Source organism: Pseudoalteromonas sp. G5_S1_54_S4, from assembly GCF_054968565.1.
The window spans coordinates 1-51423 of record NZ_JBQKUL010000031.1 but is presented as its reverse complement, the minus strand read 5'-3'; the positions used below and the strand labels follow the sequence as shown (position 1 = coordinate 51423).

Here is a 51423-nt window from a genome sequence, read left to right as displayed (position 1 = left end):
ATCAATAAGTTTATAAAGTGCGGGCTTTTTAAGCTCGCATTTTTGTTTGTTTTACCCCACGTTATTTTTTGCAGTATAATCACCGTATTCAAACTCAGGAATTTAACACTATGAATGTTGGTATTATTGGCGCAATGGAGCCAGAAGTTAAAATTTTGCGCGAGGCGATGCAAAATCCACAAGTTTTAACCAAGGCTGGTTTTACTTTTTACACAGGCGAGCTTGCAGGCAATACCGTCACTTTAGTGCAATCAGGTATTGGTAAAGTCGCTTCGACAATCGCAACCACATTACTTATCGATAACTTCAATCCAGATTGTGTTATTAACACTGGCTCTGCCGGTGGATTCGACCCATCACTAAACGTTGGCGATGTAGTAATTTCATCTGAAGTACGTCATCACGATGTTGATGTAACAGCGTTTGGTTACGAAATTGGCCAAGTACCACAAATGCCAGCAGGTTTTACTGCTCACCCTAAACTTGTAGAAGCAGCCGAGCAAACAATTGCACAAATTAGTGAAGTAAAAACCCTTGTTGGTTTAATTTGCACTGGCGACTCGTTTATGTGCGACCCTGTTCGTATTGAAAAAGCACGCAGTGACTTCCCTACAATGCTAGCAGTAGAGATGGAAGGTGCATCAATTGCGCAAACGTGTTTTGCACTTAATACACCATTTGTTGTTATTCGCTCAATGTCTGATATTGCAGGCAAAGAGTCGCCGCAATCATTTGAAGAATACTTAGAAACAGCCTCTATAAATTCATCAAAAATGGTCGTAGCTTTACTTGAGAAATTAACGGCGGTTACGCTGTAAATGCTCAATAATATTGTTCAAAATCATTTGGACTTTATTGTATTTATTTGTGCGCTCCTTGCTGAGCGCTTTTTACCTTTAGTAAGTTGGTATCACCCTAACCACATACTCTCTGCTATTTTTAGCGCTATAAGCCAGCGTATTTATAAAAAAACAGACACCAAGCAATATCATTATTTAGCAGCCTCAATGGCAAGTACGCTTATACTTAGTACTGTGCTTATTATTGTAGTTTTACTGCTTCAGCTTGCCTTTTACCCCGAGCTGTTATCAGGTCTTATTTTATATTTATGCCTAGAAAACAGTAGCCTGAATAAAAAAGCGATACGCATAGCTAGGCTAGTCAAAAAAAATCAAAAATCGACAGCACGCGAATTATTAAAGCCACTAGTAGCCCGTGAAGTTAATGCACTTTCAAGCCCCGGGATCATTAAAGCCATTATGGAAAGTGTCATACTTAGAACGGCGCGTCATTACTTTGTGGTAATTTTCATATTTTTAGTATTGGGCCCCGTCGCCGCTCTCGCCTATCGTTTAATCACTTTAATTCAACAGGCGTGGCGAAGTGATATAGCCCCAAACAGCTCTTTTTTGATGCCGCTTAAACTGGTTCTTTTTATTGTTGAGTACATTCCCATACGTTTACTCGCGCTGACAATTGCCTCACTAAAGGCCAGTAAAAAAAGCATGCATTATATTAAGCATTATGGCCGACACTTCTATCAAACCAATACAGGCTGGTTACTTAGTGTATGTTCTGCATCTTTGGGGGTACAACTTGGTGGGCCTGCTATTTATAATACACAGCGTTTTAATAAAATGCGTGTCGGTGTAGAGCGTCTTCCCAACGCCGATGACGTACCACAACTACTCAATACACTTAACCAAACTCGCTTTTTTTGGCTTCTGATTATTATTAGCGTTGAAGTTATTAAGGCTGTTCTCGTTTTTAAGTTCGCATAAAAAAACCAGCCGTAGCTGGTTTTTATAATGTCCGAAGTTTTAAGCTACGGTGATATTTGCAAATTTGCGTTTACCTACTTGATAAATAGCCGTTGTGCCTTTTGCAATTTCCAATTTGGTATCTGTAACTTTGTCTTCGCCGTTAAGCTTTACAGCACCTTGTTTGATCATCCTCATGGCCTCTGAGGTACTCGCCACTAAGCCCGCTTCTTTAAGTAAGTTAGCGATTAAAATTGACTCTTCATCAATATTAACTGTCAGCTCAGGGATTTCATCTGGCAAGGCTTTTTTCTGAAAACGCTGGATGAAGTCATCATGAGCAGCTTGCGCGTCAGCTTCACTGTGAAAACGCGCAATTAGCTCTTTAGCTAATTCAATTTTAATATCGCGCGGGTTAGTGCCCTGCTCTACACGCTGTTTTTGCGCTGCAATTTGCTCAATAGAAAGGCTACTGAGCAAATCGTAGTAACGCCACATGAGTACGTCACTAATTGACATGATTTTACCGAACATATCTGAAGGCGTATCAGTAATACCAATATAATTACCGAGTGACTTCGACATTTTCTGAACGCCGTCAGTTCCCTCAAGTAAAGGCATCATTAATACTGTTTGTGGTTTTTGACCTTCATCTTTTTGCAGCTCACGACCCATTAATAGGTTAAAACGCTGATCGGTGCCGCCTAGCTCAACATCTGATTCTAATGCGACTGAATCCCAGCCTTGCACCAGTGGATACAAAAACTCATGAATCGCAATCGATTGACCGCCAGCATAGCGCTTTTTAAAATCATCACGCTCAAGCATACGCGCCACAGTTTGACGCGCGGCTAATTTTATCATCCCCGCAGCGCCTAATTTCTCCATCCACGTAGAGTTAAAAGCGACGGTTGTTTTAGCCGGGTCTAAAATTTTGAACACCTGCTCTTTATAGGTTTCGGCGTTGGCAAGCACGTCATCACGTGTAAGTGGTTTACGGGTCACATTTTTGCCCGTTGGATCGCCAATCATACCGGTAAAATCACCAATTAAAAAAATAACCTCATGACCTAAATCTTGAAAGGTTTTCATTTTATTAATGAGTACAGTGTGACCTAGGTGTAAATCTGGAGCCGTAGGATCAAAACCAGCTTTAATTTTTAGCTTTTTCCCCGACTTTAATTTTTCAACCAACTCATCTTCAATTAATATCTCTTCTGCACCGCGTTTTATCTCTGCTAGAGCGGTTTGTAAATCCACTGTGTGTTACTCCAAAAAATTCTGACAACGAAGGGGTGTAATATGCTCACGGTTTATTGCTAGCGCGTTATCACAAAGCAAATAAAACTATTTAGCTAACATAACAAATTTCCACCTAATTAGAACAACTTTTTTAACTAATCGCAGCACCAACTAAAATGCAGGGTGTACGTTCTAAAAGGGGATATAAACGAGCGATTAATAATACGCCAAAAGTGTTTATCACAAACTAAAAACAGTTTATAAATTAATCACTTCTCGTAATTAAACCGTTTTATAAGCTAATTTAACATTATGATGAAAAAGCAAAGTATCCAAGAATATAAAATAGTGTAACAGTTCAACTTTAAACACAAACAGCCTGAATACCCTATGATTTTAGCCTAATTTAACTCGAGTTTAAATCTACAAAATACTAGTATTCACAGATTATTCGTTATATCCTGCAATATAACCTATTTATTATCTTGACAGCAGAAAAAGGCACGTTATGGTTCACGTGGTTAACACGCTCCCCAAAAAACACAAAATGCTTATTCTAGGTTTGGTTTCTGCTATTGTTGCCTTAGCCTTTCTTCCTTCTGAAAAAGCCACTGCATCCAAAGACAATAGTGAAAACACACTAGAAATTGGTAAGCGCTATGAATTACAAATTAAAGTAGGTGAGAACGAAAAACTCACAGACCTAAATTCCGAGCAGGCAGCACAAAAACTTCCAGAATATGATTTTGTCGATCACCAAGTTAAAAATGGTGACAACTTAGCGATTATTTTTAAGCGTGCCGGTTTTTCTGCGCAAACGCTGCATAAACTTGTAAACACCAACGCTGAAACACGTAAGCTAACTAAAATTCACCCAGGTGAAACGTTAAGCTTTGCTACCGCCGAAGACGGTTCATTAGCTCAATTACGCTACGTTATTTCTAAAACGGATACGCTATTCGTCACACTTAATGACGAAGGCCAATACGACACCTCAATTGACAGCAAAGAAATAGAAACACTGAGCAAAACAGCCGGTGGGGAAATTTCAAGTAGCTTTTGGACCTCTGCAATTGCAGCAGGTTTAAGTGAACGCCAAATCATGAACTTTGCCGATATATTTGGTTGGGACGTCGATTTTGCTAACGACATTCGCAAGGGTGATGAATTTGGCTTAATTTATGAGTCTCATTTTGTTGACGGTGAGTTTATTGGCACCGGTAAAATTATTGCCGCTGAATTTATAAACCAAGGTGAGCGTTACACCGCTATTCGTCACACAGACGGTAACTTTTACACCCCTGAAGGCCGTAGTATGAAAAAAGCCTTTTTGCGTGCGCCTGTTAATTTCAAATATATTAGTTCAAGCTTTAACCCTCGCCGCCTACACCCTGTTACAGGACAAGTGAAAGCACATCGCGGCATTGATTACGCTGCACGCACAGGCACGCCAGTTGTATCATCGGGTAATGGTAAAGTAATTAAAGCAGGCTATAGCAAATATAATGGTAATTACGTATTTATTAGCCATGGTACTCAATATATTACTAAGTACTTACACCTTAACAAGCGCCTAGTCAGAACAGGGCAAAAGGTAAAACAGGGAGAAAAAATAGGTACTGTTGGCTCAACTGGTCGTGTAACCGGTGCGCATTTACATTATGAGTTTTTGGTTAACGGCGTTCACCGTAACCCTAAAACCGTAAAACTACCTAAGTCTGAACCATTACCTCGTTCAGAGCTTGCTAAATTTAAGCCTATTGCTGATAACTTTATCGCACAACTAGAGCGTAATCGTGAGCTACAACTAGCACTTAGATAACCACTTCACTGATTAAATAAAAAAGCCTTTGTTGGGGTTACCCGCAAAGGCTTTTTTGTGTGTGATATTTAAGTTTCAATCTTAATTTACAAGTACATAAATTAGCTGCACAACCAAAGATATCATGACTAATGGCCAAATATACTTGCTGTATTTGGTAGCACCCTCTAGCCCCATTTTACTTTGGTACTTTTCTAGCAAAGGAATAATGATCACCAAAGCAATCACTAAGCTAATTAAAATGACAAATATATTCATATCAACACCTTTGTATTATACCAATTCGTTCAAATAATATTGAAACGGGTATTAACTTACGGCAAAGCGCAGCCTTTCGCGCTAATATATAACTCATACCAGTGCTCTCGACTTAAATTAATATTAATTGCATCACTCGATGCCTTAATACGATCTATATTAGTTGTGCCTATAATTGGCTGAATCGATGCAGGATGGCGAAGTAGCCATGCCAATACAATAGCTTCTGCACTTGTGCCATATAAAACGGCAAGCTTACTAACTAAAATACTCGTGTTTACATCCGCTTGTGACGCTTTTGATAGGTCACCGCCTGAGTATAAACCTTGGCACAAACTGCCCCAACTCTGAATTTGAATGTCATGCTCACGACAATACTCAACACACCCTGGGGTAAAGTTAATATCTTTGCCATCGGCATTACCTACATAAATGCCCTCATCAACCCACTGATGTTTTTGTAAACTGGCCTCTATTTGATTTGCTACAATTGGCATATCTAAAGCGCGCTGCAAAAACCTTATTTGATGTTGAGACATATTAGAAACTGCAAAATGACGCACTTTGCCACTTTCTTTTAAACAGCTAAATATTTGCGCGACTTCCTCTACCTCCATTAATGGATCGGGGCGATGCAACATAAGCACATCTAAGTAGTCGGTATTTAATCGTTTAAGTGAGCCCTCAACAGAACGCTCAATCCAATCAGCAGAAAAATCATAACGCTGCGGGTTTTTCTCATCAGCAAAGCGAATACCACACTTAGACTGAATATACATTTGTTCTCTGAGCTCAGGACGTTCAGCCAACGCTTTACCAAAAACGTGCTCAGCTTTGCCTAAGGTATAAATATCAGCGTGATCAAAAAAGTTAATCCCGCTTTCAAATGCTGCGTCTATGCATGAATGAGCTTGCTTTAAGTGCCCACTGTTGATGGCGTCTTTATTCCAAGCACCTCCTAAACCCATACAACCAAATACAAGCTTACTAACCTTGGGTAAATATTTTGCCAGCGGAGTGTGTAACATTTGACAGCCCTTTTAAAAATGAAGAGTGATTACTTTAAACAAAAAACCCTATACAAGAAACCGCTTAATCTAAAACATTAAATTTTAGGCAAAAAAAAAGCGCAGTAAACTGCGCTAATGGTTGGATTAAATATTACTAGCCAACAAGTGCTAATAAAATACCTGCAGCAACAGCACTTCCCAGTACGCCAGCTACATTAGGCCCCATGGCATGCATCAGTAAAAAGTTGTGCGGGTTATTTTCAAGACCGACTTTATTAACTACACGAGCCGCCATAGGAACAGCCGATACACCCGCTGCACCAATTAATGGATTAATTGGGGTTTTTGATATTTTATTTAAGCCTTTTGCCATAAATACACCTGAGGCCGTACCAATAGCAAACGCCATTGCGCCCAGCACCAAAATACCAATAGTTTCTACTGTTAAGAACTGCTCGGCAGCAAGCTTAGAGCCTACCGCTAGTCCTAGAAATATGGTGGTTATATTAATAATTTCGTTTTGAGCACTGTTACTTAGCCTATCGACCACACCCGACTCACGCATTAAGTTACCTAAACAAAACATACCAACCAGTGGAATGGCGGCTGGTAAAAAGAGCGCAGTTAAAGTGAGTACCATCAGCGGAAAAATAATTTTTTCCTTTTTTGATACTTTACGCAGTTCTGGCATTTGAATTTTACGTTCTTCAGGCGTTGTAAACGCACGCATGATAGGCGGCTGAATAATAGGAACCAACGCCATGTACGAGTACGCAGCCACTGCTATAGCACCTAATAAATCAGGTGCCAGCTTTGACGCTAAAAAGATAGCGGTTGGCCCATCAGCGCCACCAATAATGGCAATTGCTGACGCATCTTGTAAACTAAACTCAAACCCTGGAATAAAGTTAAGTAAAATAGCCCCAAATAAGGTAGCAAAAATACCAAACTGCGCCGCAGCACCTAATAACAACATACGCGGATTTGCAATTAAGGCACTAAAGTCAGTGAGCGCGCCCACTCCCATAAATATTAATAACGGAAAAATTCCGGTATCAATACCTACATAGTAAACATAATAAAGTAAGCCACCAGGGTCAGATAAGCCCGCCACAGGAATATTAGTTAAAATAGCCCCAAAACCAATGGGCAGTAATAGTAGCGGCTCAAAGTTTTTAACTATAGCTAAAAATAATAACAAACAACCAACGGCAATCATGATCAGCCCAGGAAATGTAAAGTTAGCAATGCCTGTGGCATGCCAGAGGTTTAAAATACCATCCATCCTCTAATTACTCCTTAAGCTAATGCAATCATTGCATCGCCGGTTGACACTGAATCACCTTCAGAGACAAGCACGTCTGCAATTGTACCGGTATGCATGGCGCGTACTTCGGTTTCCATTTTCATGGCTTCCATAATAATCACCACATCACCTTCATTTACTACCTGACCTGGCTTTACTTTAATTTTAAAGATATTACCGGCAAGTGGCGCATTAAGAGTTTCACCTGAGGCAACTGATGCCGACTGTGGAATATGCTCTGAGTCTTTTAGCGTCACCTCTTTAAGCTCACCGCCTTGAGCAACCACGACATCGTATACTTTGCCATCTACTTTAACGCTGTATTGCTCAGCCTTAACGCCTTTATTGTTTGCCGCTGATTTTTCAGGTGCTTTATTGGAGCTATCATCAGCGCTAGGAACAGGTTCAAATGCGTCAGGGTTATTGCGGTTTTTAATAAACTTCAAACCAATTTGTGGGAATAAGGCATACGTGAGCACATCATCAATTTGCTCATCAGCAAGCGTTAAGCCTTGCTCTTGCGCAAGTTTACTTAATTCAGCCTCAAGCGTTTCAAGTTCAGGTTTGATCACATCTGCAGGGCGACAGGTAATTGCTTCGCTGCCATCAAGTACACGCTCTTGTAACTCTTTATTCATAGGAGCAGGTGTTGAACCATACTCACCTTTTAATACGCCAGCGGTTTCTTTGGTGATGGTTTTATAGCGCTCGCCAGTAAGCACATTAAGTACTGCCTGAGTACCAACAATTTGCGAGGTCGGTGTAACTAATGGAATAAAGCCCAAATCCTCACGCACCCGTGGAATTTCAAGTAATACTTCGTTTAGTTTATCAGCAGCGCCTTGCTCTTTAAGCTGATTTTCCATGTTAGTTAACATACCACCTGGCACTTGGGCTAATAAAATTCGGCCATCAACACCTTTTAAACTGCCTTCAAACGCAGCGTACTTTTTACGTACGTCTCTAAAGTAAGCTGCAATTTCTTCAAGGTGGTTTAAATCAAGCCCAGTATCACGCTCAGTACCTTCCACGATTGCAGCAATTGTTTCAGTTGCTGAATGACCATAAGTCATACTCATAGACGATACAGCCGTATCGAGCATATCAATACCGGCATCAATCGCTTTTTGATACGTTGCGGTACTTAAACCCGTTGTTGCATGACATTGCATGGCAATAGGAATTGAAACCGTTTCTTTTAAGCCTTTAATCAGTTTTTCTGCATCGTAAGGCTTAAGCAATCCCGCCATATCTTTAATACAAATTGAATGACAACCTAATTCTTCAAGCTGCTTAGCAAGTGTTAGCCACATATCCAGTGTGTGTACTGGGCTTACCGTGTAAGAAATCGTACCTTGGGCATGCGCGCCTACTTTAACCGCCGCTTTTATGGCAGTTTCTAAGTTACGTACATCATTCATGGCATCAAAAATACGAAATACGTCTACGCCATTTTTGTGTGCGCGCTCAACAAACTTTTCAACAACATCATCAGCATAATGGCGATACCCCAATAAGTTTTGACCGCGAAGTAACATTTGCTGGGGTGTATTTGGCATCGCCTTTTTAAGCGCGCGAATACGCTCCCACGGATCTTCGCCTAAATAACGAATACATGAGTCAAAGGTAGCCCCACCCCAAGACTCTATAGACCAATAACCTGCGTCATCAATTTTTTTTGCAATAGGTAACATGTCGTCTAATCGCATGCGGGTAGCTAAGAGCGACTGATGTGCGTCACGAAGTACGAGTTCTGTTATTTTTAATTTAGCCATTGGTATGCTCCTCTAATTATTATTTGTTTTGTACTGAGCAATGGCAGCACTAATTGCAGCGATGTGCTCATTTGGCACACCTTGAGATTTAAAAGATGGTGTTCTCTGTGATACTTCAAGTTCTGGCTGAGAAAATTTGCTAGCCAGCTTAGACATAACTGTCACTGCACCAATCAATAAAGAAAGAAATACAAACACACCCACCATACCGGTTAGCATTAAATTGCCTGCAGTTGTGAGCAAAGCCCCTATATCCATAATTCTCCCCTGTTCAAAACTGAATACATAAAAAATCAGTTTATTTAAATAAATATTCACCAATAGTAACAAAAACTATTCTTTTGTCTACACATTGTAAATTGGTAAAACCAATTAATCTAAAAGTAACATATCACCAATAAGGTTAACACCACCTAAAATAGCTTATTTAACCTATATATATAGATGGTAAAAATGTTCGTTATAAACAAAGAATATATAAAAACCCTAATATTCTGTAAAAACACATAAAAATATACCTAATGAGCTAATCCACTAAAAACTGCCAAAGCAAATGTTAATTGGTCTTACCAAAGTAACGACTGTAAAAACTATTTATTATCTCATCAGACACCACTGTGAATAAGTTACAGATAAAACCGTAAAAATTACCAACCTAATATAAAGCTAAACTCAAAAAGATAAATTAAACCATTGATTTAAAACAAAATAAAATACTGGCACATTACTCGCTTATATAAAAACAACACTTTAACACTTAGATAAATCAAGGAGATGACAATGTTACGCTGGACAATTACATTTTTGGTGATCGCACTAATCGCAGCCGTTTTAGGATTTGGTGGTATTGCAGGAGCCGCAGCAGGAATTGCTAAGATCATATTTTTTATCTTTTTAGTTTTACTGGTTATTTCACTTGTCTCTGGCGCTTTACGTGGTAAAAGCCCCAGGTAGATAAGAAACAACGAACTTTTTAAATTTATATACAAGGAATTACATTATGAAATCATCAACACTTAAAGCAGCAGCTATTGGCCTATTCGCAAGTGCATTTATTATGGGTTGTGAAGACAATCATGCAGAAGAAGCCGGTGAACGCATCGACGAAGCCGTGACAGATGTTCAAAATAAAGTAGAAGATGCCTGTGAAGAAGTAAAAGAAGGTGTCAACGCTGAAGAAACAAATTGCTAATTCAGCCCCTTTTTAAAAAGCGACCATTTGGTCGCTTTTTTTTGTGTTTAGTATTAGTCGCCAAGTTGCTACCCATTAATTATAAACTCTGAACTATTAATTCTTTTTAAGCTGCGCATTTGCCACATAGCTTGCTAAAATGATAAAAAATAGCTTTTAAGTATAGATGCATGATATTTACGACAACCTATAAACTCGATAAACCTTACTTTTATGAATGCTTCGACCAATCGCTGCCTTATAGTAAGCGTGCACAACCTAAATACTTTTTATTGGCGCTACTTGTGATATTAGGGCTATTTGGCATTTATGGTTTAGGCGATCATTACCTTGGTACATTTTTGCTTATGTTAGCTTTACTTGAGTGCATTGCTTTTTATTATCGTCGTCCTTGGTGGGTAACAAGGCAAATGCTTAGCAGAGCATCTGGCTCTGAAGTCACTCTCACCTTCGACGAGGACGGAATAAAATCAACCAATCATTACAAGAATTACCAATTAGCTTGGCACGACATTAATAAAGTAATTACTACAGATTGCGGCCTATTGTTAAAAAGTAAAAGCGGTATGCAATACATTTCTAAGGCAATACTCGACGAAGAAACGATTGATTTTATAAACAAAAAAGCCACTCAATGAGTGGCTTTTACAAATGTCATAGTTATTAACTAGCACATTTTATACTATGTTAATTAAGCATTGCCCGGATTAGGGTTAGACTTTTCAGCTTGTATGCGCATGTAAATTTCTTCACGATGAACTGATACGTCTTTAGGTGCGTTAACACCGATACGAACTTGATTTCCTTTAACACCCAGAACAGTAACGGTTACTTCGTCACCAATCATCAGGGTCTCGCCTACTCTACGAGTTAGTATTAGCATTCTCTTGCTCCCATGTTCCAATAAAATTATAAGATTCCGCACACACATTTTAATTAAAATTAGACTAAAAAGTAAGTAAAAACTCTCAATCTATTCATTTTCTGTTAAAAATGTCTTATGTAATGCACGAACAGCCAGCTCGAGGTATTTTTCATCTATTAAAACTGAAATCTTTATCTCTGAGGTTGAAACAAACATCACATCAATATTCTCTTGTGCTAACGAATCAAAAAATAAACTCGCTACCCCAGAATGAGATGTCATCCCCATACCTACAGCTGACACTTTCGCCACATTAGTTAATCCGTCAATTGCCTGTGCGTCAAATTGCTGTTGCTCAGCCGTTAACAAATCAAGTGCGTTTAAATAATCATTTAAATGCACAGTAAAAGCATAGTCGACTTTTTCAACTTTATGATTAATTTGATTAATCATATCTATTTCGATGCCATTATCTGCAAAAAGTTTCAAAATTTTTGCAAGCGCTTTAGTGCCTTGCGGTACTCCATGTACCTTAATCAAACACTCGTCTCGATTAAATGCAATACCCGACACAACGTTACTCGCCACATCGCTCTCCTCAAAACTAATTAATGTACCTTCATCAGGTTTAAAGCTAGATAACACTCTTAATGGTACATTGTGCTTACCAGCCGACTCTACAGAGCGAATATGTAGCACTTTAGCACCTAAACTAGCCAGCTCAAGCATTTCGGCAAAGGTTACATGGCTTAAACGTCGTGCATTAGGTTCAATACGAGGATCTGTTGTATATACGCCATCAACATCAGTATAGATCTGACATTCATCCGCTTTTATTGCACCCGCTATTTCAACCGCAGAGGTATCGGTGCCACCACGCCCAAGCGTAGTCACGTTGCCCTCAATATCGCGTCCTTGAAAGCCGGCAATAATAGCAATACGGTTATGTTCAAGTTCATGTTTTAAACGCGTTGCAGCCACGTCTTCTACACGGGCTTTACCGAACATGTTATCGGTTAATATATTCACCTGATCGGCTAACAAGCTTACCGCAGAATGGCCGCGTTTAATAATCGCCATCGCTAATAAAGCTATAGAGACTTGTTCACCGGTACTGAGTAATACATCGAGTTCACGACTACTCGGGCGAGAGTCGATTTGTTTGGCAAGATTAATTAAGCGATTGGTTTCTCCCGACATTGCCGAAAGCACCACCACCACTTGGTGGCCTTGTTGCTTAGTTTTAACAACAAGGTCGGCGACCGCTTCAATACGCTCTATTGAGCCTACCGAAGTGCCGCCAAATTTTTGAACTATAAGTGCCACTTAAGCTTAAGTACGCTCAGTTAACCAAGCTGTTACGCTATCAAGTGCTGCAGTTAAGTTTTGTGGCTCAGAACCCCCCGCTTGCGCCATATCTGGACGACCGCCGCCTTTACCACCTACTTGGCCTGCCATGTGGTTAACTAACTCACCCGCTTTTACTTTACCGGTCAAGTCTTTAGTTACACCCGCAATTAGGCTTACTTTATCACCGCTGGCAACACCTAAAGCAATAACGCCTGAGCCAATCTTATTTTTAAGATCATCAACCATGCCACGAAGCGCTTTTGATTCAGTTCCTTCAACGTTGGCAACTAGCAGTTTAACCCCATTAATTTCAACCACTGAATCAAGTAACGATGCACCTGCCGCACTGGCTAGTTTATCGTTAAGTTGGGCAACTTGCTTTTCAAGTCCTTTCGACTTTTCAAGTAAGGCAGTTACTTTTTCAAGTACTGACGCACTGTCACCTTTTACAAGCGCTGCAACATCTGCTAATTGCTGTTCTTGTTCATTAACATAAGCGATTGCTTCTGCACCGGTTACCGCCTCAATACGACGAACACCGGCAGCAATACCGCTTTCAGATACAATTTTGAATAAACCAATGTCACCTGCACGCTCTACGTGTGTACCACCACAAAGCTCAATTGAGTAATCACCTATGGTTACTACACGTACTTCGTCATCGTACTTTTCGCCAAACAATGCCATAGCACCTTTTGCTTTAGCATCATCAATTGCCATTAGCTCAGTATTAAGTGCAAAGTTACGACGAATTTCGTCATTTACTACACGTTCAATTTCGCGCAGTTCTTGTTTGGTCACTGCTTCAAAATGTGAGAAGTCAAAACGCAGACGATCTGGCTGCACAAGTGAGCCTTTTTGCGATACGTGCTCACCTAAAAGCTGACGCAATGCTTCATGTAAAATGTGCGTAGCTGTGTGATTTTTCTTAATGCTTTCACGACGCGCATCGTCAATGGTCGCATCCACTTTATCGTTAACGCCAATACGCCCTTGTACTGTTCCATGATGAGCAAAAGCATTACCCAATTTAGTGGTATTCGTTACATTAAACTCACCACCGGCAACAGTAATTGTTCCGCTATCACCAATTTGGCCGCCTGATTCAGCGTAAAACGGAGTACGGTCTAAAACAATAATACCTTGCTGACCATCTTCTAATAACGATACAGATTCGCCACCGGCAAAAATTTCTACTACAGTGCCACGGTAATGATTACTATCGTAGCCTTTAAAATCAGTGTGCTTATCTGATTTTAATTGCTCATTATAATCTGCACCAAATTTGCCCGCTTGCTGTGCTGTTTTACGTTGCACTGCCATACATGCTTCAAAACCTTGATGGTCAATGGTCATTTGGCGTTCACGCGCTACATCAGCTGTTAAATCGGCAGGGAAACCATAGGTATCGTAAAGTTTAAATACTAAGTCACCTGGGATCACATCCCCGGTTAAATCACTCAAGCTTTCTTCTAAAATAGCTAAACCACGCTCAAGCGTTTTACCAAACTGCTCTTCCTCAATACGCAGTACTTTTTCAATAATTTCTTGTTGCTTAGCAAGCTCTGGGTACGCTTGACCCATTTGCTCAATAAGTGCAGCAACCAATTTATAGAAAAACGCGCCTTTAGCACCTAACTTATTACCGTGACGTACTGCACGACGAATAATACGACGCAATACATAACCACGGCCTTCATTTGATGGCATAACCCCATCTGAAATTAAAAACGCACACGAACGAATATGATCCGCCACCACGCGAAGCGACTTATCATCCATATCTTGTGCATTAGTAACGCTTGCAGCGGCGGCAATTAAGCCTTGGAATAAATCGATTTCGTAGTTTGAATGCACACCTTGTAAAATAGCTGAAATACGCTCAAGGCCCATACCAGTATCAACAGATTGCTTAGGAAGTGGCTCCATAGTCCCGTCGCTTTGACGGTTGTATTGCATAAATACTAAGTTCCAAATTTCAATGAAACGGTCGCCATCTTCTTCAGGAGTGCCCGGAGGACCACCCCAAATGTGCTCACCGTGATCATAAAATATTTCAGAACATGGACCACAAGGGCCAGTGTCACCCATAGACCAAAAATTATCGCTCGTTGCAATACGAATAATACGATCTTCAGGTAAGCCTATATCGTTAGCCCAGTAGCCAAAGGCTTCTTCGTCATCATGGTAAATGGTCACTAACAGCTTTTCTTTTGGTAGTTTTACAACCTCAGTTAAAAACTCCCACGCAAATTTAATTGCATCTTGCTTAAAGTAATCACCAAAGCTGAAATTACCTAGCATTTCGAAAAAGGTATGGTGACGTGCTGTGTAACCAACATTTTCTAAATCGTTGTGTTTACCACCAGCACGCACACAACGCTGAGAGCTAGTTGCGCGTGTATAAGGGCGGCTTTCGGCGCCTAAAAATACATCTTTAAATTGCACCATACCGGCATTATTAAATAACAACGTGGCATCGTTACCCGGTATAAGCGAACTAGAAGGAACAACTTGGTGTTGTTTGCTGGCAAAAAAGTCTAAAAACTGTTGCCTAATCTGTGCGGTAGTCATGTGCTGCATGTGAAAGTCTCACCTGTATTTACTGTGCTTGCATTGCAAAATTTATTTGATCATAGCTAAAACCTCGATACATTAAGTAGCGCACGCGCTTAGCTTTTTCTTTGTACTCGAGGTCTGCCGGTGTCGTTGAATATTTTTTGTTGTACGCTTCCTGCGCGAGCTCAAACCAATCTATTTCCAGCTCATCAACCACTGTTTCAAGCAGTGCTCTATCAATCCCTTTACTCATGGCCTCACTTTGAATTCGCTTTAAGCCATGGCATTTAAATATGTGTTTTCTGACAAACCCTTCACAGTAACGCTGCTCGTTAATAAAATTGTGCTTTTCACACCAATCAAGCAGGTTTTCTATGAACTCGTCGGTTGCTTCTCTTTGCTGTAACTTTTGGGTTAACTCACGGCGCGAATACTCTTGCCGACCAAGCAACCAAAGCACATAGTTTTTTAACTTTTGTTTTAACGTATCATCCATTAAGCGTCAAAGCGCCCGCTTTGCTCGCTATTTAAAGGCTTAATGTTACTGTCATCACTTGGTGGCACAACGGGCATAAAAATAGCCTGATAAGATACAAAGAAACTAATGTAGCAAATTGGCATTAAAATCAACAGTGGTAGTAGCGATAAGAACATCGACAACACCATTAATAATGCGCAAATAATACCATAAACACTTAATGGTAAAATATTATAATAAAACACCATAAACGAACTTTTTAAGGCATTTAAAATACGTTGCTCTTTATTAAAATAAACCAGCGGTACTGCGTAGGCAAACGAAGTAAAGTAAATAGAGAGCGCAATTAAAAACAATGCCACGTTAGCAAAAGAAATACTCTCAAGCATTTGGCTAATTGCTGTATTAGGATCTAAGTCAGGCTGCGTCATAACCGCCATCGCTTCGGCAAATAACCCATTGGCGAGCAGCGCAATTAAAATACCGGCACCCATTTGATAAAGCGCTAAGCGAAATAAGCCTAACCGATTTCCTTTTGCTGAAAAGGGCTTCAAAATGTCGGCTAACATAATTTTTCCGCCTTGCTGCTTGGTAAGCACGGCTTGATAAAAACCAGCGGTTAAAAATGGTGTAGCCAATGCTGCGACTATTTGTAATAACGGCAAAAATAAAGACAACAAGCCAACAATGCCAATAAACAAGTGCATAAAGATAAAGGTTAATGGCTGAGTTTTAAAAATTAGCCAACCCGCTTTAAACCATTTTAATGCCGCATCCGCTTTAAAAATTCGTAATTGTGTAGACATACTTGCTCTTAATTAAAACAAAACACGCCGAGTATAACTCGGCGTTGGTTGGTATTACAGAGGTGGCGGCGATAAATGCCGTTAATATTAGGGTCTGTTGCCCTTTACGGATTAAAATTTGTTCAAACTAGGGGCGATTTAATCGCGGCGCGAGGTTTGTAACCTAGTGGGCTAAGTCAAAACCGAGCAAAGCTTCCGCGTCCTGCTCACGCCCCTTACCTACATCCATGTAGGCAACAAAGAGTAAATCGCCCCTAGGCAGAACCCTTCGGGCAGCGCCTGTTTGGCATTGATGCTGCGTTATCGCCTATTTATGGGGAATAACACCACATAGGCTCTGCCTTGCCTAAATACCAAACAGACTGCTGCAAATTTAACCTTGAAAGGTCAACAGACCCTAAGGTTTTTTAATTTTCTTAATATCTAGCATATGAGAGCCATGCTTAATTTTAGTCTCTAAATACGCCTTGTTACCTGAAAGCCCAGCTTTAATGTGTGCATGAGTGCCCACAACAGAGTCCACCTCTATGCCAGCATCTTTTAATGCGTTAAGCTTTTTAGGATTGTTAGTCATTAATTTTACATGCTTTAAATTGAGCGCATTGAGCATTAATACAGCATCCGAAAAATCACGTAAATCATCAGCAAAGCCCAAATGATTGTTGGCCTCGTAAGTGTTCATACCTTGTGACTGCAGTACATACGCATCAATTTTATTGTATAAACCAATACCACGCCCTTCTTGGCGTAAATAAAGTAAAATACCGCCTTGTTCGTGCATCATTTCAATACACTCATTTAACTGCTCACCGCAATCACAACGTGACGAGTGAAACACATCACCGGTTAAGCATTCAGAATGCATACGAATAAGCGGAACATCTTGCTCGGTATCGGCGTTTTTAAACACTAACGCAACATGCTCTTGGCCATCTTTTAAGCCACTAAAGGAAATAATTTCTGCGGGAATATCACTATTTTTGCCAACATTAAGCTGGACTCTTGCTCTTACTTGCGCCACGACCAATCCAAATATTAAAAAACTACGACACGATAAAGTGATAATATCACAAAATAGGTTAAATACACCGTAGTACAAGACTGTTTATGGCAAATATATGGCGACGGTAACGACTATTTTCAATCTTTAACCGCAAATATATTACTAGCGAGCGTTTACCTTGATTTACCTAAAGTGATGACATATACATAAGGATTTGCTAATTTGTTATCGACAAATAATAGGGATCATTATGAAACTAAACAAACTTGCATTACTGATGGGCTTAAGTTTATCTTTATTAAGCACCACGTCATTTGCCGAGCAAGCAAATAACGCTCAAACCGTTTTCAACGACGCGTATCAAAATTACTTAAATGCGATAAAAACCAAAGAAAATGTGCAACAAGCCGCGGAGCAGGCTTACACATCAGGTAAAACTGTTTACGGTGAAAATGCTGATAACACCGCAAACTTAGCGATTAACTATGCAAAATCAATTAATCGATACGGTAAACAGTGGATTGAAAAGCGTTTTTCGCTATATCAACAAGCCTATACTATTTTAGCTACTAACCATGGTAAGCAATCGCCTGAAACCATTGATGCTTTAGTCGGTATGGCTAGTTTTGCCCCTTCTGCTCAAAAAGCGGATTATTATTTAGAGCAAGTGATAGCAATCGCAAACACACAAAACAACCCTAAGTTTGTGGCTGATATGAAACTAGAAGCGGCAACCATATTAGCTAATAAATTCAGCTATGAAAAATACCGAGAAGCTAAAAACTACCTAGAAGAAGCAGATGAGTATTATCTGGCTAACTTACCTAAAAACTCAGTTGAACAAATAAAAGCTGATTTTTTAATGGCGTCATTTGCGGAAGGTCGAAAAAGATACGATCAAGCAATAGAACGACTTAACCGTGTAGTAAATGTGTTTGATGAAAGCTTAAGTTACGATCACAACGCCGAGCTTACCGCACACTCAAGGTTAATTGGCTTGTATGAAAAACAAGGCAAAAGTGATGAAGCCACCAAACACTGCATCGCGATTGCTAAAATGGTGCCGTGGAAAGAAAGCCAAGAGCAAACGCCGCTATACCGCGTTAACCCTAAATACCCTACAAACAAAGCGCGCTTTCGTAAAGATGGAAAAGTCGTTATGGAGTTTGAAGTGGATGAGTCTGGCTTTGTAAAAAATCCGCAAGTACTTAGTTCTGAAGGTGGCGTGGCCTTTGAAAAATCGGCAGTAGAAGCATTAGCGCAATGGCGTTATGCACCTAAGTTTGAACATGGAAAAGCCGTTGCAGCAACTTCCAAAGTACAGCTCGACTTTAAAGTAAACCGTTAATAACATACCAAAGGCGCGTTGAGCGCCTTTTAATTTATCACTATAGCTATTTTAACTTAGCTAAAATGTTATCGCTGGCGGCCTCTATTAAATCAAGTACCTTTTCAAAGCCATCATCACCGCCATAGTAAGGATCGGGAATTGCGCTTTGTGTTTGCTCGCCATACTCTAAAAATAACGCCAACTTATATTGCAAATGCTCGGGGCAACGTGCAGTTAAATCTGCGAGGTTTTGTTTATCGGCTGCTAAAATTAAATCAAACTCGCTAAAATCACTACTGCGCACCTTGCGTGAAAAAATACCTTTAAAACTATAACCACGTTTCTCGCCAGCTTGCATAGAGCGTTTATCTGGCGGATTACCTTCATGATGACCAATAGTCCCAGCCGAGTCCACTAGCAAATCAATGCCTAACTCTTTAGCGCGAGCTTTTAATACCGCCTCAGCCGTCGGTGAGCGACAAATATTACCCAAACAAACAATCAGTACTTTTTTCAATGATAGCTCCTTTATTGTTTAAGATTTTGTAAAATAAGCGACATTCCAGTCACCAACATTAAAAAGCTACTTAAGCGAGGCTAATATTTTTTGCTCGCCTTCAAGCATTGTGTGCATGGCAGTACCCTGTTTTACACGGCTATGCAATGCTGCAAGATTAGGCCAGCGCGACTCATCAAGTTGCTCACCACCATGCTCCATATTCATTAACTGGCAGCTCACAGCAATGTCGGCAAGAGTTAAGCTCTCGCCAACAAAAAACTCGTTATCCCCTAAATAACCTTCTAAATAATCAAATAAAGGCGGTAGTTTTTCATTTAATGCACTTTGCACTAAGGCTTCATCGGTTGGCTTTTGCATTGTGGGAGCAATAATACGTTGCTGAAACACCGTAAATGTTGCAAAAGGAGCCAGCTCGTAATCTGCGTATTTTTCTAACCAGCGAACGGCTCCACGTTGCTCTATAGTATCACCGAGTAAGGACGCTGAATTAGGGTATTTTTCATCAAGATATTGGCAAATAACGCTAGAATCCGCCAAACTTAACTCGTCGTCTTTTAGCGCCGGAATTCGCCCTAGTGGGTTCAGTTCTAAAAACCAATCAGGTTGATTAAACGGCGAGACTATTTCGAGTTTATAGTCGAGTTGTTTATGCGCTAAACATACACGTACTTTACGCACATAAGGAGAAAGCGGGACACCATAAAGAATTATGCTCATTGTTATTCCTATAAATTAAAACCACTTTAAAACTGCTTTAAAATTGCATCATTGTAGTCATCAGCATTTAAGGTTAAGTTGAACTTGGCCGCAACGCTATCTAACTCGGCTTGTTTAATCGCTAAATCATCCATAGTGATGGTGTTATCGTCAAGCTGCCATAATAATCGTGAGCCCGCATAACTATATTGAATCGCCAATAATGCATCGGGGTTACCTTCTCGTCCCGCCGCTTTTAGCTTAGCCATTTTACGAGTGATTTTATTAAGCGCTTTTTTAAGCTCCCACACATACACCACCTCACTCATAAAAGGATGTGTTCGGTATTTATTTAACAACCAGCCGATGCCAATACTCGTAACAATTACGCCTAATAAGTTCCAATGAAAATGACTGCCACTTTCATCGGGAAATAATGCAATTAAGGTTTGTGAAATTGCTAAACTGCCCACAGCTAAACCTGCTGCACAGCCGACAATAACGCGATTTAAATGTTTACGATAACGTGCTTTATCTATTTGAATAAGTTGCATAGCTGCCTAAAAGTAAAAAACTAAAAAATACACAGCCCCATTGTAGCTAAACCCATCACAGAGTTAAGACTCTTTTTTAATAAAATACCCGTAGTTTTTGATTTAGCGCCTGTTTTATACTGCTTTCAACATAAAACCAACCAACGATTTTATTTGCACCCACATATTAGGCATAGGATAGTAGGCAACAAATACGACTTAGTATAGGAACATCATGATAAAAACACTGATTGCCACAAGTTTAATATTTTCTTCTTTTAGTACTTTAGCCAATTTAAACACACCGCTAACCCCAGAAGAATTGCGAATTGAAAAAGCCAGCCAAGCGATGCCAGCCGTACTAAGCGCTTTTGCCAGCGAAGTTAATCAATTTGAGCAGCAATTCAAGTCACTCTCAAGCTATGCACAAGCCGTAGATGCCGTTAATGACTACTCAAAACGATTATGGTTTAGTGCAAAAAAACGCATCGCTACAACGCAAAACTTAGATGATCGCGCGCTTTATTGGGCTCGCTTACAATCAAGTAAAATAATTCGTACCACAAAACCTGCATTTTCGCTGAGCACCGCGCAGCAAACAGTGTTATTAACGTTGCTAGAAAACGGAAGCCGAGGTCGCACAGACCTAAGCTACTCACAAAACACCTCTAAAAAAATATTATTAACTGGATTTGACCCGTTTTTACTTGATAAAAATATAAACCAAAGCAACCCATCGGGTGTTGCAGCACTGCTTCTTGATGGCCAAGTCATTAACTATAAAGGTATTAGTGCTGAAATAAACACAGTGATGGTGCCTGTGCGTTATGAAGACTTTGATCACGGTATTATAGAATCCTTACTTGCCCCTTATTACGCACTTAATAATGTTGATATGGTGGTTACCGTTAGCATGGGTAGTAAAGACTTTGACCTTGAGCGCTTTCCAGGCAAGCGCCGCAGTGTAACAGCGCCCGACAACGCCAATGTAGTGTATGGAGGCAGTAAAACAGCGCCGCTCATTCCAAGCTTGAACGACCGTCCATTACCAGGTACTGAGTTTGTAGAATTTAGCTTACCCGTTAGCGCTATGTTAAGCGCAAAAGGCCCTTTTCCTATTAATGATAACCATCATGTTATTACCCTAAAAAAAGACTTTGAGCCTAGCAGTTTTGACGAATTAAAAGAGGCAACTGCAGTACGTGGCGGTGGCGGTGGTTACCTGTCTAACGAAATTTCGTACCGCAGTATTCGGCTGCGTAATCAGCTAAATTCAGATATTCCGACTGGGCATATTCACACCCCTCGAATTGCCCAGTTTGAACCCGAAACCGAAGCTAAAATAGTCAAGCAAATTCAAACTATGTTAGAGCAAAGTTTAGTCGCGATCTAACATCGTTTGCTTTTTTAGCGTTAAAACATCAATTAAATAATAAAGCGTAGGAGCACTTAAGTACTTCTATGCTTTATTACTTTAAACCGCTAAAAAAGCATGCTGCAATTACATTAAAATTAAATGTGCTTTGTATCAGCTTTGGCTATTTTGTAATAAAAACTCATTACTTTAATTATTAACTAGATCTTCACAAATTGTGTTCTATGCTCATTTGAGGTTCAGACCTTATTACAGGGACATAGTAATGCTCACAATTAACTACTTTTTTAATTCATTAAACTTAACAAAAAAACTCATCTCCGCTTTTTTAGTTGTTGCCCTAGTGCCAATAACAATAATTATTATTGTCGCAATTAATACAGCTTCAAACTCGATGACAGAACAGGTTTATTCGCGTTTAGACGCTGTGAGTAAAGTAAAACAAAGCGCTGTTAAACGCTATTTTAACAACATTGAAAAAAGCTTAATGCGCTGCAAGCAAATCCAGAAATGGCCAATATTGCGACAAAGTTTATAGATGGATTTAATAATACCTCCCCTTCAACCTCATCAGAGTCTCTAAATCGCTTTTATAAAGAGTCTTTTGCTCCAAAATTTAAACAGCTAAACCCAACAGATACAGTTTCTTCATCTCTATTAAAGCAAATGAATCCAAAAAGTATTGAGCTGCAATCTCGTTATCTAGCTAATAACCCAAACCCAATTGGTGAAAAACAAAAACTAACCACCACAGAGCAATCAGACTCTTACGAGCAAGCACACCGCCAATATCACCCTTATCTATGCGATATGACTAATATAAATAAGTTCTACGATATTTTCATTATCGACCCAGCAAATGGCAATATTGTTTACTCTGTTTATAAAGAGGTAGACTTTGCAACATCGCTGCAAACAGGCCCCTACGCTAAAAGTAATTTAGCGAGCTTGTTTCAACAATTAAAAGACAGCAGCAACCCACAAAAAATTGCTTTTGCAGATTATAAACAGTACTCCCCTTCATATAATGCCCCTGCAAGCTTTATAGGAAAGCCTATTGTTGTTGATGGTAAAACGGTTGCTATTTTAGCTGCCCAATTATCGATTGAAGATATTAATTCAATTATGAAAGAACGTGACGGGTTGGGCGAAAGCGGAGAAACCTACCTTGTTGGCCCTGAAGGGTTAATGCGCTCTGACTCTTATATTGATCCGAAAAATCACTCTGTAGAAAGCTCGTTTAGAAACCCAAATAAAGGCACTGTGAATACCTTATCTGTAATCAAAGCACTAAAAAATGAAAAAGGGCAGCATGTTATAAATGACTATAACAATGAAATGGTGCTATCTGCATTTGCACCTGTAAATGTATTTAATGTTCGCTGGGCACTCATAGCAGAAATGGACGAACAAGAAGCTTTTGAGTCAATAACGACTCTTTCCCAACTACTCATTGTGATACTTTTTGTCACTATTTTTATTGTTACTATTGCCGCATATTGGTTTGCGCGAACACTCACAAAGCCAATATATGCATTGGCTGATACAATGAAAAAAGTTGGACAGCAAGGTGACTTTTCATTACGAGCAACTGTCTATTCAAGCGATGAAATAGGCGTTAGCACTCAAGCATTTAACACTCTTCTTGATGCTCTACAGTTATCTATTAGTGAAACAAATCGCGTTATGAACCAAATGGCTGCGGGTAAATTTGATCAACGTATTGAAGCACCATGTCGAGGAGAGTTAGATACGTTAAAACAAGCAACCAACGATTGCGCAAGTTCACTAAACGGAGCAATAAACGAATTAAATACCATTGCGATTGCTATGGCTGATGGTCAATTTGATATTCAAATTAATGCCTCAATGTCAGGCGAGTTAGGCACCTTAAAAAGTAATATTAACGAATCGCTCTCTTCAATAAATAACACAATGAATAGTATTGTCGATATTATGGCTAACGTAGAACAAGGTAATTTTAAAGAACAAATCACCTATCCAGCGAAAGGAAAACTTGCGCAACTAAAAGACAGCGTCAATAACTCAGTTAGTAGTTTAAGTATTGCCATAGATGGAATTAGTGACGTTATGAGTGCATTACGACAAGGCCAGTTTTCTGCGCAATTAGAGGCCCCCTTAGCTGGCCAGCTTGATATTTTAAAACAAGATATTAATTCCAGTATGGCTAATTTAAATAATGTAATGAATGAAATAGGTGAAGTCATGACCTTTGTTAGTCAAGGTGACTTTAAAAAGATGATAAAAGGTGAAGCCAGCGGTCAACTTGAGCAGTTAAAAAGTAACATCAATACATCAATCACTGCTATTGATACTGCTTTAACTGAGATTTCATCAGTCATGCTAGCAATTAGTCAGGGGCGTTTTGATCATACTATTTCATCGGCTATGACAGGCCAACTAAATAGTTTAAAAACAGATATAAACCATTCGGTAACTAACCTCGAACGTGTCATAAACGACCTCAACCAAGTAATGGCTGCGATGGCAAACGGCGATTTTTTTCATCAATTAAAACAGCCATTACAAGGCCAGTTGGAAGATTTAAAAAATAATGTTAATGAGTCTACCTCATTAGTTTCATTGGCAATAAATGAAGTCAGTAGCGTTTTGTCAAACTTAGCTAAAGGTGACCTTACCAAAAATATAGAGGGACAATATCAAGGCGTATTCGATACCCTTAAAAGCGACACCAACGCGACTATCGAGAAATTAACTAATGTCATTCAAGAAATTCAAGTATCGGCTAGTCAGGTTATGCAAAATGCGGGTGAAATAGCTTCAAGTAATACTGAAATAAGCAAACGCACAGAGGAACAAGCAGCCAACCTTGAAGAGGCAAGCTCAAGTACTGAGCAAATGCTAGATGAGCTAACTAAAGTATCTGAACAATCAAAAAGTGCCGTGGCATTGGCAAGCAATGCAGAGCAAATTGCTGAAGAAGGAAATCGCTTATCAATACAAACCGTTAGCGCGATTGATGACGTGAATGAAGCCAGTAAAGACATTAACGAAATACTTACGGTTATTGACAACCTCGCTTTTCAGACAAACTTGCTATCACTTAATGCCGCCGTGGAAGCTGCTAGAGCTGGCGATCATGGAAGAGGCTTTGCCGTAGTCGCTAATGAAGTAGGTGATTTAGCGGGGCGTAGTGCTAAATCGGCAAAGCAAATAAAAAGTATTATTGTAAATAGTAATCAAAAAATAGCGCTTGGGACGGAATTAGCAGACACCTCAGGGAAGAAATTAAAACACATAATGCAAGCTGTTAGCGATGTTAATAAAAATATCATACATATAGCGCATTCAACCTCCGCACAAGAGCAAGCGATTAAAGAAGTTAACCTTGTTGTACAACGTTTAACCGGTTTAACCCAGGAAAACTCGGCTATTACAGAAGAAACAATGGCGGCAGCACGTCAAATGGCAGAACAAGCTACCGAGATGAGAGTGCAACTCAATTACTTTAATCTAAAAAAAGAGCAACGATAGACTAAAGGCGCAGCAAGTTATTTTGCTAACACGATGCTTTTTTAACTTAAGTAATTTGATGAGCCATTATTGAATAATGGCTCATCATAACGTTACGTTACTTTACCTGCTAAATTAAAACGTGGCTGAGTATATAGCTGGGTTTTAACCACCTCAGCCAAAATCGTGACCGCATTCCATATATCTTCAAATGAGGTATAAAGAGGTGTAAAACCAAAGCGTAATATATTGGGCGCACGAAAATCAGCAACAACCCCTTTTTCAATTAACGCTTGGCATATAGCGAACGCGTCTGTATGTGAAAACGCCAATTGGCTACCTCTTTGACAGGCATTTTCAGTAGAGCATAAACGCAAATCACTTAAGCATGAATGTGTTTGTAGCAATTTAATAAATACCTCGGCAAGTGCAATCGACTTTTCTCTTATTTGTGAAATATCTACATCTTGCCATACATCAAGGGCGGCATCTAACGCACTCATAGCAATCACACTCGGTGTGCCACACAAATACTGATTTATATTATCAGCGCCCTGATATTCAGCATTAAAAGCAAATGGTTTAGCATGACCCATCCAGCCTGATAGTGGCTGCTTTACACTAGCCTGATGACGTTTTGCCACATATAAAAATGCAGGCGAGCCCGGGCCGCCGTTTAAGTATTTGTAGCCACAGCCAACAGCAAAATCAGCATTACAGTTATCGAGCTCAACAGGTAAAGCACCCGCGCTGTGGGCTAAATCCCATATCACTAAAATGCCTTTTTCGTGGGCAAGCTTGGTCAGCTTTTGCATATCTAATAGCTGCCCGGTTCTAAAGTTCACCTGCGTTAATAGCAGCACAGCCACTGAATCGCTAAGGCTTTGTTCAATGTGTTGCTCTGCTACTAATTTAAGCTGACATAAGTCAGGGCCTAATAAGTCACTTAACCCTTGTACCATGTATAAGTCGGTTGGAAAGTTATCTTGCGTGGATAACACCACATTTCGGCCAGGGTTTAACGATAACGCACTACTTAACAGCTTGAACAAGTTAACTGAAATAGAGTCACAACAAATCACTTGGCCTTTTGCAGCACCAATAATCGGCGCTATTTTATCTCCTACCTGAGTGGGTAAATCAATCCATTGGTGATCGTTCCAACTTCTAATTAAGTGACTACCCCATTGTTGATTTACCACCTCTGCCACGCGCGACTTAACGGCTTTAGGCAAGGCACCTAGTGAATTACCATCGAGATAAATAGTGTCTGCGGGTAAATCAAATTCATCGCGTTTATTAGCCAGCGGATCGGCTTTATCAAGCGCTACAATCTCATTAAAATTCATTTTTATATCTCATTTAAATTTTTTATTAGTGTACTAAATGCCTCAGTTCCTGGGTGGATCCAATCAAAATGCCCCACGCCTTCGAGCATCACCACCGGGCGTTTAAGCTGCGCTAAATTAAAAGCGGGGACAATGGCATCTTTGTCGCCTTGTAAAATAATGCTTTGGGGATGAAGTGGCTGCTCACTCGGGTTAGCTTGCGTGTAAGCCTTAGGTTTATCAGTTGGCATACCTTGCATAAAATCTTTTGTCACTTTTTGACAGCTGTTATTACCACGTGCATATGCTTTTATATCAGTGATAGGGGCTAAGCCAATAACGCCTTTAAGCTGGCTTATTTCACCACCCGCAAGCAGTGCTAAATGCCCACCAGCAGAGTGCCCTACAGCAACCGAGTCAGCTAATTTAAACTCGCCATTATTGTAAGTACTTGCCGCTAAAATACCGGCTTTTATATCATTAAACGTTGCAGGCCAGCCACCACCGCTTGTACCACTTCTTCGATACTCTAATGACCACACATTAAAACCAGCTTGTGCAAGCCCCGTACTTAACGCATACGTGTGTTTAATATCGTACTCACTAAGCCAACAGCCACCATGGAGTAAAATAACTAACGGCGTTTGCACCAGTGCTTGCTTTGCGCGCCAAAGTAATGCGTACTGTGACTCATCACTGCCGTAGGCTATTTTTTCATCGGCTAAGTTAAATCCCAATGAAGCCACTTTTGCATAAGCTACATCATTTTCAACATCAGGAAATTCAACTGGTTGCTGCGAGGCACTATTTGCTAACAAAGGCCATACACTAAAAAATAAAACCACTAAGCTCTTCAAAATAAACTACTTCCTTTTTACCTAAAAACGGTATAACAAAATAACGCTGGTCAATCGTCTACAAACATTTTGTTGTACGACCTACCAGCGTTATAACGTCATTCATAATAAAATAAATATAGTGTTTATTGTTGTTTGAAAATTACGCCTTCTTTCATCACAAAATCAACATCCATTAAAGCGCTAATATCGCTAAGTGGGCTGGAATCTAAGGCAATAATATCGGCAAACTTACCAGGCTCTATAGTGCCTAAACTCTGGCTCATATCAATTAAATCAGCAGCATTGACGGTTGCCGACTTTAAAATATCGGAGGTACTCATACCGGCTTCATACATCAATACGGCTTCTTTTGCGTTAATACCGTGCTTTGATACGCCACTGTCAGTACCAAAAGCAATTTTAACGCCGGCTTTGTAAGCCTTAGTAAAGTTGTTGAGCATATCGCCCCCCACTCTCGTTGCTTTAGCCTTAATAGGTGCAGACATAAAATCTGAATTCTTTGCTAGGTTAACCACGGTATCGCCAGCTAACAACGTTGGTACAAGGTAAGCGCCGGTTTCTTTAAAGAGCTTGATGCCTTCTTCATCGGTGTAACTGCCGTGTTCAATGCTATCAACCCCTGCACGAAGTGCGGCATTAATACCTTGTGCAGCATGGGCATGGCTTGCTACTTTTCGTCCTAACCCATGTGCGGTTTTTACAATGGCTTTGAGCTCATCGTCTTCCATTTGTTGACCTGTCCCCGTGGTGGTATCAGAAAGTACACCACCGGTAGAGGCCACTTTAATTAAATCCGCCCCATACTTAATTGCATAACGTGTTTTTTTACGACACTCAACTGCGCCATCACACACTGTTGGTGGCGTTTTTATGGTAAGTAAATCAGGACTCATACCATCAACATCTAAATGCCCACCAGTAATAGTAACTCCGGCACCGGCAATAATACGCGGACCATTAACCCAACCATTCACCACCCCTTTTCGTAATGCGTACATTTGCTCGCTTTGGCTACCTACATCACGCACGGTGGTAAATCCCGCCATTAGGGTTTTATTAGCAAAATGAACACTGCGCATTGCTACATCTGCATCAGACATTTCAACCAGTTCTTTTTTATTATCTGGCCCAAGCTCACCTTGTAAATGCACATGCATATCCATAAGCCCTGGCATAACAAAGCTGGTCGATAAATCGATTAATTGGACATCATCACCAAATCGAGAGGCCGGTAAAAAACCAGCGGATACAGACACTATTTTGCCATTTTCTATTACTACAGTTTGTTTTTGCTGTGATTTTTCGCCAGGGACGCTTAATAGCTCTCCCGCATGAATCACTTTAGTATTGGCTTGTGCATTGCTGGCGCAAAAATTTGCGGCTAAAAAAATCGAGGTAATAACACTCAATCGAAATATGCTCATGAAAATCTCCAATGATTCGCTTTTCGTTAACAGCAACGAAATAACGTTAAAATATTGTTATACAACCAATACCTTATCAGGAAAGTCACAAAAACAAACCTGAAATACGTTTTTAGTAAAAATTCTGACCACTATTTACACTGCCTTCAAACGGAAAAAATAAAAGAAGATGTCTATACTCAACCATATTGTTGTAATACTTTTCATATGTAGGGAGCTTATGGATATTAAAGACATAAATATTGCACTGCTAGAAAAATGCAACTTTCTTTTAATGGTATTTGATAACCATCATCAGCTCAGTTATCTCTCAGATGGGTGGTCAGAGCTAAATATTACAACCAAAAACATGCCAACCATTGAAAGCCTGTATGCCTTTTGTACAACTCAAAGCAAAACACTATTACAACAACAAATTCTCGCACTAAAATCGCAACATAATGAGTTAGACCAATTTGATATTGAGCTCACATTTGCAACCGATTACTCTATTAAACTAAATTGCTGCTTACATAATGTGGATCAAAACCAACATCAATATATGGTTTTAGTTTTTAACCAGCATTTTGCCCAAGTGTCCTCTGTTATTAGTAATAACGAATTACAAACCATCATAGAAAACGCAGGCGAAGTTTTAAAAGTAGGTTATTGGCAGCTGGACTGTAATAGCAACCAATTATTTTGGACCGATGAAATTTACACTATCCATGGTGTTTCCCCTAGTCGCTATTCACCACAGTTAGATACTGCAATAAACTTTTATCATGCAGATGATAAGCCCAAAATAGCCAGCGCTGTCGAAAATGCGCTTTTAACTGGGCAAGAATGGAGTTGTATAAAATTACGTGTTGTAGATGACGACCAACAAGAACGCACGGTGATATCAAGCGGTAACGTATCAAGAAATAAAAATGGTGAAATTACTAAGCTATACGGCATTTTTCAGGATATAACAGGAAGTGAAAAAATAGCCCTTGAACGAGACTTTTTAGTTACCGCACTCAAAGAAACTACGGTAGGAATGGTCATTGCCGATAAAAATAAGCATGTTATTTGGGTTAATGGATCATTCGAAAAAATGACAGGGTATAGCCTTTTTGAAGTCGAAGGCAAAAAACTCGGCTCTATTTTACAAGGTGAAAACACTGATTTAAAAACGATAGCTAAACTTAAAACTCATCTCAAAAAAGGGCTACCTATAAGCACCCGAATTTTAAACTACACCAAAAGTGGGGACCCCTATTGGAATGAGTTGGCAATATCGCCGATTTATAGAGATGGAAAAATCGCTTATTACTTTGCGGTGCAAAACGATGTAAGCAAAGAAATAAACATAGAACACAAACTCATAGCCCTTAATACCAGTTTAGAGCAACGAATACAGGCGCGCACTCAAGAGCTATTTACACTTAACAAAGAGTTAGAAAAACAGGCTAATGTAGACCCACTTACAGGATGTTTAAATAGGCGAACCTTATACAGGTTTCTTACCGATGAGCTATTAAAAACACAAGATGAAAATACCTATATTTCATTATTAATGCTCGATATAGATCACTTTAAAGCCATAAATGATAACTACGGCCACGAAGCTGGAGATAAGGGTTTAAAAGAACTCGCTAATATTTTACATGGCCTCACCAGAAAAAATGACGCCGTATTTCGCCTTGGCGGTGAAGAGTTTTTAATTATTATGCCTAACACAAACAAAGACGAAGCTAAGCAAGCAGCTGAGCGTATTAAAAACGCAGTGAATGAACATAAAGTTTACTATCGTAATAAAAATATTAGCTTTACTGTCAGTATTGGACTGCTTACCCACGATGGCACAATTAGCCTACAAAGCAGCTTAAAATACGTTGATGACTATTTATACGAGGCAAAAAATAGTGGTCGAAATAAAATTGTTGATTGACTCGCTATAAGACGGATTGTTTTAAATCAATTCGTAAAAATTTAAAAGGTCATATAAGCTAAATACTTAAGCACAATAATTTAGCTTAAATTTTCAACAGTAAATGAATTGGTAAATAAAAATACATTTTAAGCAAATTGACATTAAACGCGTATTTTTTCATTTTATACTAGGGTCTGTTGACCTTTGCGGATTAAAATTTGTTCAAGCTAGGGGCGGTTTAATCGCGGCGCGAGGTTTGTAACCTAGTGGGCTAAGTAAAAACCGAGCAACAAAGAGTAAATCGCCCCTAGGCAGAACCCTTCGGGCAGCGCCTGTTTGGTATTGATGCTGCGTTATCGCCTATTTATGGGGAACAACCACACCACATAGGCGCTGCCTTGCCTAAATGCCAAACAGACTGCTGCAAATTTAACCTTGAAAGGTCAACAGACCCTAGCTAATGCGTTATTATTTTTATTCTATTACTCATTGTTAAGCATAACAAAAACAAGGTTACATAATGATAAAAGCGTCAACACCTGAGGATGAACTATCACGGCTAAAAGACTTATATGAGTATGACGTTTTAGACACTGAAGCTGAAAAATCCTTTGACGATTTAACCCAGCTTGCATCTGATATTTGCGAAACGCCAATCTCACTAATAAGTCTTGTTGATCCTGACAGGCAATGGTTTAAGTCAAAGCATGGTATTGATGTAGCCGAAACCGCACGAGATATCTCGTTTTGTTCTCACGCAATTTTAGAAAACCAAGTATTCGAAGTTCAAAATGCACTTACTGACACCCGCTTTCACGATAATCCCTTAGTTACAAACGACCCAAATATTCGCTTTTATGCAGGTGCACCTCTCATCACACCAAGAGGAAACGCTATAGGTACGTTATGTGTTATTAGCGATAAACCAAAAAAGCTTTCAAGCAAACAAATAAATGCACTCACGGTTTTGAGCAAAGAGGTCATTGCGCAATTAGAGCTTCGGCTTAATAATAAAAAGCTGTTTATGGCGTTAGAAAAACAAAAAGAACACAATAAAGAGCTAGAAAAGTTAAAAGAAGCCGCGGATATCGCCAATAACACAAAGAGTAAATTTTTGGCAAATATGACTCATGAGCTAAGAACCCCATTACATGGAATTTTAAATTTAGCTGAGTTTGCTATCTCAGAGACAACAACAGAGGAAAAAAACAGCACCTTAAAAAGCATATTAAAGTCAGCACATTACTTATCAAATATTGTTAACGATATTTTAGACTTTTCTAAAATTGAGGCTGGCAAATTAGAAATTGAACATATCAACTTCAGTCTTAATGAGGTTATTAGCGATGTAATAAAACCCCTGTTACAGCAGGCATCTGCTAAAGGCATAAAGCTGATTACATCGATAGACCCAAAAATAGCAGACAATTTAAAAGGCGATCCTCTTCGGATTTCGCAAATTTTAAATAACCTGTGCTCAAATGCGATTAAATTTACCAACTTTGGCCAAGTAGAACTGAAGATAAGTGTTAAAAATAGTACATTGCAAACACAAGTACTCACCTTTGAAGTTATTGATACAGGCCTTGGTATTAATGAGACTGTTCAAGAGCATTTATTTAAAGAATTTCATCAGGCCGACTCATCAACCTCAAGGAAATATGGAGGCACAGGTTTAGGCTTATCAATTTGCGCTCGTTTAAGTGAGTTAATGCAGGGGCACTTTAGCTTTACCAGCAAAATAGATAAGGGCTCCACGTTTACCTATGAGCAAAGCTTTGAGATTGCTTTATTGCCACCAACCTCGAAGCAGTGCACTGATATAACAAACCTTCAAGGTAGTACTGTTTTAATTGCCGAAGATAATAAAATAAATCAGCTTATTATTGTTAAAATGCTCAAAGCACATAATGCTAATTTAATTATCGCAGAGGACGGTAAAGAATGCGTTAAGTACTTCAAGGAGCACTCGGTAGACTTAATTTTCATGGATATACAAATGCCTGAAATGGATGGCATAAAAGCCACACAGGCTATTAGAGCACTCCCTGCAGGTAAAACAGTTCCGATTATAGCTATGACAGCAAATACCCTAAAACAAGACATTGAGCATTATTTAGATATTGGTATGGATGGCTACTTAACTAAACCGTTTGATAAAGCTAAGATCAATAGCTTACTCAATGTTTATAATCCTAAAAACCTCAACCTAAAAAACTTAGCAGTAAAAATTAGCGATCCTAATGTTTCTAGCGACCGGAAGCTAAAGCAAATATGCAAAGAGTTAAAAACGCTTATTCCCAATGCTAATCGAGTGAGCCTTTGGTTATTTAATAAGGAATACAGTACATTAAATTGCTTAATTTGCCTTGATGAAAATAATGACGTGTCAAGTGGAACTGTTCTATACACAGAAAACTCCCCTGCTTATTTCAACTATATTTTAGCTAACCAAGTACTCGACGCTTCTGATGCCAGAAATAACGAAGTAACCAAGCCGTTCTCTCACTCTTACTTTGAGCCACTCGATATTTATTCTTTACTTGATTACATTTATACACTTAATAGCAAACCGTTAGGTGTCATTTGTTGTGAAAGTGTGGGCTCAAAGGTAACTTGGAGTCAAGCTGATAAAAAGTCGTTAATCAAAGTCGCAGACGTTACTAACTTGTTTTTATCTAAACAAATAAAGCATGAATAAAACAGGCCTATTTAGTGGCTAAAATTGCCACTAAATAGGGATAAAACTATTATCAGCTCTTCGTATTAAGCCTGCTCTAACTCACGCTGGGTTTGTTGTTTATCTGCTTTAACCGGCTTTATTTTAAAGAAAAAAGTATACACAACCGGAACAAACCCTAATGTTAAAATTGTTCCCATTGCAAGACCAAACGCAATAGTGCTTGCTTGGCCATAAAACAAAACATCTTTAGATAAAATGAGCGGCATTAAGCCTATTATTGTTGTACAAGTAGACATTAATATAGGTCGTAAACGTCTTAAAGAGGCGCTGATCACCGCCTCATAATTTTGCTGATTATACTGCTCAGCGGTTTGTTGATCACTGTGCTCAATTTGTTTACGTTCAATATTAATACGGTCAATTAATATAACCGCATTATTGATGATAATACCGGCAAGCGCATATAAACCTAAAATAACCATAAACCCAAAGTTTGCCTGCATAATCAACAGACCAAAAGCAGCACCAATGATGATCAATGGCACAGTCAAAAACACAATACTAGTTGCACGGTAAGAGCGAAATTGCGCAATAATAATAAACACCATAATGGCAATACACAGTGGTAAGTTAGCTAAAATTGACGCTTGCGATTCCGCAGAGTCTCCAATTACACCGTCATATTCTATTTCATAACCAGGGGGTAATTTTTCTCGTATTTTATCAAGCTTTCCTTCAATTAATGGCACCATACTTTGCGCCGACATAATCTGGTTTTTAGCTTGTACTGTTACAGTACGAAATAAATTTTCACGCGCAATACGCGCAAATTGCGTTTCATATCGAATGTCGGCCACTTGCATTAAAGGTACATTAACGCCTCGAGCCGAAGAATAAACATTTACGCTGTTAATACGGTCCAGATCGTAACGTTCACTGTTTTGTGCCCTTAATACAATGGGGAATATGTCATCACCTTCACGAAACTCAGAGATTGTGCGTCCCGAAAAGTAGGTTTCTAATGCTTGGGCAACATCGTTTGAACTAACCCCAGCACGACGAGCATTTTGCTGGTTAACCTCAACTTTAAGTGTAGTAATGCGGTTTTCCCAATCACTTTTAATATCGAATGCGCCGTCTGTATTACGCAATAAGGTTTTAATTTCCTCGCTAATATAATAAATATAATTACTATCTGGGCCTTTAATTTGAATCTCTATCAGTGAAGAATCTGATGGCCCTAAAAACATTTTAGTGGCGCGCCCCATAACTTCAGGAAAGTCTTGAGCAAACATGTCGCGCACGCTATTTATTGTTGGCTCAGCTAGTTTTCGCTCTCCAACATCAATCATAAAGAATGCTTTTGAAGGCTCAGGATCAATCGGTGTGAGTGACAAAACAAACCGTGGCCCGCCAAATCCACCATAAGCAGCATATTTTTTAATATGCGGAAAACGCGCTTTATCATCCAATTTTTTTAAAATGGCTTGTATCGTTGCATCAGTTTTACGCATTGACGTACCAGCTGGCATATCTAAATACACTAAAATTTGTGCGCGGTCGGAGTCTGGAAAAAACTTAGCTGGCACTAAACTCATAGCCCAACCACCAACAAAAAATAGCCCCAATATCACAGCAACAAAAGCTATACGAGCGCGCATAATTCGTCTTAATACTTTTTCATAAAGCGGACTAAGGCTATCGAAAAATCCATTAATTTTCCGGCGAATAATATTTTGCCTTTGCCTCGTTTCCTTTTTCACAAAGCGATGACACAAGTAAGTAGTAAAGGTTAGGCTCAACGCCCATGAAATAAGCAATGCAATTAACACCACCAGCGAAATAGAGCGTGTATATTCACCCGCACTACTTTGCGCCAACATCAATGGCAAAAACACAAGAATAGTAGTCAACGATGAGGTTAAAGAGGGTATCGCAAGCGTACCCGAGGTATTACGAATAGCTTCGTCACGCGTTTCGCCCTCTTCGATACGCTTTTTAAAATCTTCAGCCATTATTATGCCATCATCAACCAGTAGCCCAAGCGCTATAATTAACGTGGCAAGCGACATACGCTCCAGCGGAATACCCATAAAGTTCATAATTGAAAGCGTGATTAAAATAGCTGCAGGTACAATCGAACCTACAATCAAGCCGGTGCGTAGACCTAAAAACATAATAACCACAATAGAGACAACAACAATGGTTTGTAACACACTAAAGCTCACACCAAATACAGCATCGGCAACCACATCAGCTTGTCGGGTAATATTTTTTAATTGATAGCCCGCAGGTATAGTTTGATTAATTTGAGCTATCATCGCTTCCATTTTAGGAGTGAATTTCAGCACATCCGCTTGTTCATCCTTAGAGATTGCAAAAATAATGGCTTGACGGCCATTGTAGTAACTTGTTCTTGATGGGGGGTCGATCACTTCACGGCTTATTTTGGCAATATCACGTAATAAGATGGTTTGTGATTGATTGGGAACAGTGATCAGCGTATTGCGTATATCAGCTAGGCTTTGATAATTCCCAGAAGGCTGGATAATAAAGTTTTCACCATCGGCATCAATAATGCCACTGGGACGTATAATATTTTGATTTTTTAAAGCCGCAATCAATTGTGTGGGTGCAATCCCTAATTGAGCGAGCTTAGCGTTTTTAGTTTCAATAAAAATACGCTCTTGTTGAATACCCAAAATATCAATTTTTTTTGTGCCTTCGACTTGATGCATCATATCGGCAATATGTTGCGCCACATCTTGGCGATCCCCCATGCTATAAGCGGGATCTGCAATAAGTGCCACCGTTAAAACGGCAACATCACCAAAATCATCATTAATTACATAAGGTAAAGTACCACTGGGTAGCTCGCCTCGAACCGCGTTAATTTGGTCGCGCAGGATATCCCACTGCTGATCAAACTCACTTTGCTCAACACTTTGCTTGAGCTCTGCGTGAATAATAGAGCGGCCTGGAATAGATACTGAGCGAATTTCGGCAATACTGGGCATTTCACGTATCGCTTCTTCGAGTGTTTTAGTGATCAACAGCTCTACTTTTTTTGCGCTCATGCCAGGGTAAGCGGTTGTTACAACCGCCTCACGAATTTTTATTTTAGGATCTTCTTGTTTGGGTAGTTGATAATAACTAAATGCGCCAAATAGCATAAGGCCAAAGACGATGGCCAGCATCAAGCGATTATGATCAAGAGCAAGCTCTGAAATAGTAGGGATTTTCATCGTTTAAATCTCCGTCACGGGTTATGGATTAAGGCGCTTGATTTCACCCTCGATAAGCGTCACTTTTTGCCCATCGTGTAAAAAAGCCATTCCCGCATTAACAATTCGCTCCCCTTCTTTTAAATCGCCTTTAATTTGCGCTTTCTGCGCAAAAAACGTTACTACGTCCACGGTTATTTTTTGTAAAACATAACCTGCTTGTTGTGATTCAGCTTGCGCTGTAGGTACCAGCTTAAAAACAAAATGCTGATTATTTTCTTGCGCCATAATGGCACTTACAGGTACTACAAAAGCATCTGTGGCTTCCTGCTGTTGTTTAAATTGTACTTCAGCACTCATACCCGTTCTAATGTCTGCAACATCATTTTCAGATATCTTTAAAATAACAGGAAACGCATTCGCGCCTTGAGCAGCTGTGCCAATTTCTTTAATTTTGGCATTCAACGTTTTATCTAACGCTGAAATAGTCACTTTAGCAGGCTTATCAATAGCTAATGAGGAGAGAATCGCTTCAGGGGCAAGGGTAGAGACTTCAAAATTTTCTTTACCTTGAATTATAAATGCAGACGTATTTGGGCTTACCTGTTGTGAAGGTTCAATATTACGTTTTGAAATAGTCCCTGCATAGGGCGCAATTAGCGTGGTATCTTGTAACTCTTCTTTTGCCATCGTTAGTCGAACTTTAGCAATATCGACTTTATCTTTGGCACTCTCATATTGCGACTTTGCTACATCGTATTGCGCGCGTGACACAGCGCCATCATCAACCAGTGATGCTTTGCGCTCAAAATCTTGCTTAACATTTAGCAGCATAGCCTTCGCATTAGAGACCTGCCCTTCGCCCTCTTGCACTGCCAATAAATACTTTGTTTGTTCCAGCCTAGCTAACGGCTCACCTTTTTCAAAAGCCTCACCAATTTCAAAAAAAACGTCTTCGACCTTTCCGCTAACCTCAAACATTAAAGTGGCTGTGTTAGCAGGTTGGATAACACCTGATAAAATACGACTATCAAACGATTTAGTTTTATTTAACTCTATGACAGAAACAGGTTTTAATTTTTGCTCAGAAACTTGCTCTTCAGAGCACCCTGACAACATAAAAATAATAACGAAACAAACAGCTATATAATTCATAATTTCCCTTGATAAATAGTGTATTCAAACTGGTTGTACTACCAAACTAACCACAATCAATATTCACAGTGAGCCATCTAATTTAAAGTATGGCTAACATTGTTATCACCCTGAAAGCTTAGGTATAATGCAATATTCCGGCTGTATTTTTAGCCTCTAAATTGGATCTCCACATGAAAAAACTATCTGCTGTGCAAGTAAAACAACAAGCTCTCGTTCTCAATGTTGCTGACAAAATAGAAGAGCAAGGCCGTGCTGAAATCCCAGGTATGCTGCAATGCTGGTTTGATGTGGAATATCATTTATTTCCAGGTTCTTTACTAATGTGTTTTCAATTTGAAAACCAACAAGCACTTACAGCCGCAGAGCCTGAGCTACTAAAGTGGCAAAAACGCTTAAGCGGTGCCATGCTCAAAAAAGGCGTAATTTTAAAAGATATGCGGAAACATTTAGTATTTACCCTAAAAGGACCAGACGACTAAACCACTTATTTTGTAAGCGCACTCTACTTTGGTGCGCTTTCCAAATTAAACTCATTAACGTGCTTAATCAGCTCAGGGAAAAACGCTAAAAAGAGCTCATCTAGCTCACTATAATGGCGGATTATATCTTCAGCGGTACCTGCAAAATTATTAGTAAAGCGAATACGTTTAGCAATATTATCAAGCGCCCGCCCCACCCCATCAACGCTTTCATACTCTTTAAACCAATCGTTTTGTGTCATACTGGTTACTACACGTTGCATTCGTGTAGGCATTACAGGTATACGCTTATCCAAAAGCGCATAACTGGTTTGCTTAAAATCAATCAGTGATTGGTTATTAAACTGCTGCCAATGCTGAATCAGAAAATGATCAAACACCACATCAACAGCCACGCCTGCAAAGCGCCTGCGCTTGGGTGAAAAAAGCTGTTTAGCTTCTTTTACTAAAGGGTGTGCATCAGTAAATTTATCCACTAAATAATGGTTATCTAGCGCACTTTTAACACTTGTCGGTATGTATGTTAGCTGTCGTTGACCACCAAAATCTCCCAGTAAGTTGCCAAAATGAGAATCAGCCGTAGGCTGTGCTAAATAAAGGTGAGCTAAATAATTCATTGGTTTCCATATAGATTAATATACTAAGCTCAGATAGTTTTAAAAATCAAACGCGTAAAAAGATGGAACGCAGTTCCACCTTTATACTTTTTAGATACTTATAGTGCATTCTAAAATATTACGCTTTTGAAACCTTGCTTGCACCAGCATTATCAAGAATTTCTTCAATACTATTTTTGTTATCGCTGTTATATTTAACACCGACGAGTATTGAACCCTTCTCAATTGCGTCTTCATAATACTTAATTTCATGTTCTGGAATAAATGCGCCGATTGCTGCACCTAGAGTCCCACCAACGGCAGCACCGGCGCCACCAGCTGCAAGTGCTGAAACCAAAGGACCTGCGACTAATAAGCCTGCACCACCCGAAGCGACTGCACCAACAGCGGTAAAACCACCAATAATTGCCGCTAACACGCCACCAGATGCAGCGCCCAGCAAACCGCCCTCTGAAGCTTTGGTACCTTCATCTACAGCAAAGTCTTCCTTTGTATACGAGTCGTTAGCAACAATGCTTATATCCGCCTCACTTACACCTAAAGCTTCTAATCTATAAATGGCTAATGTTGCTTGTGATGCATTATCGAATAACCCAGTAATAACAGTACTCATAACAACTCCTTTATTTGTTTAAGAAAGTACGCTTAGTAATTAGCAACATTCAAACCAAAGTTTTAATCCTTTAAAATCAGAAAGATAAATAAAAAAAGCAAAGTAGAACTCTACGTTTTAAAGTAAAAGTTGCTAGAAGTTGTAAAAAGTTCACACACATAGGTATAACTCAAGCGATTGAAATATGAGTAGAATTACAAAGAGACTAACGTTATTAGCTTTGTTCTTCTAAAAATATCAACAACCCACGCTCATAGCGACTTAGATACTTAGTCTTACGGGGTAGTTTGTCTAAGTTATTAAAGTCCTTTAGAGCTTCTTTACCTCCTTTACACAGCTCAATCAACTTTGGATGAATATATGAATTACGAGCTATTGCTGGGGTATTCCCTAAATTACTTGAAATGCTACCTAACATATCTTTAAGCGAAAGCTGGCCGTTTGATTTATGTAAGACTTCAAATGCCAAAACACTGGCCCGCCATGTTCTAAAATGTTTTGCACTAAACTGCTCACCCATAACACTTTGAATAAACTCATTCACTTCTTTGGAGGTAACATCACAACACTCGCCTTCATCGATATATTGGAATAAGCTCTGCCCAGGCAAATCTTGCAACTGCTGTATGATAGAGCTAAGCACTTTATCTGTTATATTCACTTCTCTTTGCTTACCGGATTTTGCTTTATACTTTAAGCGAATATTTTTACCCGTTAGTTTTGCATGCCGGCTACGTAATGTCGTAGCACCAAAACTATTGTTATGTTTGGCGTTTTTTTTAGAACCAACGCGCAGAGCTCCAAGGTCCATTAAACGTACAACGGCTGCAATTGTGCGCTGGCAATCAAGTTCATTACCTCGCAAATATTCCGATAGTTTTGCTCTTAACAAAGGCAGTTTATTTCCAAATAAAACACATGCTTCAAACTTTTTAAGCTCTTGCTGCTCCCTAAACTCGGGATGATAAAAGTATTGCTTGCGGTCTTTGTTGTCGTAGCCAGTAGCTAAAATATGCCCATTTTCTTCTGGGCATAACCATACATCTTTGTATGCGGGGGGAAAAGCGAGGCTGTCTAACCGCTCTATTTCATCTTTATCATGTATTTTCTTTCCTGCAGGATCATAATAAACCCATTGGTTTTCATGCCTCTTTCGAGTTATGCCCGGCAAGTTATCATCGACATAAATTAGTTTCATTTTATTCCTTTAAATTTTTGTAATCCTCAAATAAAACGGTGCCATCAATAACAAGGGCTAGTTCTCACTAGCCCTTGTTATACGATTTATCGACTCCAATACCTAAGGTTACGAATTTTTGAGACAAACTCACTTGCGGAAATTTTATTTAAATCCAACCAGCCATCATCAAGTTGTCCATTTAAACCAGTAGCCTCGATTAAAGGAGCTGCTTTATCACTAAAGCCGATATACTTCATATGTGCATAAGCATCACTGACAAAATCTTTCGCCTCCGGTATTTCAGCAAGCTTTTTGGCGCCTTCATTAGTGGTAAGCAGAGCTATTGCGTCGTAAAGCACCGAAGGTCCGCCGTTAATCACCTGATCGGCCTCAACAATCTCGCCCTTACTATTTTTAGCACCACCAACTTGAGCCGCAATAACTTCATGGCTTGCACCTTCCTCTTTAAGGCTTTGTATTAATAAATTAAAGGTTTCAGCATCAAAACCATCACTTACTAATATACCAAGCTTCCTGCCTTTAAATGTATTTGGCGCATTTTTTAAAATGCTTAGCGCATCAGACACTGGTAAATCTTGACGGGTATCAAGCGCCGCTTCTGCCGCATCTGGCATAGTTTGTAAACCTAAACCCAATGCAACTTTCTCAGCAAGCTTGTTATCAATGTTTAACAGATGAGAAACCACGCGTTCTCTGATACGTAAATGCTCTACTTTAGATAACTCAAAAATTAAAGCGTCTTGAATATGCGTTTGCTCAACGTCGGTTTGACTTAAATAAAATTGTCGTGCTTGGCTATAGTGATCACTAAATGTTTCTGAGCGATAGCGTAATTTACCACCGTCAGTTTCAGATTCTGAGCTTTTGAATCCGTGTACAGGGCACTCTCGCGGGTTGTTTTCACCCCCGCTGAATGAATTAGGTTCGTAATTAACCCGGCCTTTAGGGTTCTGCATTGCCATGTGGCCATCTTGAAGAAAATGTCTCATCGGGCATTTTGCTGCATTAATAGGAATTTGTGTGAAATTAGGCCCACCTAGGCGTTTGGTTTGTGTATCTAGGTAAGAAAAATTACGGCCTTGCAATAAAGGATCAGGAGTAAAATCAAGTCCTGGTACTATATTCTGTGTGCAAAATGCAACCTGTTCGGTTTCTGCGAAGAAGTTGTCTACGACTCGATTGAGCACCATTTTACCAATAATTTTAACTGGTACTTGCTCTTCGGGTATCAGTTTAGTGGCATCAAAAACATCAAACTCGAACTCTTCAGCAAATTTTTGATCAAATACTTGAATGCCCAACTCCCATGCCGGATAGTCTCCATTATTAATTGATTCCCACATGTCACGACGATGAAAATCAGGATCAGCGCCATTTAATTTCAATGCCTCATTCCAAACCACTGACTGCATACCGCCTTTAGGTTTCCAGTGGAACTTAACAAATTTTTCTTCACCTTGTGCATTAATAAACTTAAAAGTATGAACGCCAAATCCTTCCATAAACCTTAATGAGCGCGGGATAGCTCTATCTGACATTGCCCACATAACCATGTTCATGGATTCTGGCGACAAACTTACAAAATCCCAAAAATTATCGTGGGCTGTTTGCGCTTGTGGAAAACCACGATCTGGTTCTGCTTTTGCGCTATGTATAAGGTCGGGAAACTTCATCGCGTCTTGAATGAAAAAAACTGGGATATTATTGCCTACCAGATCCCAATTACCTTCCTGCGTATAAAACTTAACGGCAAAACCTCGCACATCGCGTGCTAAATCAGGCGAGCCATGATTACCCGCCACTGTTGAAAAGCGTGCAAAAACAGGTGTTTTTTCACCTTTACGTTGAAAAATATCAGCAGAGGTCAAATCATCTAAAGCATCATACGTTTCAAAGTAACCATGTGCTCCATACCCTCTTGCGTGAACAACTCGCTCAGGAATTCGCTCGTGATCAAAGTGAAACAACTTTTCTCGTAACACATGATCTTCCAATAGTCCTGGTCCGCGTTGACCAGCTTTTAATGAATTTTGATTATCACTGATAGGGCAACCTTGTGCGGTTGTCATTACGGGATGGTCTTTATTAGCTTTTTGATGAAGCTCTCCTGCATGTCCTTTATTATTTGCGTACTTAAATGACTCTGCCATAACTTTTCTTCCTTAAATGATTTTTTGATTGCTATATTTTTAAAGGGTTAAAAAACAATAACCAAGCAAAAAAAAGACCATAACCAAATAGCTTTAAAATCAATAACTAAGAAAGAAGTGAAAATATTTTACCAATACAAACTATAAAAATTACACAACTAATGTAAGCTTTCCTCAGAGCATCATTTTATTCAATTACTAAGCAATCAGCTTATTCTTATTTTCATTATTACTGTATTTTTACAATGATAGATTTAGTGAGGACTTTGTCTTTATTGAGGGCGCAGAAAGGTTTGAACGTAAATGTTACTCGGCTTTATTCTTATTTAAAATAGCGTTCTGCTTTTGTACATGTCAGTTTAGGTAATAAAAATTTACTCGCTTTATCTGGGCATAGTTTCTTTAAACGGCTTACTGCATAACGCCCACACCTTGATAAAGTATATAACTCTTATTTCTCAGTAACACCTAGCGCAGATTGATAACTCAACTGATAAAGCACCTTAAGCAATAACATCTGTCTCTGCGGATGAGTGATAGATTTGACCGATTAAATTACTATATAAACAATATAAAAGATTTTTAAAAAATGATAAAAACATCTTTATTCCTTTAAAAACGCATCTAATAGTGATTATTTAGTCAATTACCTAACTCAGTTATGCGCTGCATTGATATTAAAATATTGATGCTAATATACTTCAAAACTATCCAATCAATTACAATTGTATTTTAATAATTCAGTAAAGAGTCAGGCCAATTTTGTTATCACTGTTGTTGCATTTTTTCGGTGCTGCATGAGTCATAAAACGCCTTGCTTAGCCTTTAATACAAAATGCTATTTTCTATTGTAACCAGGGCTACTCACGCATTATGACAACAAGCTTTTTAAGTCAATCACAACAGGTCGCACTGCAACAAGCACTGTTCAACAGTAAACTGTTAAACAGCGACGTAGTAACGAGTGATAACCCACCATCACAAGAACAACAAGCCTATGGCTGTATCGCTGTAATGCTCTATCGCTTTAATTTACAAAAAATCAAATGGCCCTCTTTTTTAAAAGCAGCTATAAACACTGCAAGTAATGAGTGCTCCTGGTTAACCCGTGAACTTGCCAGGTGCCAGCAAAGCTACAAAGCCCAGCCTAATGACGCTGTAATAATTGAACAATCTGCATTCTTTAGTGGTATTTTTAGCGAAGAGCTCGCTTATATTGACACTTTACTTGGAACAGGTGCACAGCCTGAATAAAGTGATGGGGCAAGCATCGTTAAGCCTGCCCCAAGGATAAATTAAAAGCTATATTTTAAGCTCAGCTTATAATTAACTGGCTCACCGGGTTGAGTCCAAATTGCAGAGTAAGAATTTGAGTAATATTCTTTATCAAGCACGTTATTAATGTTCAGTTGTACCATCACATCTTCATTAACGTTGTAAGTTGCGAACAAATTCACCAGCGTATACGAAGGTAAGTAATACGTAGGGTCTATGGTTTCACCTAAGCGCTCCCCCTCATACTGAACAGCTATACCAACGCGTGCATTTAAATCGATTAAATCATTTAATTCTCTTTTAATACGCGCATTTGCACTGTGTTTAGGAATATTAAGTAACGGGCTACCTTTTGGTAATTTTACCCACCAATCTGTATTAACCGTGTCGTTTGCTGTTTTTGCATCGGTGTAGGTATAGGCAAAATCAAATGAGGTGCGCTCTGTAATATAACCGTGTAAATCAAACTCAACGCCTTCGCTAGTTACCTCGCCTAACGCCGTCGACACGCCTGCTTGCAAATCTGTGGTCAACATATTGCTTTTTTCGGCGCTAAATACTGTAAAGCTACCATTTAGGGTATCGGTGCTAAATTTAACACCCGCCTCAATAGAGGTTGTCGATTCTGGCTCAAATGCATCACCATTTATATCGTAACCACTGTTTGGCCTAAAACCTTCCGAGTAACTGCTGTAATACTGTATGTCGTCTGAGTAAGCATACACCAAGCCTATTCGTGGGCTAAATGTACTCTGATTGCTTTTAGACTGACTTTGATTAATATGATTATCTATTTGCTGATCAAACCAATCATAACGACCGCCTACTTGTACTTTCCACTGCTCAGTGATGTCGATTTGATCTTGAATATAAACCCCGTAACTGTGCTGTACTTCAGTGCTGTTAAATAAAAGTGAGCCTTCGGGTGCTGTTTGCCCATACACGGGGTTATACATATTAATGGCATAGCGCGTATCTTCAAGCGTAGGGCGATATCTATACCAAAGTTTATCAAAATCAAACTTGCTGGCATCGGCACCTATTAATAAATGATGGGTAAACCCAGCAGCAGTAACGCTACCACTTAGCTCAGTGCGGGCTGAAATATTTTTAGTTTGAAAATCACGCTCGTTATGTTGCCGACTTAAGGTTTCGCCATCAGTAAAATAAAGCTGCCTGCTAGGGGCGAGTTCAGCATCACTCGATTCGCTTATAAATTTAGAATCGCTATAGCTAAGCCCATTTAAAAGTGACCATTGCCCTATTTGATGCTCAAAGGTCAGTTGATGAGAAATCGCATCAACCTCTGTTGGTTTGTCGCTTGGCTCACCTAAAAACGTTTCAATAGGTAATGCGTCTATCTTCCCATCTAGAGCAACAATACCACGGTCAAACGTCACACTCTGATCAACATACTCTAGTTCATAATTTAATTTTGTTGTGTCAGATATTAACCAAAGAACTGAAGGTGTGATCACTGTTTTTTTATTTTCGTGGTAGTCTCTAAAACCCTCACCGTCTTCAATTGCACCGTTTATTCTAAAAGCAACTTGATCATTAATTGCATTAGTGTAGTCGCCTTCAGCGCGATAACTTTGCCAGCTCCCTGCAGATACTTTCAAAGAGCCTTGTTCTTCAAACTGTGGTTTTTTAGTGATGATGTTAATAGTACCGCCAGGCTCAGAACGGCCATAAAGAGCTGAGCCAGGCCCTTTCATCACTTCTACATAATCAATATTGCTAGTATCGCGGGTACCACTAAAACTTCGACCCGATGAAAAACCATTAATTAAAAAGCCTGAAGGAATATTCTCATCGCCTACTAACCCACGTATTGCAAAGCTTTCCCACAATCCACCAAAATCATTTTGTTCAGAAATACTCGGCGTTAAATCAAATATATCGGTGAGTGTAGTCACTCCTGCGTCATCGAGGTTTTCTGCTGATATAAACTCAATACTTTGTGGTTGCTCGCTTAAAGGCACATCGCCACGAAAAGCTTGTCTAACCCCCGAAACCGCTATTTTCTCAATGTTATCTGATGCTGAAGCTGCGTATACAGAAGGCGCTAAAATGGTACTTATAGCAATTGTTAGGGCTGATATTTGGTATCGATTTATTAAGTTCATTCTATCTCTTAGATATCATACAAGCTTAATCGGTTAAGTTTTCACTAAAAAATTTTTTAACTAGAACCGATTAAACAAGCACGAAATACAAATGGTAATAATTGTTATTTTCAATAATATACAAGCAGAATAAAAAGAGCTACCCTACAGCAACAAATTTTACAAAGTTATTAGGGGTTGTTTTTATTTTTGAGTTAAACGTATTCAACATCGAAAAATAAATACCTCCTTAAATTTAGAGAAAAAAATGAAAATATTACCTTTCGCCTGCATGGCATTAGTCACTTCAATATCAAGCGCATACAGCGAACAAGCACAGGCTCATGCAATATGGTTTGCAGAGCGCTCATCACAGGTAGCTTTTATATATGGCGAAGGCGCACAAGATTTAGATACCGTAAAACGACAAAATAAAATTAAAAGCATTACTGGCTATAGTAAAAACTGGCAACAAAAAAACGTAAAACTTATTGAATCAGGGCCTATGATGCTGCTAAGTGATAGAGGCGTTTATGCGGTTACTGGTATGCTCGATAATGGGTTGTGGAGTAAAACAAAAGAAGGTGAATGGTTTGCTAAAGGTCGAGATGAAATCCCCAATGCACTATTAAGCGAACATACTAAAAAGTACGCAGTACATTTGCGTGGCCCGCTTGCCCAAGTACCTGCACTTAAAAATCAGCAATTACAAATCCTACCTGTAGGTAACGAATTTTCAGATCAAAAAGGCGCAATAGTCAGCTACCGCATAACTTTCAATAGTAAAGCTGTTCAAGGCGCTAAAGTAATCAATGATTTAGTAAACGACCCAGATCAAGAGCCAATAGTTAGTAATGATGACGGCTTGGTCACATTGCCATTGCGTAACCAAGGCTTAAACGTAGTAGCCGCAATCTATGACGAAAAAAGCACAAATTTAAATGTATTTGATAAAACAGAGCATTTAGCCACACTCTCATTTGTTTTACCCCATGCTGCAGAGTAAAAGCAAACCTCGCCGCTCAACATTAAACAGCCATCTAACCAATATGTTTTATGTTGGCTACACAAGAGTAACTTGTTAATTAATAGGCATAAAAAGTGGCAAATTATATTTATATAACCTGCCACTTTCTTTAACGTATCACTGCCCTAATGGTTGGATTTTCTCTTTTAAAACATCCCGTATATAGAGCATCTGCACTGTGACAATAATTGATACTAACAACGGCGTTGAAAGCGCTAAGCCATGAATTCCAAACATAGCGCCCATCAATAATTGCCCACCAAGCATAACTGCTGGCGGCAATGAAACAGCTGTTCTTTGCACAAACGGTGTTATTACATTACTCTCGAGCACTTGAAACCAAATGAACCAAATGGGGTCAAATCTTGACTTCAGACATCAAACAATCTCGAAGTTTTCCGTATTGTAATTTAACCTTTTTATCTTCAACCATTAATGTATTCAACCTACCGACAGCTTTCGATATGAAACCAAATGGGGTCAAATCTTGACTTCTGAAACCAAATGGGGTCAAATCTTGACTTCAGACATCAAACAATCTCGAAGTTTTCCGTATTGTAATTTAACCTTTTTATCTTCAACCATTAATGTATTCAACCTACCGACAGCTTTCGATATTGCCGAATAGTGTTCAACATTAAAAACAGCTGCTAAAGCCTGCAAATTTAATCCCGTTAAATCTTGGCATAATTTAATAGCAAACCAGCGTGGTAAGTTTTTCTCTTTTCGCCCCTTTTTAACCGTTATAATCTCATCAACTTCAACATTAAAGTGTTGAGCTAAGTAAGCAATTACATCATCTGCCGAGTGCTTTTTAGTAACAAGCTTTCTTTCGCTATCTGACTTGGCAATATAGTCTTTTATGTTTTCAATAAAGTCCTCACAACCCAAAACCGACAACAACTTTTTAGCAATATAAAAAGCGCTTATTTCTTTATTATTTTCAAATTCAACAAACTGTTTATAAGCAGCATATTTACGCTTTTTGCCTTGCAGTGAAAATATAAAATCTCGAACGAGCCATTTAGGCGTCGCTACCCTTTTAATGAAAGCTGAATAGCTAGACCATTTATACTTAGCAAGGTCTTCTACCAACGGTGTACTCGTTTCAATTGGGTTACGGTGAATGTACCGACTAACATGCAATAAGTAGTTATCAGCATCCACCAACACAGCTTTGTAGCGTCCTCTAAACAGCGCACCATCTGTATTATGTGTTCTATTAAAGTATTGAGTATAAAGGCCATTAATATGCTTCATGGCTCGGCCTAAATTAGCATCGGGAGTTTTTATTAGCAGGTGGTAATGATTGGTCATTAAACAATATGAATGCACTTCAATATTAAATCGAAGGCTTGCTTGCTCAATGCAATATAAAAAATGTTTAAAGTCGTCATCACTCAAAAAGGTATTTTCACGCCCTCTTCCGCGATTCATCACATGATAAAATGCGTTCTCGTACTCTATTCGCAGCGGCCTAGACATAGCGATTCACTCAATAAGCTGTAAACTATAAATCTAGACCTTAGATGTCTGAAGTCAAGACTTGACCCCTTTGATTTCTCATTAAAACATAGATGCTCAGCCCTATACTCACTTTAAACCACAGCCAGTAGTCATTACTAAATAACGGTATTGCTGCAAAAGCAAAGATCGGTACTAGAATTTTACCTTCTTCGTTTTTGTGTAAAAAATAAAAAGCCATAACAGCAATATATAAGAATGGCGTTACATCACTCATATAAACAACTTCCTTGTAGATATAAAATCAAAATAAATAAATTTTAACTATTGTACTTTTTAATCAATACTAAGCACTTAATAAAATTGAGTTTAAAAGTAAGAACACTTGGTTTTTTAAATGAAATACCAAGAAAACACAGCTGCCTGCTTGACCGGAACTTTCTAATGGGTGACCCCTTGGGTTTAAATACTGGATATGCCCAATGTTTGAGCCACAAAAGGGTTCGTTATGTGCAAACATAAACCACAGAATTGTTACAGCGCAGTGTGTAAACACAGCCAGAAACTGGACTGACATTGGTACTAAACGATGACTGAGGCAAAAGCCAAGGGCCTTAATTAAAGCGATCTAATTCTCATAGCCCTCTTTATCCAAGCAATTGTGCATATTCACGACAATCGATGTCATTGCTGGATGCGTAGTCATATTAAAATAGAGTTAAACAGAAAGAACACTTGGTTTTTGAATAAAAAGATCAAGAAAATACAGCTGCCTGCTTGACCGGAACTTTCTAATGGGTGACCCTTTGATTCTTTCGTTTTTTTAGCGACTTTAAAACCTAGGTACTTGATGTGTAGTCAAGGTTTGGCACCTTTGGTTTCTAGTAGTAACTATATTCTGATCGGTTTAGGCGATATAAACCAACTAACTAACTTCTCTCCTATATCTAACCATGCATCTTCCAAAATCTCAGGCTTAAACTTAGAGCTATCAGAATAAGGAATATTATTTATCGCGTGAGGAAGTAATGAGCTTAGCTTATTAAATATAACATTATCATTTTCATCTAAAGGAAGCTGTTTTTTAGAAAGTGCCAAGTAACATAAATCATTTTTCTTAGCATACTCTTCATAAATAGACTTCCAATACTTTGATATATCGCTGTCTTCATCCCAAACTTGTGAATATTTAAACCCATTTTTCAGATCATAGTAAAAATAGCTTTCTGGATACTCCTCCATCGAAAAGTCTAAAAATTCCAAAGTTGGCAATTGCTCTTTTCTAGCTATTTCTTTCAAAAATGACACAGGAATAAGATTTTCGACCTCATGCACTAACATCTCATGGAACTGTGCGTGACGTTTAAAGGCATCAAATACTCTAAGGACTCCTTTAGAAGTTTCACCTGATTTACATAATGGTGTCCTTCTGTCACTGTCACAAATTGCAAACGTTAATGGATTTACATTCAAATAATCTCGACAAACCTCAATCATAGTGTTGCCACCACCATGAAGTACCTGATAATTTAAGTTAAAGTTAGAAAGTGACTTCTTTTTCAAAGTATAAGAAGCTATAGCAGAAAAAATAATATCGTCTTTGGAGTTTTCTAAAACAAGATTAGGCAATGGTATAATGTCTTTCTCTAGATCTATCAAAGTAATATCAATAACATGCCTACCGGTTTTAGGCTCACCAGTCAGATAGTTCGGATGAAAGAACTCAACACTCATACATTCATTTAAAAGACTTTTATCAAAACTTGTCAGTTCCTTATTGACTTGTTGCAATGTAGCACTTTGCAGGCGACTTAGATTTTCGTCCGATATTAGTTGTAAGATGTCTTTCTTATTAGCAAAAATCAGATGTTTCCCTTTGCGTCTTTGCTTACAAATATCCTCAATCAGTTCATCTATTATATGTACATCAATTCGATCTTTGTATGCATCAAATATTGACTTATCTAAAATGATTATCATAGTTTTAATATGCAAAAAAGTCTGTGGGCCAATTATTTAATATACCATCACTCGAGAATTCAGCCTCTCTAAGTCCAGTAATCCCTGTTTGTCTGTTTTGTTCGAAAAGTCTGACACTTACATTTTCAGGCATCTCTTCGCCTAAACAAATCATATCACCAAATTTACTTATCAAAGCCTCACTATGAGTTTCAATAAATAACGTTAAGTTAATATTATTTGATTTAGCTAATGCTATAGATTCACTAAATATTTTGGCCATTTTAGATTGCATTTTGGGGTGTAAATGTAGTTCGGGCTGCTCTATTGCAAATATGACTTGGTTTGTGTAATCAAAATTCTTTATTCTTTCATAACCAGATGATACAGACCAAAGACTAACTAATATTGGTAATATTTGACTAAAACCAAAGCCCATATCGGTTACGTTGTTGTAGCTATTATTGTTATTCGCATAAGCAATTTTTAATGCTAAGTTACTACCTGAATAATCAACTTTGATAGTAAAATTAAAACTTGATTGCGTCCAACTATCTAAGGATTTCTGCCATCTAGGCATG

At 39.0% G+C, this 51423-nt stretch carries 43 protein-coding genes and 1 pseudogene; 14 read left to right on the top strand and 30 right to left on the bottom strand.

Annotated elements, in window-relative coordinates:
* The first annotated feature begins 110 nt into the window (after positions 1-110).
* Both mtnN and ACTRWE_RS12610 read left to right on the top strand, forming a co-directional pair.
* Entirely contained in the window at positions 111-818 is a 708-nt protein-coding gene (gene mtnN, locus ACTRWE_RS12615) for a 5'-methylthioadenosine/S-adenosylhomocysteine nucleosidase (protein WP_016900621.1), read from the top strand.
* A complete protein-coding gene (locus ACTRWE_RS12610) occupies positions 819-1781 on the top strand; it encodes a cobalamin biosynthesis protein CobD/CbiB (protein ID WP_462880114.1) in 963 nt (320 codons plus the stop codon).
* A 39-nt stretch (positions 1782-1820) separates the two neighbouring features.
* On the opposite strand, the gene tyrS is transcribed toward ACTRWE_RS12610, so the two are convergent.
* A complete protein-coding gene (gene tyrS / locus ACTRWE_RS12605; protein WP_462880113.1) occupies positions 1821-3020 on the bottom strand; it encodes a tyrosine--tRNA ligase in 1200 nt (399 codons plus the stop codon).
* A gap of 490 nt (positions 3021-3510) precedes the next feature.
* On the opposite strand from tyrS, the gene ACTRWE_RS12600 reads away from it, so the two are divergent.
* Complete coding sequence (locus tag ACTRWE_RS12600) at positions 3511-4824, top strand: peptidoglycan DD-metalloendopeptidase family protein (RefSeq protein ID WP_462880112.1); 1314 nt, start codon at positions 3511-3513, stop codon at positions 4822-4824.
* A gap of 81 nt (positions 4825-4905) precedes the next feature.
* On the opposite strand, the gene ACTRWE_RS12595 is transcribed toward ACTRWE_RS12600, so the two are convergent.
* The 5 genes from ACTRWE_RS12595 to ACTRWE_RS12575 all read right to left on the bottom strand — a co-directional run bounded on the left by ACTRWE_RS12595 (position 4906) and on the right by ACTRWE_RS12575 (position 9431).
* Positions 4906-5082, bottom strand: a complete 177-nt coding sequence (locus ACTRWE_RS12595; RefSeq protein ID WP_013464132.1) for a hypothetical protein — start codon at positions 5080-5082, stop codon at positions 4906-4908.
* A gap of 56 nt (positions 5083-5138) precedes the next feature.
* Positions 5139-6110 (bottom strand): aldo/keto reductase, encoded by a 972-nt coding sequence (locus ACTRWE_RS12590; RefSeq protein ID WP_033102599.1) that lies wholly within the window; start codon positions 6108-6110, stop codon positions 5139-5141.
* 136 nt (positions 6111-6246) lie between these two features.
* On the bottom strand, positions 6247-7377 hold the full coding sequence (locus tag ACTRWE_RS12585; RefSeq protein ID WP_013464130.1) for a sodium ion-translocating decarboxylase subunit beta: 1131 nt from the start codon (positions 7375-7377) through the stop codon (positions 6247-6249).
* Positions 7378-7391: 14 nt separating this feature from the next.
* Entirely contained in the window at positions 7392-9173 is a 1782-nt protein-coding gene (oadA, locus tag ACTRWE_RS12580) for a sodium-extruding oxaloacetate decarboxylase subunit alpha (RefSeq protein ID WP_016900617.1), read from the bottom strand.
* A gap of 12 nt (positions 9174-9185) precedes the next feature.
* Positions 9186-9431: an OadG family protein gene (locus ACTRWE_RS12575; protein ID WP_013464128.1), complete on the bottom strand. Its 246-nt coding sequence runs from the start codon at positions 9429-9431 to the stop codon at positions 9186-9188.
* A gap of 522 nt (positions 9432-9953) precedes the next feature.
* On the opposite strand from ACTRWE_RS12575, the gene ACTRWE_RS12570 reads away from it, so the two are divergent.
* From ACTRWE_RS12570 to ACTRWE_RS12560, 3 genes are all read left to right on the top strand, one after another.
* The gene (locus ACTRWE_RS12570) at positions 9954-10127 is read left to right on the top strand and encodes a DUF1328 domain-containing protein (RefSeq protein ID WP_002961939.1); all 174 of its coding nucleotides are present in this window, start codon (positions 9954-9956) and stop codon (positions 10125-10127) included.
* Positions 10128-10173: 46 nt separating this feature from the next.
* Positions 10174-10365 (top strand): hypothetical protein, encoded by a 192-nt coding sequence (locus ACTRWE_RS12565; protein WP_013464127.1) that lies wholly within the window; start codon positions 10174-10176, stop codon positions 10363-10365.
* Positions 10366-10535: 170 nt separating this feature from the next.
* Positions 10536-11003 (top strand): YcxB family protein, encoded by a 468-nt coding sequence (locus ACTRWE_RS12560; RefSeq protein ID WP_462880111.1) that lies wholly within the window; start codon positions 10536-10538, stop codon positions 11001-11003.
* A 53-nt stretch (positions 11004-11056) separates the two neighbouring features.
* Here the strand turns inward: ACTRWE_RS12560 and csrA are convergent, their stop codons facing one another.
* From csrA to ACTRWE_RS12530, 6 genes are all read right to left on the bottom strand, one after another.
* Positions 11057-11248, bottom strand: coding sequence for a carbon storage regulator CsrA (gene csrA / locus ACTRWE_RS12555; protein ID WP_004587515.1), 192 nt, complete (start codon positions 11246-11248; stop codon positions 11057-11059).
* Between the two features lie 90 nt (positions 11249-11338).
* The gene (locus ACTRWE_RS12550; RefSeq protein ID WP_462880110.1) at positions 11339-12556 is read right to left on the bottom strand and encodes an aspartate kinase; all 1218 of its coding nucleotides are present in this window, start codon (positions 12554-12556) and stop codon (positions 11339-11341) included.
* A gap of 6 nt (positions 12557-12562) precedes the next feature.
* On the bottom strand, positions 12563-15163 hold the full coding sequence (alaS, locus tag ACTRWE_RS12545) for an alanine--tRNA ligase (RefSeq protein ID WP_054202266.1): 2601 nt from the start codon (positions 15161-15163) through the stop codon (positions 12563-12565).
* Between the two features lie 19 nt (positions 15164-15182).
* On the bottom strand, positions 15183-15635 hold the full coding sequence (locus ACTRWE_RS12540; protein ID WP_010390806.1) for a regulatory protein RecX: 453 nt from the start codon (positions 15633-15635) through the stop codon (positions 15183-15185).
* Complete coding sequence (locus ACTRWE_RS12535) at positions 15635-16423, bottom strand: BPSS1780 family membrane protein (protein ID WP_462880109.1); 789 nt, start codon at positions 16421-16423, stop codon at positions 15635-15637. The genes ACTRWE_RS12540 and ACTRWE_RS12535 overlap by 1 nt, the downstream gene beginning before the upstream one ends.
* 397 nt (positions 16424-16820) lie before the next feature.
* Positions 16821-17444 (bottom strand): GTP cyclohydrolase II, encoded by a 624-nt coding sequence (locus ACTRWE_RS12530; RefSeq protein WP_008465954.1) that lies wholly within the window; start codon positions 17442-17444, stop codon positions 16821-16823.
* A 232-nt stretch (positions 17445-17676) separates the two neighbouring features.
* Between ACTRWE_RS12530 and ACTRWE_RS12525 the strand changes: the two genes are divergently transcribed.
* Positions 17677-18774 carry an energy transducer TonB gene (locus ACTRWE_RS12525; protein ID WP_462880108.1) on the top strand — a complete coding sequence of 366 codons (1098 nt, stop codon included), beginning with the start codon at positions 17677-17679 and terminating at the stop codon, positions 18772-18774.
* A 46-nt stretch (positions 18775-18820) separates the two neighbouring features.
* On the opposite strand, the gene ACTRWE_RS12520 is transcribed toward ACTRWE_RS12525, so the two are convergent.
* From ACTRWE_RS12520 to ACTRWE_RS12510, 3 genes are all read right to left on the bottom strand, one after another.
* Positions 18821-19273 (bottom strand): low molecular weight protein-tyrosine-phosphatase, encoded by a 453-nt coding sequence (locus ACTRWE_RS12520; protein WP_462880107.1) that lies wholly within the window; start codon positions 19271-19273, stop codon positions 18821-18823.
* Between the two features lie 66 nt (positions 19274-19339).
* Positions 19340-19993, bottom strand: a complete 654-nt coding sequence (locus tag ACTRWE_RS12515; protein WP_462880106.1) for a glutathione S-transferase family protein — start codon at positions 19991-19993, stop codon at positions 19340-19342.
* A gap of 26 nt (positions 19994-20019) precedes the next feature.
* Complete coding sequence (locus ACTRWE_RS12510; protein WP_010390796.1) at positions 20020-20526, bottom strand: DUF3087 domain-containing protein; 507 nt, start codon at positions 20524-20526, stop codon at positions 20020-20022.
* Positions 20527-20740: 214 nt separating this feature from the next.
* Here ACTRWE_RS12510 and ACTRWE_RS12505 point away from each other — a divergent pair, with 214 nt between their 5' ends.
* Together ACTRWE_RS12505 and ACTRWE_RS12500 are read left to right on the top strand one after the other, a co-directional pair.
* On the top strand, positions 20741-21898 hold the full coding sequence (locus ACTRWE_RS12505; protein ID WP_462880105.1) for a hypothetical protein: 1158 nt from the start codon (positions 20741-20743) through the stop codon (positions 21896-21898).
* 247 nt (positions 21899-22145) lie between these two features.
* Positions 22146-25396 (top strand): annotated as a pseudogene (locus tag ACTRWE_RS12500) (methyl-accepting chemotaxis protein).
* A gap of 92 nt (positions 25397-25488) precedes the next feature.
* On the opposite strand, the gene kynU reads toward ACTRWE_RS12500, so the two are convergent.
* The 3 genes from kynU to ACTRWE_RS12485 form a co-directional block, all read right to left on the bottom strand.
* Complete coding sequence (kynU, locus tag ACTRWE_RS12495; protein ID WP_138764601.1) at positions 25489-26724, bottom strand: kynureninase; 1236 nt, start codon at positions 26722-26724, stop codon at positions 25489-25491.
* A gap of 2 nt (positions 26725-26726) precedes the next feature.
* A complete protein-coding gene (locus tag ACTRWE_RS12490; protein WP_138764602.1) occupies positions 26727-27560 on the bottom strand; it encodes an alpha/beta hydrolase in 834 nt (277 codons plus the stop codon).
* Between the two features lie 125 nt (positions 27561-27685).
* Positions 27686-28987 carry a metal-dependent hydrolase family protein gene (locus tag ACTRWE_RS12485; protein WP_138764603.1) on the bottom strand — a complete coding sequence of 434 codons (1302 nt, stop codon included), beginning with the start codon at positions 28985-28987 and terminating at the stop codon, positions 27686-27688.
* 220 nt (positions 28988-29207) lie between these two features.
* On the opposite strand from ACTRWE_RS12485, the gene ACTRWE_RS12480 reads away from it, so the two are divergent.
* Positions 29208-30902 carry a GGDEF domain-containing protein gene (locus tag ACTRWE_RS12480; protein ID WP_138764604.1) on the top strand — a complete coding sequence of 565 codons (1695 nt, stop codon included), beginning with the start codon at positions 29208-29210 and terminating at the stop codon, positions 30900-30902.
* Between the two features lie 502 nt (positions 30903-31404).
* Positions 31405-33585: a GAF domain-containing hybrid sensor histidine kinase/response regulator gene (locus ACTRWE_RS12475; protein WP_462880104.1), complete on the top strand. Its 2181-nt coding sequence runs from the start codon at positions 31405-31407 to the stop codon at positions 33583-33585.
* A gap of 65 nt (positions 33586-33650) precedes the next feature.
* Here ACTRWE_RS12475 and ACTRWE_RS12470 read toward each other — a convergent pair whose 3' ends face one another.
* Both ACTRWE_RS12470 and ACTRWE_RS12465 read right to left on the bottom strand, forming a co-directional pair.
* A complete protein-coding gene (locus ACTRWE_RS12470) occupies positions 33651-36812 on the bottom strand; it encodes an efflux RND transporter permease subunit (RefSeq protein ID WP_138764614.1) in 3162 nt (1053 codons plus the stop codon).
* A 21-nt stretch (positions 36813-36833) separates the two neighbouring features.
* Positions 36834-37946, bottom strand: a complete 1113-nt coding sequence (locus tag ACTRWE_RS12465; RefSeq protein ID WP_138764613.1) for an efflux RND transporter periplasmic adaptor subunit — start codon at positions 37944-37946, stop codon at positions 36834-36836.
* 173 nt (positions 37947-38119) lie between these two features.
* On the opposite strand from ACTRWE_RS12465, the gene ACTRWE_RS12460 reads away from it, so the two are divergent.
* Positions 38120-38428 (top strand): hypothetical protein, encoded by a 309-nt coding sequence (locus ACTRWE_RS12460; RefSeq protein WP_010390782.1) that lies wholly within the window; start codon positions 38120-38122, stop codon positions 38426-38428.
* A gap of 23 nt (positions 38429-38451) precedes the next feature.
* On the opposite strand, the gene ACTRWE_RS12455 is transcribed toward ACTRWE_RS12460, so the two are convergent.
* From ACTRWE_RS12455 to ACTRWE_RS12440, 4 genes are all read right to left on the bottom strand, one after another.
* The gene (locus ACTRWE_RS12455) at positions 38452-39045 is read right to left on the bottom strand and encodes an acyl carrier protein phosphodiesterase (RefSeq protein ID WP_138764612.1); all 594 of its coding nucleotides are present in this window, start codon (positions 39043-39045) and stop codon (positions 38452-38454) included.
* A gap of 118 nt (positions 39046-39163) precedes the next feature.
* Positions 39164-39658 (bottom strand): general stress protein, encoded by a 495-nt coding sequence (locus ACTRWE_RS12450; protein WP_010390780.1) that lies wholly within the window; start codon positions 39656-39658, stop codon positions 39164-39166.
* Between the two features lie 214 nt (positions 39659-39872).
* A complete protein-coding gene (locus ACTRWE_RS12445; RefSeq protein WP_138764611.1) occupies positions 39873-40856 on the bottom strand; it encodes a DNA topoisomerase IB in 984 nt (327 codons plus the stop codon).
* 86 nt (positions 40857-40942) lie between these two features.
* Positions 40943-43009 carry a catalase gene (locus ACTRWE_RS12440; protein ID WP_462880103.1) on the bottom strand — a complete coding sequence of 689 codons (2067 nt, stop codon included), beginning with the start codon at positions 43007-43009 and terminating at the stop codon, positions 40943-40945.
* An 873-nt stretch (positions 43010-43882) separates the two neighbouring features.
* Here ACTRWE_RS12440 and ACTRWE_RS12435 point away from each other — a divergent pair.
* Positions 43883-44263, top strand: coding sequence for a hypothetical protein (locus ACTRWE_RS12435; protein WP_033102583.1), 381 nt, complete (start codon positions 43883-43885; stop codon positions 44261-44263).
* Positions 44264-44304: 41 nt separating this feature from the next.
* On the opposite strand, the gene ACTRWE_RS12430 is transcribed toward ACTRWE_RS12435, so the two are convergent.
* Positions 44305-46413, bottom strand: a complete 2109-nt coding sequence (locus ACTRWE_RS12430) for a TonB-dependent siderophore receptor (protein WP_462880102.1) — start codon at positions 46411-46413, stop codon at positions 44305-44307.
* Positions 46414-46660: 247 nt separating this feature from the next.
* Between ACTRWE_RS12430 and ACTRWE_RS12425 the strand changes: the two genes are divergently transcribed.
* Positions 46661-47398 (top strand): DUF4198 domain-containing protein, encoded by a 738-nt coding sequence (locus ACTRWE_RS12425; protein ID WP_462880101.1) that lies wholly within the window; start codon positions 46661-46663, stop codon positions 47396-47398.
* A gap of 138 nt (positions 47399-47536) precedes the next feature.
* Here ACTRWE_RS12425 and ACTRWE_RS12420 read toward each other — a convergent pair whose 3' ends face one another.
* The 5 genes from ACTRWE_RS12420 to ACTRWE_RS12400 form a co-directional block, all read right to left on the bottom strand.
* Positions 47537-47752, bottom strand: coding sequence for a hypothetical protein (locus tag ACTRWE_RS12420; RefSeq protein WP_462880100.1), 216 nt, complete (start codon positions 47750-47752; stop codon positions 47537-47539).
* A gap of 177 nt (positions 47753-47929) precedes the next feature.
* A complete protein-coding gene (locus ACTRWE_RS12415; RefSeq protein WP_462880099.1) occupies positions 47930-48904 on the bottom strand; it encodes a transposase in 975 nt (324 codons plus the stop codon).
* Between the two features lie 40 nt (positions 48905-48944).
* The gene (locus tag ACTRWE_RS12410; protein WP_462880098.1) at positions 48945-49160 is read right to left on the bottom strand and encodes a hypothetical protein; all 216 of its coding nucleotides are present in this window, start codon (positions 49158-49160) and stop codon (positions 48945-48947) included.
* A 614-nt stretch (positions 49161-49774) separates the two neighbouring features.
* A complete protein-coding gene (locus ACTRWE_RS12405) occupies positions 49775-50863 on the bottom strand; it encodes a hypothetical protein (protein ID WP_462880097.1) in 1089 nt (362 codons plus the stop codon).
* 4 nt (positions 50864-50867) lie between these two features.
* Positions 50868-51423 (bottom strand): AAA family ATPase (locus tag ACTRWE_RS12400; protein WP_462880096.1); only part of this gene is annotated, 556 nt, incomplete at its 5' end.

Coding starts and splice junctions, on each gene's coding strand:
- ACTRWE_RS12565 (WP_013464127.1), top strand. CDS start 10,174: ATGAAATCATCAACACTTAAAGCAGCAGCTATTGGCCTATTCGCAAGT.
- ACTRWE_RS12440 (WP_462880103.1), bottom strand. CDS start 43,009: ATGGCAGAGTCATTTAAGTACGCAAATAATAAAGGACATGCAGGAGAG.
- ACTRWE_RS12430 (WP_462880102.1), bottom strand. CDS start 46,413: ATGAACTTAATAAATCGATACCAAATATCAGCCCTAACAATTGCTATA.
- ACTRWE_RS12485 (WP_138764603.1), bottom strand. CDS start 28,987: ATGAGCATATTTCGATTGAGTGTTATTACCTCGATTTTTTTAGCCGCA.
- alaS (WP_054202266.1), bottom strand. CDS start 15,163: ATGCAGCACATGACTACCGCACAGATTAGGCAACAGTTTTTAGACTTT.
- ACTRWE_RS12610 (WP_462880114.1), top strand. CDS start 819: ATGCTCAATAATATTGTTCAAAATCATTTGGACTTTATTGTATTTATT.
- csrA (WP_004587515.1), bottom strand. CDS start 11,248: ATGCTAATACTAACTCGTAGAGTAGGCGAGACCCTGATGATTGGTGAC.
- ACTRWE_RS12595 (WP_013464132.1), bottom strand. CDS start 5,082: ATGAATATATTTGTCATTTTAATTAGCTTAGTGATTGCTTTGGTGATC.
- ACTRWE_RS12455 (WP_138764612.1), bottom strand. CDS start 39,045: ATGAATTATTTAGCTCACCTTTATTTAGCACAGCCTACGGCTGATTCT.
- ACTRWE_RS12505 (WP_462880105.1), top strand. CDS start 20,741: ATGATAAAAACACTGATTGCCACAAGTTTAATATTTTCTTCTTTTAGT.
- ACTRWE_RS12450 (WP_010390780.1), bottom strand. CDS start 39,658: ATGAGTACTGTTATTACTGGGTTATTCGATAATGCATCACAAGCAACA.
- kynU (WP_138764601.1), bottom strand. CDS start 26,724: ATGAATTTTAATGAGATTGTAGCGCTTGATAAAGCCGATCCGCTGGCT.
- ACTRWE_RS12515 (WP_462880106.1), bottom strand. CDS start 19,993: ATGAGCATAATTCTTTATGGTGTCCCGCTTTCTCCTTATGTGCGTAAA.
- ACTRWE_RS12415 (WP_462880099.1), bottom strand. CDS start 48,904: ATGTCTAGGCCGCTGCGAATAGAGTACGAGAACGCATTTTATCATGTG.
- ACTRWE_RS12410 (WP_462880098.1), bottom strand. CDS start 49,160: ATGAGTGATGTAACGCCATTCTTATATATTGCTGTTATGGCTTTTTAT.
- ACTRWE_RS12535 (WP_462880109.1), bottom strand. CDS start 16,423: ATGTCTACACAATTACGAATTTTTAAAGCGGATGCGGCATTAAAATGG.
- ACTRWE_RS12560 (WP_462880111.1), top strand. CDS start 10,536: ATGATATTTACGACAACCTATAAACTCGATAAACCTTACTTTTATGAA.
- ACTRWE_RS12570 (WP_002961939.1), top strand. CDS start 9,954: ATGTTACGCTGGACAATTACATTTTTGGTGATCGCACTAATCGCAGCC.
- ACTRWE_RS12465 (WP_138764613.1), bottom strand. CDS start 37,946: ATGAATTATATAGCTGTTTGTTTCGTTATTATTTTTATGTTGTCAGGG.
- ACTRWE_RS12600 (WP_462880112.1), top strand. CDS start 3,511: ATGGTTCACGTGGTTAACACGCTCCCCAAAAAACACAAAATGCTTATT.
- ACTRWE_RS12445 (WP_138764611.1), bottom strand. CDS start 40,856: ATGAAACTAATTTATGTCGATGATAACTTGCCGGGCATAACTCGAAAG.
- ACTRWE_RS12470 (WP_138764614.1), bottom strand. CDS start 36,812: ATGAAAATCCCTACTATTTCAGAGCTTGCTCTTGATCATAATCGCTTG.
- ACTRWE_RS12435 (WP_033102583.1), top strand. CDS start 43,883: ATGACAACAAGCTTTTTAAGTCAATCACAACAGGTCGCACTGCAACAA.
- ACTRWE_RS12540 (WP_010390806.1), bottom strand. CDS start 15,635: ATGGATGATACGTTAAAACAAAAGTTAAAAAACTATGTGCTTTGGTTG.
- ACTRWE_RS12425 (WP_462880101.1), top strand. CDS start 46,661: ATGAAAATATTACCTTTCGCCTGCATGGCATTAGTCACTTCAATATCA.
- ACTRWE_RS12510 (WP_010390796.1), bottom strand. CDS start 20,526: ATGCAACTTATTCAAATAGATAAAGCACGTTATCGTAAACATTTAAAT.
- ACTRWE_RS12525 (WP_462880108.1), top strand. CDS start 17,677: ATGAAACTAAACAAACTTGCATTACTGATGGGCTTAAGTTTATCTTTA.
- mtnN (WP_016900621.1), top strand. CDS start 111: ATGAATGTTGGTATTATTGGCGCAATGGAGCCAGAAGTTAAAATTTTG.
- ACTRWE_RS12475 (WP_462880104.1), top strand. CDS start 31,405: ATGATAAAAGCGTCAACACCTGAGGATGAACTATCACGGCTAAAAGAC.
- ACTRWE_RS12575 (WP_013464128.1), bottom strand. CDS start 9,431: ATGGATATAGGGGCTTTGCTCACAACTGCAGGCAATTTAATGCTAACC.
- ACTRWE_RS12460 (WP_010390782.1), top strand. CDS start 38,120: ATGAAAAAACTATCTGCTGTGCAAGTAAAACAACAAGCTCTCGTTCTC.
- ACTRWE_RS12585 (WP_013464130.1), bottom strand. CDS start 7,377: ATGGATGGTATTTTAAACCTCTGGCATGCCACAGGCATTGCTAACTTT.
- oadA (WP_016900617.1), bottom strand. CDS start 9,173: ATGGCTAAATTAAAAATAACAGAACTCGTACTTCGTGACGCACATCAG.
- ACTRWE_RS12480 (WP_138764604.1), top strand. CDS start 29,208: ATGGATATTAAAGACATAAATATTGCACTGCTAGAAAAATGCAACTTT.
- ACTRWE_RS12590 (WP_033102599.1), bottom strand. CDS start 6,110: ATGTTACACACTCCGCTGGCAAAATATTTACCCAAGGTTAGTAAGCTT.
- ACTRWE_RS12405 (WP_462880097.1), bottom strand. CDS start 50,863: ATGATAATCATTTTAGATAAGTCAATATTTGATGCATACAAAGATCGA.